The sequence below is a fragment of the Pseudomonas sp. Sample_22 genome (genome assembly GCF_004307635.1).
GTDB lineage: Bacteria > Pseudomonadota > Gammaproteobacteria > Pseudomonadales > Pseudomonadaceae > Aquipseudomonas.
Genome location: NZ_RCNY01000033.1, coordinates 1 through 54930 on the forward strand (window position 1 = coordinate 1; position 54930 = coordinate 54930).

The 54930-nt window shown below is 59.1% G+C and carries 57 protein-coding genes and 1 tRNA gene (1 of these 58 only partly in view); 37 read left to right on the forward strand and 21 right to left on the reverse strand.

The window, feature by feature from the left end:
- The 3 genes from D8U73_RS09160 to D8U73_RS09170 form a co-directional block, all read left to right on the forward strand.
- On the forward strand, nt 1-583 hold a 583-nt coding region (locus tag D8U73_RS09160), incomplete at its 5' end, for an RseA family anti-sigma factor (protein WP_130904295.1).
- An 8-nt stretch (nt 584-591) separates the two neighbouring features.
- Entirely contained in the window at nt 592-1551 is a 960-nt protein-coding gene (locus D8U73_RS09165) for a MucB/RseB C-terminal domain-containing protein (protein ID WP_130904296.1), read from the forward strand.
- 178 nt (nt 1552-1729) lie between these two features.
- Complete coding sequence (locus D8U73_RS09170) at nt 1730-3157, forward strand: DegQ family serine endoprotease (RefSeq protein ID WP_056856018.1); 1428 nt, start codon at nt 1730-1732, stop codon at nt 3155-3157.
- A gap of 64 nt (nt 3158-3221) precedes the next feature.
- Here the strand turns inward: D8U73_RS09170 and D8U73_RS09175 are convergent, their stop codons facing one another.
- Nucleotides 3222-4655, reverse strand: coding sequence for a M48 family metalloprotease (locus tag D8U73_RS09175; protein ID WP_056856017.1), 1434 nt, complete (start codon nt 4653-4655; stop codon nt 3222-3224).
- A 98-nt stretch (nt 4656-4753) separates the two neighbouring features.
- Here D8U73_RS09175 and D8U73_RS09180 point away from each other — a divergent pair, with 98 nt between their 5' ends.
- Nucleotides 4754-4993 carry a sulfurtransferase TusA family protein gene (locus D8U73_RS09180; protein ID WP_056856016.1) on the forward strand — a complete coding sequence of 80 codons (240 nt, stop codon included), beginning with the start codon at nt 4754-4756 and terminating at the stop codon, nt 4991-4993.
- A 31-nt stretch (nt 4994-5024) separates the two neighbouring features.
- Nucleotides 5025-6095 (forward strand): AI-2E family transporter, encoded by a 1071-nt coding sequence (locus D8U73_RS09185; protein WP_056856015.1) that lies wholly within the window; start codon nt 5025-5027, stop codon nt 6093-6095.
- A 119-nt stretch (nt 6096-6214) separates the two neighbouring features.
- Here the strand turns inward: D8U73_RS09185 and D8U73_RS09190 are convergent, their stop codons facing one another.
- A complete protein-coding gene (locus D8U73_RS09190; RefSeq protein ID WP_056856014.1) occupies nt 6215-6688 on the reverse strand; it encodes a peroxiredoxin in 474 nt (157 codons plus the stop codon).
- Between the two features lie 11 nt (nt 6689-6699).
- On the reverse strand, nt 6700-7260 hold the full coding sequence (locus D8U73_RS09195) for a glycine cleavage system protein R (protein WP_056856013.1): 561 nt from the start codon (nt 7258-7260) through the stop codon (nt 6700-6702).
- Nucleotides 7261-7588: 328 nt separating this feature from the next.
- Here D8U73_RS09195 and dapA point away from each other — a divergent pair, with 328 nt between their 5' ends.
- The 8 genes from dapA (at nt 7589) to D8U73_RS09240 (ending at nt 13234) form a co-directional block, all read left to right on the forward strand.
- Nucleotides 7589-8467 (forward strand): 4-hydroxy-tetrahydrodipicolinate synthase, encoded by an 879-nt coding sequence (gene dapA / locus D8U73_RS09205; RefSeq protein ID WP_056856012.1) that lies wholly within the window; start codon nt 7589-7591, stop codon nt 8465-8467.
- A gap of 17 nt (nt 8468-8484) precedes the next feature.
- Nucleotides 8485-9600: an outer membrane protein assembly factor BamC gene (gene bamC / locus D8U73_RS09210; RefSeq protein ID WP_130904297.1), complete on the forward strand. Its 1116-nt coding sequence runs from the start codon at nt 8485-8487 to the stop codon at nt 9598-9600.
- A 4-nt stretch (nt 9601-9604) separates the two neighbouring features.
- Nucleotides 9605-10363: an MBL fold metallo-hydrolase gene (locus D8U73_RS09215; RefSeq protein ID WP_056856010.1), complete on the forward strand. Its 759-nt coding sequence runs from the start codon at nt 9605-9607 to the stop codon at nt 10361-10363.
- Nucleotides 10364-10391: 28 nt separating this feature from the next.
- Nucleotides 10392-11105: a phosphoribosylaminoimidazolesuccinocarboxamide synthase gene (gene purC / locus D8U73_RS09220; RefSeq protein ID WP_047526793.1), complete on the forward strand. Its 714-nt coding sequence runs from the start codon at nt 10392-10394 to the stop codon at nt 11103-11105.
- An 83-nt stretch (nt 11106-11188) separates the two neighbouring features.
- Nucleotides 11189-11278: transfer RNA gene (locus tag D8U73_RS09225), tRNA-Ser, on the forward strand.
- Between the two features lie 309 nt (nt 11279-11587).
- The gene (locus D8U73_RS09230) at nt 11588-11785 is read left to right on the forward strand and encodes a DUF1508 domain-containing protein (protein ID WP_056856009.1); all 198 of its coding nucleotides are present in this window, start codon (nt 11588-11590) and stop codon (nt 11783-11785) included.
- A 99-nt stretch (nt 11786-11884) separates the two neighbouring features.
- On the forward strand, nt 11885-12811 hold the full coding sequence (locus D8U73_RS09235; protein WP_130904298.1) for a LysR substrate-binding domain-containing protein: 927 nt from the start codon (nt 11885-11887) through the stop codon (nt 12809-12811).
- Between the two features lie 57 nt (nt 12812-12868).
- Nucleotides 12869-13234: a 5-carboxymethyl-2-hydroxymuconate Delta-isomerase gene (locus D8U73_RS09240; protein ID WP_130904299.1), complete on the forward strand. Its 366-nt coding sequence runs from the start codon at nt 12869-12871 to the stop codon at nt 13232-13234.
- 3 nt (nt 13235-13237) lie between these two features.
- Here the strand turns inward: D8U73_RS09240 and D8U73_RS09245 are convergent, their stop codons facing one another.
- Together D8U73_RS09245 and D8U73_RS09250 are read right to left on the reverse strand one after the other, a co-directional pair.
- Nucleotides 13238-14173, reverse strand: coding sequence for a LysR family transcriptional regulator (locus D8U73_RS09245; protein ID WP_130904300.1), 936 nt, complete (start codon nt 14171-14173; stop codon nt 13238-13240).
- 122 nt (nt 14174-14295) lie between these two features.
- Nucleotides 14296-15480: a cyanate transporter gene (locus D8U73_RS09250; protein WP_130904301.1), complete on the reverse strand. Its 1185-nt coding sequence runs from the start codon at nt 15478-15480 to the stop codon at nt 14296-14298.
- A gap of 398 nt (nt 15481-15878) precedes the next feature.
- Between D8U73_RS09250 and D8U73_RS09255 the strand changes: the two genes are divergently transcribed.
- The 4 genes from D8U73_RS09255 to D8U73_RS09270 all read left to right on the forward strand — a co-directional run bounded on the left by D8U73_RS09255 (nt 15879) and on the right by D8U73_RS09270 (nt 20180).
- A complete protein-coding gene (locus tag D8U73_RS09255) occupies nt 15879-17528 on the forward strand; it encodes a phosphoethanolamine--lipid A transferase (RefSeq protein WP_130904302.1) in 1650 nt (549 codons plus the stop codon).
- A 175-nt stretch (nt 17529-17703) separates the two neighbouring features.
- Entirely contained in the window at nt 17704-18837 is a 1134-nt protein-coding gene (rnd, locus tag D8U73_RS09260) for a ribonuclease D (RefSeq protein ID WP_056856005.1), read from the forward strand.
- Nucleotides 18834-19127, forward strand: a complete 294-nt coding sequence (locus tag D8U73_RS09265) for a YcgL domain-containing protein (protein ID WP_053155806.1) — start codon at nt 18834-18836, stop codon at nt 19125-19127. Before rnd ends, D8U73_RS09265 begins: the two co-directional genes overlap by 4 nt.
- Nucleotides 19128-19247: 120 nt before the next feature.
- Nucleotides 19248-20180 carry a D-2-hydroxyacid dehydrogenase gene (locus D8U73_RS09270; RefSeq protein WP_056856004.1) on the forward strand — a complete coding sequence of 311 codons (933 nt, stop codon included), beginning with the start codon at nt 19248-19250 and terminating at the stop codon, nt 20178-20180.
- A gap of 124 nt (nt 20181-20304) precedes the next feature.
- On the opposite strand, the gene D8U73_RS09275 is transcribed toward D8U73_RS09270, so the two are convergent.
- Complete coding sequence (locus D8U73_RS09275) at nt 20305-20898, reverse strand: nitroreductase family protein (RefSeq protein ID WP_130904303.1); 594 nt, start codon at nt 20896-20898, stop codon at nt 20305-20307.
- Between the two features lie 164 nt (nt 20899-21062).
- Between D8U73_RS09275 and D8U73_RS09280 the strand changes: the two genes are divergently transcribed.
- Nucleotides 21063-21512: a YcgN family cysteine cluster protein gene (locus tag D8U73_RS09280; protein WP_130904304.1), complete on the forward strand. Its 450-nt coding sequence runs from the start codon at nt 21063-21065 to the stop codon at nt 21510-21512.
- A 37-nt stretch (nt 21513-21549) separates the two neighbouring features.
- Complete coding sequence (locus tag D8U73_RS09285) at nt 21550-22779, forward strand: hypothetical protein (RefSeq protein ID WP_130904305.1); 1230 nt, start codon at nt 21550-21552, stop codon at nt 22777-22779.
- 78 nt (nt 22780-22857) lie between these two features.
- Here D8U73_RS09285 and D8U73_RS09290 read toward each other — a convergent pair whose 3' ends face one another.
- From D8U73_RS09290 to D8U73_RS09310, 4 genes are all read right to left on the reverse strand, one after another.
- Nucleotides 22858-23229 carry a DUF2892 domain-containing protein gene (locus D8U73_RS09290; protein WP_056856000.1) on the reverse strand — a complete coding sequence of 124 codons (372 nt, stop codon included), beginning with the start codon at nt 23227-23229 and terminating at the stop codon, nt 22858-22860.
- 92 nt (nt 23230-23321) lie between these two features.
- On the reverse strand, nt 23322-23792 hold the full coding sequence (locus D8U73_RS09295; protein ID WP_056855999.1) for an RNA methyltransferase: 471 nt from the start codon (nt 23790-23792) through the stop codon (nt 23322-23324).
- Between the two features lie 186 nt (nt 23793-23978).
- On the reverse strand, nt 23979-24350 hold the full coding sequence (locus D8U73_RS09305) for a YajD family HNH nuclease (RefSeq protein ID WP_007944009.1): 372 nt from the start codon (nt 24348-24350) through the stop codon (nt 23979-23981).
- A gap of 49 nt (nt 24351-24399) precedes the next feature.
- Nucleotides 24400-25086 (reverse strand): hypothetical protein, encoded by a 687-nt coding sequence (locus tag D8U73_RS09310; protein ID WP_056856304.1) that lies wholly within the window; start codon nt 25084-25086, stop codon nt 24400-24402.
- Between the two features lie 95 nt (nt 25087-25181).
- Between D8U73_RS09310 and D8U73_RS09315 the strand changes: the two genes are divergently transcribed.
- The gene (locus tag D8U73_RS09315; protein ID WP_056855998.1) at nt 25182-25472 is read left to right on the forward strand and encodes a hypothetical protein; all 291 of its coding nucleotides are present in this window, start codon (nt 25182-25184) and stop codon (nt 25470-25472) included.
- Here the strand turns inward: D8U73_RS09315 and D8U73_RS09320 are convergent.
- Together D8U73_RS09320 and D8U73_RS09325 are read right to left on the reverse strand one after the other, a co-directional pair.
- A complete protein-coding gene (locus tag D8U73_RS09320; RefSeq protein WP_130904307.1) occupies nt 25469-25942 on the reverse strand; it encodes a cyclic nucleotide-binding domain-containing protein in 474 nt (157 codons plus the stop codon). The two genes, D8U73_RS09315 and D8U73_RS09320, sit on opposite strands and share 4 nt — an antisense overlap.
- 202 nt (nt 25943-26144) lie before the next feature.
- Complete coding sequence (locus D8U73_RS09325; RefSeq protein WP_130904308.1) at nt 26145-28199, reverse strand: S9 family peptidase; 2055 nt, start codon at nt 28197-28199, stop codon at nt 26145-26147.
- Nucleotides 28200-28299: 100 nt separating this feature from the next.
- Between D8U73_RS09325 and D8U73_RS09330 the strand changes: the two genes are divergently transcribed.
- The 3 genes from D8U73_RS09330 to D8U73_RS09340 are packed head-to-tail and all read left to right on the forward strand — an operon-like array spanning nt 28300 to nt 30166.
- Nucleotides 28300-28800: an MFS transporter gene (locus D8U73_RS09330; RefSeq protein WP_130904309.1), complete on the forward strand. Its 501-nt coding sequence runs from the start codon at nt 28300-28302 to the stop codon at nt 28798-28800.
- 33 nt (nt 28801-28833) lie between these two features.
- Nucleotides 28834-29610, forward strand: coding sequence for a class II glutamine amidotransferase (locus D8U73_RS09335; protein ID WP_130904310.1), 777 nt, complete (start codon nt 28834-28836; stop codon nt 29608-29610).
- 13 nt (nt 29611-29623) lie between these two features.
- A complete protein-coding gene (locus D8U73_RS09340; protein ID WP_056855993.1) occupies nt 29624-30166 on the forward strand; it encodes a DUF2937 family protein in 543 nt (180 codons plus the stop codon).
- 110 nt (nt 30167-30276) lie between these two features.
- Here D8U73_RS09340 and D8U73_RS09345 read toward each other — a convergent pair whose 3' ends face one another.
- Nucleotides 30277-31194, reverse strand: a complete 918-nt coding sequence (locus D8U73_RS09345) for a LysR family transcriptional regulator (protein WP_130904311.1) — start codon at nt 31192-31194, stop codon at nt 30277-30279.
- Nucleotides 31195-31340: 146 nt separating this feature from the next.
- On the opposite strand from D8U73_RS09345, the gene D8U73_RS09350 reads away from it, so the two are divergent.
- The 4 genes from D8U73_RS09350 to D8U73_RS09365 all read left to right on the forward strand — a co-directional run bounded on the left by D8U73_RS09350 (nt 31341) and on the right by D8U73_RS09365 (nt 35077).
- Nucleotides 31341-32627 (forward strand): MFS transporter, encoded by a 1287-nt coding sequence (locus D8U73_RS09350; protein WP_056855991.1) that lies wholly within the window; start codon nt 31341-31343, stop codon nt 32625-32627.
- 73 nt (nt 32628-32700) lie between these two features.
- Nucleotides 32701-33453 (forward strand): 5-oxoprolinase subunit PxpA, encoded by a 753-nt coding sequence (locus tag D8U73_RS09355; protein WP_130904312.1) that lies wholly within the window; start codon nt 32701-32703, stop codon nt 33451-33453.
- Nucleotides 33450-34154 (forward strand): allophanate hydrolase subunit 1, encoded by a 705-nt coding sequence (locus D8U73_RS09360; protein WP_056855989.1) that lies wholly within the window; start codon nt 33450-33452, stop codon nt 34152-34154. Before D8U73_RS09355 ends, D8U73_RS09360 begins: the two co-directional genes overlap by 4 nt.
- Nucleotides 34151-35077 carry a biotin-dependent carboxyltransferase family protein gene (locus D8U73_RS09365; protein WP_130904313.1) on the forward strand — a complete coding sequence of 309 codons (927 nt, stop codon included), beginning with the start codon at nt 34151-34153 and terminating at the stop codon, nt 35075-35077. The genes D8U73_RS09360 and D8U73_RS09365 overlap by 4 nt, the downstream gene beginning before the upstream one ends.
- 118 nt (nt 35078-35195) lie before the next feature.
- On the opposite strand, the gene D8U73_RS09370 is transcribed toward D8U73_RS09365, so the two are convergent.
- Together D8U73_RS09370 and D8U73_RS09375 are read right to left on the reverse strand one after the other, a co-directional pair.
- Nucleotides 35196-36374: a VWA domain-containing protein gene (locus tag D8U73_RS09370; protein ID WP_056855987.1), complete on the reverse strand. Its 1179-nt coding sequence runs from the start codon at nt 36372-36374 to the stop codon at nt 35196-35198.
- A gap of 24 nt (nt 36375-36398) precedes the next feature.
- Nucleotides 36399-37244 (reverse strand): MoxR family ATPase, encoded by an 846-nt coding sequence (locus D8U73_RS09375; protein ID WP_056855986.1) that lies wholly within the window; start codon nt 37242-37244, stop codon nt 36399-36401.
- A gap of 202 nt (nt 37245-37446) precedes the next feature.
- On the opposite strand from D8U73_RS09375, the gene D8U73_RS09380 reads away from it, so the two are divergent.
- Both D8U73_RS09380 and D8U73_RS09385 read left to right on the forward strand, forming a co-directional pair.
- Complete coding sequence (locus D8U73_RS09380) at nt 37447-37677, forward strand: DUF4160 domain-containing protein (protein ID WP_056855985.1); 231 nt, start codon at nt 37447-37449, stop codon at nt 37675-37677.
- On the forward strand, nt 37665-38165 hold the full coding sequence (locus D8U73_RS09385) for a DUF2442 domain-containing protein (RefSeq protein ID WP_056855984.1): 501 nt from the start codon (nt 37665-37667) through the stop codon (nt 38163-38165). Before D8U73_RS09380 ends, D8U73_RS09385 begins: the two co-directional genes overlap by 13 nt.
- Here D8U73_RS09385 and D8U73_RS09390 read toward each other — a convergent pair.
- The gene (locus D8U73_RS09390) at nt 38162-39238 is read right to left on the reverse strand and encodes a DUF748 domain-containing protein (protein WP_056855983.1); all 1077 of its coding nucleotides are present in this window, start codon (nt 39236-39238) and stop codon (nt 38162-38164) included. The two genes, D8U73_RS09385 and D8U73_RS09390, sit on opposite strands and share 4 nt — an antisense overlap.
- A gap of 128 nt (nt 39239-39366) precedes the next feature.
- On the opposite strand from D8U73_RS09390, the gene cysK reads away from it, so the two are divergent.
- Both cysK and D8U73_RS09400 read left to right on the forward strand, forming a co-directional pair.
- Complete coding sequence (gene cysK, locus D8U73_RS09395; RefSeq protein WP_130904314.1) at nt 39367-40341, forward strand: cysteine synthase A; 975 nt, start codon at nt 39367-39369, stop codon at nt 40339-40341.
- Nucleotides 40342-40572: 231 nt separating this feature from the next.
- Nucleotides 40573-41511 (forward strand): aspartyl/asparaginyl beta-hydroxylase domain-containing protein, encoded by a 939-nt coding sequence (locus D8U73_RS09400; protein ID WP_056855981.1) that lies wholly within the window; start codon nt 40573-40575, stop codon nt 41509-41511.
- Between the two features lie 60 nt (nt 41512-41571).
- On the opposite strand, the gene D8U73_RS09405 is transcribed toward D8U73_RS09400, so the two are convergent.
- From D8U73_RS09405 to D8U73_RS09420, 4 genes are all read right to left on the reverse strand, one after another.
- Nucleotides 41572-42513 carry a LysR family transcriptional regulator gene (locus tag D8U73_RS09405; RefSeq protein WP_130904315.1) on the reverse strand — a complete coding sequence of 314 codons (942 nt, stop codon included), beginning with the start codon at nt 42511-42513 and terminating at the stop codon, nt 41572-41574.
- A gap of 69 nt (nt 42514-42582) precedes the next feature.
- Nucleotides 42583-44112, reverse strand: a complete 1530-nt coding sequence (locus D8U73_RS09410) for a tripartite tricarboxylate transporter permease (RefSeq protein ID WP_056855978.1) — start codon at nt 44110-44112, stop codon at nt 42583-42585.
- Nucleotides 44109-44642, reverse strand: coding sequence for a tripartite tricarboxylate transporter TctB family protein (locus tag D8U73_RS09415; RefSeq protein WP_056855977.1), 534 nt, complete (start codon nt 44640-44642; stop codon nt 44109-44111). The genes D8U73_RS09410 and D8U73_RS09415 overlap by 4 nt, the downstream gene beginning before the upstream one ends.
- 52 nt (nt 44643-44694) lie before the next feature.
- Nucleotides 44695-45711, reverse strand: a complete 1017-nt coding sequence (locus D8U73_RS09420; RefSeq protein WP_056855976.1) for a tripartite tricarboxylate transporter substrate binding protein — start codon at nt 45709-45711, stop codon at nt 44695-44697.
- Nucleotides 45712-46088: 377 nt separating this feature from the next.
- Here D8U73_RS09420 and D8U73_RS09425 point away from each other — a divergent pair, with 377 nt between their 5' ends.
- From D8U73_RS09425 to D8U73_RS09440, 4 genes are all read left to right on the forward strand, one after another.
- A complete protein-coding gene (locus tag D8U73_RS09425; protein ID WP_056855975.1) occupies nt 46089-47093 on the forward strand; it encodes a 4-hydroxythreonine-4-phosphate dehydrogenase PdxA in 1005 nt (334 codons plus the stop codon).
- 327 nt (nt 47094-47420) lie between these two features.
- Entirely contained in the window at nt 47421-48596 is a 1176-nt protein-coding gene (locus tag D8U73_RS09430) for an L-rhamnonate dehydratase (RefSeq protein WP_130904316.1), read from the forward strand.
- A 53-nt stretch (nt 48597-48649) separates the two neighbouring features.
- Nucleotides 48650-49645: an AraD1 family protein gene (araD1, locus tag D8U73_RS09435; protein ID WP_056855973.1), complete on the forward strand. Its 996-nt coding sequence runs from the start codon at nt 48650-48652 to the stop codon at nt 49643-49645.
- 149 nt (nt 49646-49794) lie between these two features.
- Nucleotides 49795-51375, forward strand: a complete 1581-nt coding sequence (locus tag D8U73_RS09440; RefSeq protein WP_130904317.1) for an aldehyde dehydrogenase (NADP(+)) — start codon at nt 49795-49797, stop codon at nt 51373-51375.
- Between the two features lie 131 nt (nt 51376-51506).
- Here the strand turns inward: D8U73_RS09440 and D8U73_RS09445 are convergent, their stop codons facing one another.
- Nucleotides 51507-52415: a DMT family transporter gene (locus tag D8U73_RS09445; RefSeq protein WP_130904318.1), complete on the reverse strand. Its 909-nt coding sequence runs from the start codon at nt 52413-52415 to the stop codon at nt 51507-51509.
- A 179-nt stretch (nt 52416-52594) separates the two neighbouring features.
- On the opposite strand from D8U73_RS09445, the gene aceK reads away from it, so the two are divergent.
- Together aceK and hrpA are read left to right on the forward strand one after the other, a co-directional pair.
- Nucleotides 52595-54313: a bifunctional isocitrate dehydrogenase kinase/phosphatase gene (aceK, locus tag D8U73_RS09450; protein WP_056855970.1), complete on the forward strand. Its 1719-nt coding sequence runs from the start codon at nt 52595-52597 to the stop codon at nt 54311-54313.
- A 230-nt stretch (nt 54314-54543) separates the two neighbouring features.
- Nucleotides 54544-54930, forward strand: the 5' end (the start) of a protein-coding gene (gene hrpA / locus D8U73_RS09455) for an ATP-dependent RNA helicase HrpA (protein ID WP_130904319.1). The gene runs 3525 nt beyond the window's last position; 387 of the gene's 3912 nt are visible here — the first part of the coding sequence; its start codon is at nt 54544-54546; its stop codon lies off the right edge, out of view.

Here is a 54930-nt window from a genome sequence, read left to right on the forward strand (position 1 = left end):
TCGTGAAGCCCTGCAGGAATCGCTGTCCGCAGTGATGGATAACGAAGCGGACGAATTGGAATTGCGTCGGGTACTCAGTGCCTGTGACGATGTTGAAACTCGTGAAACGTGGGCTCGTTATCAGATCGCTCGGGCAGCAATGCACAAGGATCTGCTGCTTCCACGTCTGGACATTGCTGCGGCCGTTTCGGCAGCCCTGGCTGACGAAGCCGTACCGGCAAAAGCCACTCGTGGTCCATGGCGCAGCCTGGGTCGTCTGGCTGTCGCTGCTTCGGTAACGGTTGCCGTACTGGCGGGCGTTCGCCTGTACAACCAGGACGAGATCGCCGGTGTCGAACTGGCTCAACAGTCCAGCCAACAGAATCTGGCCGCTCCTCAAGTCAAGGGCCCGGCTGTTCTGGCAGGCTACAATGAGAGTTCGGAAGCCACTGGTCCAATGGCCAACGGCGTATTGCAGGGTCAGCCAGGCTGGCACGATCAGCGTCTGCCAAGCTACCTGCGCCAACATGCTCAACAGGCTGCATTGAAGGGCACTGAGAGCGCTCTGCCTTACGCTCGTGCCGCAAGCCTGGAAAACCGTTAAGGAGGATCATGCGCGCCAAACCTCTACTTTCGCTTCTGCTCGGTGGCTGGTTCGTTGTTCCAGCCCACGCCGATGAAGCCCAGGACTGGTTGACCCGTCTTGGTCAGGCCGAGCAACAGCAAAGCTTCTTCGGTACCTTCGTCTACGAGCGTAACGGTAGTTTTTCTACCCATAACATCTGGCACCGCGTCCATGATGGAAAAGTCCGCGAGCGTTTACTCCAGCTCGACGGATCGGCTCAGGAGGTTGTGCGCGTTGATGGTCAGACACAATGTGTCAGCGGCACCCTGATAGCAGGGCTTGGGGACTCTCCCAATTCCGCCGCTCGTGCACTTGATCCACAAAAGCTCAAGAATTGGTATGACCTTGCGGTTATCGGCAAGTCGCGTGTTGCCGGGCGTTCAGCGGTAATTGTGTCTTTGACGCCTCGCGACCAGCACCGCTACGGTTTTGAGTTGCACCTGGACAAGGAAACCGGGCTGCCACTCAAGTCGTTGTTGCTCGATGACAAGGGGCGCCTGCTTGAGCGATTCCAGTTCACGCAACTGGACACCGCTGATGTTCCGTCCGATCGCGATTTGCAGCCCGGCAGCGATTGTAAGGCGGTCAACCTCGACAGTGACAAGGCTTCGGCGGTGAAGACAGCCCAGGCCTGGCATTCAGACTGGTTGCCACCCGGATTCGAGCTGACCAGCAGCACGGTACGCAAGGATCCCGAGACCAAAACCCAGGTCAATAGCCTGATGTATGACGATGGTCTGGCGCGTTTTTCTGTATTCCTTGAGCCATTGAACGGCGCTGCCGTCACTGATACCCGCACTCAGTTGGGGCCAACGGTGGCTGTATCCCGGCGATTGACCACTGCGCAAGGTGAAATGATGGTTACGGTAGTGGGTGAAATTCCGGTCGGCACCGCTGAACGCATAGCCTTGTCCATGCGCAACGACGCCACTGCAACCAAGCAGTGAGCTGCAGTCGAAATGTTTCGTGAGCATTTCAGTTTGCAAATCCCCCCAAAATTTTTTATAGGTCAGAGCCCCTCGGCTCTGGCCTTGTTTGTTGTTCCCGGAACAAAAATACCGGCGTATCTTTCTCGGTGTTCCTTGATCCATATCGCTTAACCATGCTCGTCGTAACGGGAGCCGTATGTCGATACCACGCTTGAAGACTTATCTTTCCATTTTTGCCACCGTGCTGGTGCTCGGTCAGTCGGTCGCTGCACAAGCAGTCGAATTGCCTGACTTTACGCAACTGGTTGAACAGGCGTCGCCCGCGGTCGTGAACATCAGTACCACGCAGAAGCTGCCGGATCGTAAAGTGAACCAGCAGATGCCTGACCTTGAAGGCTTGCCGCCAATGCTGCGCGAATTCTTCGAGCGCGGCATGCCGCCGCAACCGCGATCGCCGCGCGGCGATCGTCAGCGCGAAGCCCAATCCCTGGGTTCGGGTTTCATTATCTCGCCAGATGGCTACATTCTGACCAACAACCATGTGATCGCTGACGCTGACGAAATTCTTGTGCGTCTTGCCGATCGCAGTGAAATGAAAGCCAAACTGGTCGGTACTGATCCTCGCTCCGACGTGGCGTTGCTGAAAATCGAAGGCAAGGATCTGCCGGTTCTCAAACTCGGCAAATCCCAGGATCTGAAGGCCGGTCAATGGGTTGTGGCGATCGGTTCGCCGTTCGGTTTTGACCACACCGTCACTCAAGGCATCGTCAGCGCCGTCGGTCGTAGCCTGCCGAATGAAAACTATGTGCCGTTCATTCAGACCGACGTGCCGATCAACCCGGGCAACTCCGGTGGTCCGTTGTTCAACCTCAACGGGGAAGTGGTTGGCATCAACTCACAGATCTACACCCGTTCCGGTGGTTTCATGGGCGTGTCGTTCGCGATTCCAATCGACGTGGCCATGGACGTTTCCAATCAGCTCAAAAGTGGCGGCAAAGTCAGCCGTGGCTGGTTGGGTGTAGTGATTCAGGAAGTGAACAAGGATCTGGCCGAGTCGTTCGGCCTGGAAAAACCGGCCGGTGCGCTGGTTGCCCAGATCCAGGATGACGGTCCGGCTGCCAAGGGTGGTCTGCAGGTGGGTGATGTGATTCTGAGCATGAACGGTCAGCCGATCGTCATGTCCGCCGATCTGCCGCATCTGGTGGGTGCACTGAAATCGGGGTCCAAGGCTAATCTGGAAGTGATCCGCGAGGGTAAGCGCAAGAACGTCGAACTGACGGTCGGAGCCATTCCTGATGAAGACAAAGAACTTGATGCATTGCCGAAGTCTGGTGCAGAGAGCAGCAGCAATCGCCTGGGTGTGTCGGTTGTCGAGTTGACCGCGGAACAGAAGAAAACCTACGACCTCAAAAGTGGCGTGGTGATCAAGGAAGTGCAGGAAGGTCCTGCCTCGATGATCGGTCTGCAACCGGGTGATGTCATTACTCACCTGAACAACCAGGCGATCGAGTCCACCAAGCAATTCACTGACATCGCCAAGGCGCTGCCGAAGAATCGTTCGGTGTCGATGCGTGTATTGCGTCAGGGGCGCGCCAGCTTCATCACCTTCAAACTGGCTGAATAAACCGGTTGCAGGTTGAACAAAAAAACCGCCTCGAAAGAGGCGGTTTTTTTATACGGGTTTCAAATTATCCCATCATGTCCTTGATCATGCGCTCCTGCTCCATCAGCTCTCGCTGGCGGGCATCGATACGTGACGACAGTGGGAAGTTGGTGCCAGCCTTGCGCTTGGCGAAGTCCAGTTGCTGGATGGCCTGGCGGTAGTCGCCGACCAGCGCGAAGTATTCGGCCCGTGCCTGATGCAGGCCGATGATGTTGCCCGACAAGCCGCGCGTTTCTGCCACCTGATACCACACGTCCGGATCGTCCGGGCGTGACTTGAGCAGGCCTTCCAGCGCTTTTTCGGCGTCCGCGGCGCGGTTTTGTTTCAGCAGCAGATCGACACGCACCTGGTTCAGTGGATAGTTGCCGGGGTATTGAGTCAGCATCCGGTCAACCCGCGTTTGCGCGTCGGCCAGCCGATTGTTGGTGATATCCAGATCAATCTGCGCGAGGTTGTAGATGATCTCGTTTGGCGCCTTGGCCAACAACAGCTTGAGATTTTCCCGTGCCTCGTTCAATTGGCCGCCCTTGACTTGGGCGATGGCCAGGCCGTAGCGAGCTACATCGCTTTTCGGGTTTTCATCCAGCTGGGCACGGAAGCGCTTGGCACCCAAACCTGGCGTTTCCTCATAGATCAATTGAACGCGAGCGCGAATCAATTGATAACGCAAGGTGTCTTCGATACCACCCTGTGGCGCCTGTTCGGCGCGGTTGCGGGTGTCCGCGATCCGCGATTCAGTAACCGGGTGAGTCAGCAGGAATTCCGGTGGCTTGGCATCAAAACGGTACTGCCGCCCCAGGCGCTCAAACATGGAGGGCATCGAGCGCGGATCGTATCCGGCTTTTTCCAGGTTGAGGATGCCGATACGGTCGGCTTCCTGTTCGTTCTGGCGAGAGAAGCGCCGTTGTTCCTGGATCGCCGCCGCCTGCGTACCCGCAATGGCCGCGATCCCGGCATCACCGGCACCGGCTGCGGCAATCACGATACCGGCCAGCAGCGCGGCCATCATCGGCACTTGCATGCGTTGTTGTGCTTCAACGCCACGGGCAAAGTGGCGCTGCGACAAGTGAGCCAGTTCGTGCGCCAGTACCGAAGCGTATTCGCCTTCGCTCTGGGCGTTGAGGAACAAACCACCGTTGACCCCGACAATGCCGCCGGGTGCTGCGAAAGCGTTAAGTTGTGGACTGTTGATCAGGATGAACTCAAGACGCCGGTCATTGACCTGGCTGGTTTCGACAAGGCGATAAACGCTGGATTCGACGTAGTCCTTGAGTTGCGGGTCGTTGAGTTGTGACACCTGGCTGCGCAAAAGCGCAAGCCAGGCGCGGCCCAGCTGGTATTCCTGCTGCGGCGAGACAATGGCAGAACTGGCGTCGCCGAGTGACGGCAGGTCGTCGGCGAAGCCCGGTGAGGCGAGCAGGCAAGCGAGCGTCAGCAGGGTAGGGCGCAAAAAAGTCATGCACAGAGCCTTAGTCGACAAAGAGCTTACTGTAGCCGGACACCAGCCCTGCGACCAGATATTCTAGGCAACTCGACTACCCGACCCGGAGTGATGCAATGATCGATGCTGTAGCCCATGACGTTGAGCTGGACGCCAGCGGCCTGAATTGTCCGTTGCCGTTGCTCAAGGCCAAGATGGAACTCAATCGGATGGCCAGTGGCGCGATACTCAAGGTCATTGCCACCGATGCGGGCTCGCAGCGCGACTTTCGCACCTTTGCCCGATTGGCCGGTCATACGCTGCTTCGTGAAGAAGACGAGGCGGGCGTTTACCGTTACTGGTTGAAAAAAGCCTGAAATCTGCGGCATTTGTTCTTAAGGATTATTGATGTTCAAAGTGTTACGCGACTGGATTCAGCGCTATTTCTCGGATGAAGAAGCAGTGGTGTTGGCGGTGCTGCTGTTTCTTGCGTTCACCGCGGTCCTCACCCTGGGCGGCATGCTGGCGCCAGTGTTGGCCGGGATGGTGCTGGCCTACCTGATGCAAGGGTTGGTGGTGGCGCTCGAACGGATGCGCGTGCCGGGCTGGGTGGCGGTGGGGCTGGTTTTTGCCTTGTTCATGGGGGTGCTGCTGGTATTCATCGTGGTGGTCGTGCCGCTGCTTTGGCATCAATTGATCACGTTGTTCAATGAATTGCCGGGCATGCTCGCCAAGTGGCAATCGCTATTGTTGTTGTTGCCCGAGCGTTACCCGCATCTGGTATCCGACGAGCAGGTGCTGCGGGCCATCGAAGCGGCGCGGGGCGAGATAGGAAAATTTGGCCAGTGGGCACTGACGTTCTCGCTATCGAGCCTGCCGTTGCTCGTGAATATCATGATCTACCTGGTCCTGGTGCCGATCCTGGTGTTCTTCTTTCTGAAGGATAGAGCCATGATCGGCCAGTGGGTGCGTGGCTACTTGCCACGCGAGCGGGCATTGATCACCCGGGTCGCCCATGACATGAACCGACAGATCGCCAACTACATTCGCGGCAAGGTCATCGAGATTTTCATTTGCGGTGGCGTGACCTACATCGCCTTCGTTGTTTTGGAACTCAACTACGCGGCGCTGTTGGCATTGCTGGTGGGAATTTCGGTAGTGGTGCCTTATGTCGGCGCCGTGGTGGTGACCGTGCCGGTGTTTCTGATTGCACTGTTCCAGTGGGGCTGGAGCGATGAATTCATCTACTTGATGGCGGTGTACGGGATCATCCAGACGCTGGATGGCAACGTACTGGTGCCGCTGCTGTTCTCCGAGGCAGTCAACTTGCACCCGGTGGCGATCATCTGTGCAGTGCTGCTGTTTGGCGGGCTGTGGGGGTTCTGGGGGGTGTTCTTTGCCATTCCCCTGGCGACACTGTTCAAGGCGGTGCTGGACGCGTGGCCGCGCAAGGAGCCGGTCGTGGCGCCACTGCTGTAGATTGTGGTGAAACGAAAAAAGATCGCAACCTGCGGCAGCTCCTGCGGGATTGGGTTCGATGCGCAGAAACGGCGACGAACTCTATTCTTGCAGGACCATGGGCTGCGATCTTTTTGGTATCAGGCCTTGTTCAGCGCCTGAGCGGCAGCCAGCACGGCATCAACATGCCCCGGCACTTTCACGCCGCGCCATTCCTGACGCAAGACGCCATCCTTGTCGATCAGGAATGTACTGCGATCCACGCCCATGTATTCCTTGCCGTAAAGCTTCTTCAGCTTGATCACGTCGAACAGCTGGCAAAGCGCTTCTTCCTTGTCGCTGATCAGCTCGAACGTGAACGCCTGCTTCGCCTTGAAGTTCTCGTGGGACTTCAGGCTGTCGCGAGAAACCCCGAACACTTCGGTATTGGCGGCTTTGAAAGCCTGCAGTTGATCGCGAAAGCCCTGACCCTGGGTCGTGCAGCCCGGTGTGCTGTCCTTTGGATAGAAGTAGATCACCACTTGCTTGCCTTTGAGGTTCGCCAGGCTGACGGTCTGCCCGCTGGTGGCGGGTGCTTCGAAGTCGGCAACCGGTTGGTCGATGGCAACGGCCATGAAAAGCTTCCTTACATTGGGTTCTGTGGGCGCCACGGTTCGATCAGGGCATCCAGGTTCAGCGCGTCGGCGAAGTCCAGGAACTGATCGCGCAGCCAGCTGATTTGCACGCCGGCCGGCAACGTCACGGTAAATGTGGCATTGAGCATGGTCCCGCCGGTCTGCGGTGCCTGATACGTGTCGCAGGTCAGGTTTTCCAGCTCGACGTTGTGATCCATGAAGAACTGGCACAACTCGTTGATGATGTCGGAACGGTAGGCCGAACTGACATAAGCAACATAAGGCAGGGCCTGGGGACGATTCTCCAGAGCCGCGCTGCGTACCACGTTGACGGTAAAGGCGTGCCGTTTGGCCAGTACCGGCAGGCTGCCTTCCAGGCGTGCCAGGGCATCCCAGCTGCCGGAGACTTCGAGAACCAGCGCACTGCACTCGCCATGACGGGTCAGGCGGGAGGTGACCACGGCGCAGCGGTTTTCATGGCTGGCACGGCACAGGACGTTGGTCAGCTCCATGGGGTTGGCGCCGAGGGCACTGATGACAAGGAATTGTTCGCGAACTGTGGGGGTGGACATGCAGCATTCCTAAAGCGATGAGCGGTCGGTACTTCTATCGGCTCGTTCTGCCGGGAGTGAGCCTGCGAATGCGGATTCAGAAAGCTCCGGGCGCAGGCTGCAACGTGCTCCAGTATGGCAGGAGCGGAGGGTGGCAACGCTGGGACGGGGCTTGTGATGCCGAAATTGAAGGCTCAAACCCGATGTACGAGCTTGTCAGTATCGATCAAAGTCTGAAGGGTAGCGAAAAGCGACGCCAAGGGGAATGGCGGCAGCGCAGTACTTCGCTTGTACAAGCATCTTGGCGCCAGTACCATTACCGCTCTCTTTTTCCGGCAGGAGCGGTTTCATGATTGCGGGCAGTATGGTGGCACTGGTCACACCCATGGATGCACAAGGGCGTCTTGACTGGGCCAGCCTCAGCAAGCTCGTGGATTTCCACCTCGAGAACGGCACCCATGCCATTGTCGCAGTCGGAACTACCGGCGAGTCGGCAACCCTTGATGTCGAAGAACACATTGCCGTCATCAAAGCCGTGGTCAAGCAGGTCAACGGTCGCATTCCGGTGATTGCCGGTACCGGCGCCAACTCGACTCGCGAAGCCGTCGAGCTGACCCGTAACGCCAAAGAGGCCGGCGCCGACGCCTGCCTGCTGGTCGTGCCGTACTACAACAAGCCGACCCAGGAAGGCCTGTACCAGCACTTCAAGCACATTGCCGAAGCCGTCGACATCCCTCAGATCCTCTACAACGTTCCTGGCCGCACTTCCTGCGACATGCAGGCCGAGACCGTCATCCGCCTGTCCACCGTGCCGAACATCATCGGCATCAAGGAAGCGACTGGCGATCTGAAACGCGCCAAAGCCATCCTCGATGGCGTCAGCAAGGATTTCATCGTCCTGTCCGGTGATGATCCGACCGCTGTCGAGCTGATCCTGCTGGGCGGCAAGGGCAACATCTCGGTGACTGCCAACGTCGCTCCGCGCGAAATGGCCGATCTATGCGAAGCCGCTCTCAAGGGCGACGCCGCGACCGCCCGTGCAATCAACGAAAAACTGATGCCTCTGCACAAAGACCTGTTCATTGAAGCCAACCCGATTCCGGTGAAGTGGGCTTTGGTTGAAATGGGCCTGATGCAGGAAGGCATTCGCCTGCCGCTGACCTGGCTGAGCGCACCTTGTCATGAAACGCTTCGCACGGCCCTGCGCCAGTGCAGCGTCCTGGTTTAATTGAGGAAGTACTACGCATGAAGCGAATGGCCGGACTTTCCGCACTTGCCTTGATTATCTCCAGCACCAGTGGCTGCGGATGGATCTGGGGCCCGGAAGGTTATTTCCGTGACCGTGGTAGTGATTACCTGGAAGCGCAACAGACTGCACCGATGCAACTGCCACCCGACATCACCACCGCCAAGCGTCTGGATCCGCTGTTGCCGATCCCGCGCAACGTCGCCGGCGACACCGCCAAGGGCGAGTATGTTGTGCCTCGTCCGCAGCCGTTGTCGGCCGCTGCCGATGCCAGCCCGTACTCGCTGCAAAAAAGCGGCGACTCCCGCTCGATCCTGGCGCAGAACCCTCCGGCCGAAATCTGGCCCGTGGCTGTTCAGTTCTTCCAGGACAACGGTTTCCGCCTGGATGAACAGCGCCCGCAAACCGGTGAGTTCACCACCACCTGGCAGCGTTCCGACGAACTGTCCGCTGCCATGGCCAAGCGCCTGAGCGCTGCTGGTGTCAGCACCGACAGCGAAACCCGCGTACGGGTACGTATCGAGCCGGGTGTGCAGCGTAATACCAGTGAAGTCTACGTGGTCAGCGCCGAGCGTCCCGCCGGCAGCACTGCCGACGTCGCTTTCACCAACCGTTCGGTCAACACTGGCCTCGATGCTGCACTGGTCGATGACATGCTGGCGAGCATGAGCCGCATCTCCGAGAAGGGCGGTTCTGTCTCCATGTTGGCTTCGCGTGATTTCGATGCGCCAAGCCGTGTCAGCCTCAGCGAAGACGGTAGCGGCAACCCGGTGCTGAACGTCGGTACCGATCTGGACCGTGCCTGGTCGAGCGTCGGTCGTGCGCTGGAACAAGGCGAGTGGCGCGTTGAGGACATCAACCGCAGCCTGGGCCTGTACTACATCAACCTGGCCGAAAAAGCCGAGAAGAAAGACGACAAGCCTGGCTTCTTCAGCAGCCTGTTCGGCAGCGCGCCGAACAAGGAAGAAGTTGAAGCCCGCGCCGAGCGTTATCAGGTTCGCCTGAGCAAAGTTGGCGAAAACGTTCAGGTTACCGTCGAGAAAAACATCAACACTGTCGCGCCTGCTGACGTCGCGCGCAAAGTGTTGAGCGTCATTCAGGACAACCTGGGCTGATCAAATGCGTTTTGCCGTTCTCGGCAGCGGTAGCCAAGGGAACGGCACGCTGATAGCCAGCGCTGAAACGTATGTGCTGGTGGATTGTGGTTTCTCCCTGCGGGAAACCGAAAAACGCCTGCTGCGCCTGGGTGTGAACCCTGCGCAGCTGAGCGCGATACTAGTGACCCACGAACATGCCGACCACGTGCATGGCGTGGGTTTGCTGTCTCGGCGCTACAATCTGCCTGTCTACCTCAGTCGCGGGACCTTGCGCGGGATGCGCAAACCGATTGAACCCGCAGGCCTTCTGGCCGGTGGCGAGCAACTGCAAATCGGTGCCTTGAGCATTGGTGTCATTGCCGTGGCCCACGATGCGCAGGAACCGACGCAATACGTTTTCAGTGATGGTGAGCGGCGCTTCGGCCTGTTGACCGATCTCGGCTCGTATTGCGACAAGGTGCTGGACGGTTATCGGGACCTCGATGCGTTGATGATCGAGGCCAACCATTGCCGTGACATGCTGGCTCGCGGTCACTACCCGTATTTTCTCAAGCAACGGGTAGGCGGTGAACTGGGACATTTGAACAACCACCAGGCGGCATTCCTGGTGTCCGAGTTGGGCTGGCAAGGCCTGCAACACCTGGTCCTGGCCCATCTGAGCAGCAAGAACAACCTGCCGCAGCTGGCCCGGCAATGTTTTGTCGACACCCTCGGGTGCGACCCGGACTGGCTGCAACTGGCCGATCAAGATTCAGGGCTCGACTGGCGACATATCGCCTAGCCCATCTACTTAGCAAGCGGAGCCCATCATGGAAAAACGTGAAGAACTCTACCGCGGCAAAGCCAAGTCGGTTTACAAGACCGACGACGCTAACCGTCTGATCCTGCTGTTTCGTAACGACACTTCGGCGTTCGACGGCAAGCGCATCGAGCAGCTTGACCGCAAAGGCATGGTGAACAACAAGTTCAATGCCTTCATCATGCAGAAACTCGAAGCCGCCGGTGTGCCGACCCAGTTCGACAAACTGCTGGGCGACAATGAGTGTCTGGTGAAGAAACTGGACATGATCCCGGTTGAATGCGTTGTGCGTAACTACGCCGCTGGCAGCCTGGTCAAGCGCCTGGGTGTTGAAGAGGGCATGAAGCTCAACCCTTACACCTTCGAACTGTTCCTGAAAGACGACGCCAAGGGCGACCCGTTCATCAACGAATCCCACGTCGTGGCGTTCGGTTGGGGCACCGCCGAGCAACTGGTTCGCATGAAAGAACTGTCGCTCAAGGTCAACGAAGTCCTGAGCAAACTGTTCGACGACGCCGGCCTGCTGCTGGTCGACTTCAAACTGGAATTCGGCGTTTTCCACGACGGCACCATCGTCCTGGGTGACGAGTTCAGTCCGGACGGCTGCCGCCTGTGGGACAAGGCCACCGGCAAGAAAATGGACAAGGACCGCTTCCGTCAGGGCCTGGGTGACGTCATCGAAGCCTACGAAGAAGTCGCCAACCGTCTGGGCGTACCGCTTTAATCGACGCAAGCATCTGATAGCACAGAAATATTTCGCTCAGGGGGTTCGCTTCCGGCAAAAGTGTTGTTATGATGCGCGCCGTTGGAGAGATGCCAGAGTGGCCGAATGGGACGGATTCGAAATCCGTTGTACCTTCACCGGTACCTAGGGTTCGAATCCCTATCTCTCCGCCATTACATAGAAAAAGCCCCGTAGCTGAACAAGCTGCGGGGCTTTTTTGTTTGTCCGGTTTTTTTGTCGATGATTGATCGTCGGACCGAGCATCGTTTCGATGTAAGAAAAATATGCCGATTTACGAGAAAAATTACTCTCTGTTGTCTCTGAATTTACCGCTCCCTTAATCCATTGGCCGCCCCCGAGGTTCAGCGTTTTCTCCCGAAATATTCTCTGACACCCCCAGACTTCCCTCGAAAAAAACCTCATCTACTCTGGCATGCACAGGTCAGCGACCTGTTGTAATCAGCCATCGCAAGGAGCGAACTATGTATTTTGAGATTTACAGGCAAACCCGCGGCTCGATCCTGACTGGCAAAGGTCAGTGGAGGTGGCGTTTGCGGGCAGGGAATCATGAAACGATCGCCAGTGGCGAGGCATACGTCAACAAAGCTGATTGCGTGCATGCAATCAGCTTGATCAAGGGGACATCTGACCTGACGCCGGTCAAGCAGCTCCAGGCATGACGTGTCGAAGCTGCTCAATATCAGGGCAGCTTCGTTATATAGACGCCGATTGCGACATCTCCCTAAACTGTCGGCAGTTTTTTAGCGCCGGGGCAATGGATGAATCGCAACGAACTACGCAAGGCCGACATCAACCTGATGGTGGTGTTTGAGTCGCTGATGCTTGAGCGTAATGTCACCAAGGTGGCGAAGAAGCTGTTTCTCGGCCAGCCAACCATCAGCTCGGCGCTCAACCGCTTGCGTACGATGTTCGATGATCCTTTGTTCATTCGCGTCGGTCATCGCATGGAGCCGACGGCGCGGGCCGAAGAGATTTTTCGCTATCTGTCGCCGGCACTGGATTCGTTATCGGTGGCGTTGAGCCTGACCCACGATTTCGACCCGGGTAACAGCACCATGACCTTTCGGATCGGGATGTCCGACGATGTCGAGTTCGGTCTGTTGCCGCCCCTGCTGCGCGCGTTGCGCCAGGAGGCGCCGAAGGTGGTTTTCGTGGTGCAGAATGTCGATTACTGGCGAATTCCAGACTTGTTGGCGTCGGGGGATATTACGGTGGGTATCAGCCAGACTCGCGGCCTGCCGGCAAACGCGAAGCGTAAATTGCTGCGCCATATCTCCCCCAGTGTTTTGCGCGCCGATGCCTCCGATACGCCGTTGACGGTCGATGAATATTGCTCGCGCCCCCATGTGCTGGTGTCGCACATCGCCAACGTCAGCGGTTTTGCGGATGAGTGGCTGGCGCAGATCGGTCGGTCGCGTCAGGTGGTGCTCTCGGTGCCTCAATACAGTTCGCTGCCAGCGTTGCTTGCCGGGACCGATCTTATTGCAAGCCTGCCGGACTACACCGCTGCAGCGATGGCGGCTTCGGGTCAGTTGTTCATGGAGCCGTTTCCGTTCAAGACCCCGACCCTGGAACTGTCCATGGTCTGGCTCAGTCATGCCGACAGCGATCCCGCCGAACGCTGGTTGCGGTCACGAATTGAAGCATTCATGGGTGAGCGCGATCTGATGTCGCTACCCCAATAACCACGGCAGCGCTGTGCTATATGTACGTACTTGCCATTGATCTACAGGAATCCTGCCATGCCTCACCTGCACCTGGAATATACCGCCAATCTGCCTGATCTGAATGCCGATGTGGCGCTGATGCGGCTCAACAATACGCTGGTGGCTTCCGGTCAGTTCGGTGCCGAGTCCGACATCAAGAGTCGCGCGGTCAAGGTCGAGACGTTCAAGATCGGGACCGCATTGGCCGAGCGGGCGTTCGTGCACGTGAAGCTGGCGGTGTTGAGCGGTCGTTCTGCGCAGATCAAGCAGCAGTTGTCCGCCAGCCTGTTAGCGGTGGTGCAGGATTTGTGTGCGTGGCCGGCAGGCGTTGAAGTTCAGCTATGTGTGGAGATTCTCGACATCGATCGCGAGTCGTACGCCAAGACCGCAATCGCCGTCTGAATTTCAGGACATCCTCTGGTCGGCGCAAGCCATCATCACTTGCTCACGCAACCAGGTGTTGGCGCTGTCTTGATCCAGCCTTTGACTCCAGCGCATGTCGAGCGTGAAGCCCGGCAAGCCCTCGGGGGCTTCACGGTGGTCGAAGGCGGCCTGCTCGGCCAGTAATTGCTGGATCCGTCTGGGCAAGGTCAGAATGAAGTCAGTGCCGGTGATCATCTTTAGCGCCGCGCCGTAGCTGTTGGCTCGAGCGACAATCTGCCGTTGTTGCGCCTGCTGCGCCAACCAACCGTCGACCATATTGGTGGTGGAAGTCCAGGGCGTTGGGAACACATGCCGGCGCTCGACGAAAGTTTGCAGGCTCAGCCGCGGTTCCAGCGGCGTGGCACGCCTGTCGAAGACACACACCAGATCATCCTCCATCAGCACCTGCGCATTGAAATCGCCGTGGCTGCGGTGAAAGTTCGGGCCGAAGCCAATCACCAGATCAAGGCTGCCATTCCGTAGAGCATCGACCGGAATGTCTGTTTCGAATTTGTGCACGTTGACCATCACCGCAAGGTCGGCCATAGCAAAGCGCTTGAGCAGTGGCGGCAGGATCAACTGCTCGAAGTATTCCGGGGCACAAATGTTGAAGGTCGCCGGTTGCAAGGCCGGATCGAATGCCGGTGCGCCGCTGTGGCACAGGTTGATGCTTTCGAGAATCTTCAGCACATGCGGGTACATGCTGCTGGCTTTGGAAGTGGGGTGCATGCCGGTGCGGGTGTTGATGAACAAGTCGTCGGAGAAACCGTTGCGCAGTTTTTTCAGGCAGTAACTCACGGTGGACTGGCTGACGCTCAGCGCTTCGGAGACCTCGGTGACACTTTGTTGCTCATACACGGCGACGAATACCATGAGGTCCTGCATGTCGAGCTTTCGTAACACGTTACTGTTGAGCATTCCTTGCGTCCCACTGCGCATATTGCGCGGATCGTGCGCAAACTTGTGCGAACGATCCTAGCGGAATGCCAGCGCGAGGAGAATCTCGCGCAGGCATGCAACTGTGAGCAGCTGTTGGCAAGTCAGTGAAAGTGTCGGGCGTAGTGCCGCGGATTGAAGCGCAAGACCATCAATAGCATCAGGACCATCACTGCGGTGAGTGACCACCAGGCCCATTCGAAGCTGCCGAGCTGATCGCGGATCATCCCGGCCAACAGCGGCGAGAGCCCGGCGATCAAATAACCGATTCCTTGCACGAATGCGGTCAGGCCACCGGCGCGTCGGGGTTCATCTAGATGATCCAGCGACACGATCAGGCTCATCGGGAACAACCCACCAATGCCCAAGCCCAGCAGGCACGGCCACAGCAAGCTCAGGTGTTGCGGACTCAAGATCAGCCCGCAGAAACCGGCGATGATCAGCGCCAGCAACACCGCCAGCACCAGGCGTCGATCACGGCTGCGATTGGCGATGGCGGGCGTCAGCAGGCCCGACAGCACCTCCATGGCGGTCAAAAAGCCTAGCAACAGTCCGGCGTTTTGTTCGCTCCAGCCTTTTTCCACGTAATACGGCGCCAGCCAGGCCAGAACACAGGTGTAGGACGCCGTGCCCAAACCAAAGAAAACCGCCAGCAGCCAGGCGCGGGAATTGCCGAAGAAAGATCCATTGCTCGATGGCTTTGCGTCCTGAACCGGCATCCTGGCGCGTTGGCCGTACCAGAACAGCAACGCCAACACCGCCAGCAGGGCCCAGATCGCCAGGCCGGCACGCCAGCTACCCGTGCGGACCATCACCAGTGGCGCGAAAGAAGCGGCGATAGCGGCACCGGCCATGATCGACGTGACGTAAAGCCCCATGCACAGGGATACATGGTCGCTGAAGCGGGATTTGATCAGCACCGGCATCAGCGCCTGTATCAGCGCAATACCGATGCCGGCCAGTACGGCGCTGAGGATCAGTTCGGACGCCGAATCGATGAATAACCGCGAGACGGTGGCGATACCGATGATCAATAGCGAAAGCACAACGGTGCGTTGTGAACCCAGGCGCTGACTGACGGCTAGCCCGAAGAACATCGCCAGGCCCATCGCCATGACGGGCAGCATGGTCAGCAGTGACGCCAGGCTGAAACTCAGCGCGATGTCGCCACGAATGGCCGACAGTAAAGGCCCGACGGCGGCCATGGAGGGGCGCAGGTTCAGGGCTACAAGAATGATGCTGAGCATTAACCAGAGGGCAGGGCGGGAGGTTGCGCGAACGTTTTCCATAATCGGTCCTTGAGAAACAGGAGATCGATTAGGCGCGCCAGTGGGGGAGGCGGCAAATCAGAAAATCCGCCGCGGTATTCAAAAATTAAATAGGTCCCTGCGGGAGCGAGCTTGCTCGCGAAGAGGGCATGACATTCAGCATCACCGTTGCCTGATAAACCGCGATCGCGCGCAGGCTCGCTCCCATAAGGGAATGGAGTTGTATTCACCCGCTCCCTGAACTACAGCTGAATCATTCTCAAATATTCTAAAAGTGTCAGGCTAATCTCAGAGGCCAACTAATCGTTGGCTTCTTTTTCACAAAAAATTGATGGTCGACTGCGCAGAATCAGTGTTGTCGCGGTAAATGAAATTTTCACATACGCCGTGGGCACTTCTTTTCAGGAACAGCCAATCTCATGTTGAAGATTAAAGCCGTGCGCTCCGAGTGGGTGACACTGATTGCCAGCGCATTCTTATTAGCAGCTTTCAACTTTGTCTTGTGGCAACACTTGTTCGAGATTACGGCGGCAGATGGCAAGGGTGTCGTCATGCGCGTGGCTTTCGGTGCGATGATCCTCGCCGCCTTCAACATTGTGCTGACCTTGCTGGCGTTTCGGCCCGTCATGAAGCCCGTGCTGACGCTGTTGTTCATGGTCAGCGCTGGCGTCGCCTATTTCATGAGTCAGTACGGCGTACTGATCGATGCCGGCATGTTTCGTAACTTTGCTGAAACCAATGCCACGGAAGTTCGTGACTTACTGTCACTAAAGTTGTTTGTTTATATTCTGATGTTGGGTGTATTACCGTCGTTGCTGTTGTGGAAAACACCGATCAATTACCGTCGCTGGCACCGTGAACTGTTGAGTAAAGTTCTGGTGAGTGTGGCGTCGCTAGCCGTCATCGGCGGTGTGGCACTGGTCAACTATCAGGGCCTTGCTTCATTGTTTCGCAATCACCACGAATTGCGACTGATGGTGGTGCCCAGCAACTACATCGGGGCATCTTTTGGCTACTTGCGTGAGCAGGTCGCGTCTGCCCGACAACCCTTTGCCACTGTTGGCGAAGACGCCCAGCGAAATCCGGTTTGGCAGACCCATGGCCGCAAATCCCTGACGGTGCTGGTGGTGGGTGAAAGCGCCCGGGCCGAGAACTTTGGCATCCTCGGCTATGACCGCGACACCACGCCAACGCTGAGTAAAGAAGCCGGCCTGATCGCCTTTACCGATGTGCATTCCTGTGGCACTGAAACCGCCGTCTCGGTGCCGTGCATGTTTTCCAATATGGGGCGCAAGGATTACAGCGCGAGCAAGGCGAAGAACGAAGAGGGGCTGTTGGACGTGCTCAAGCGAGCGGGTCTGGACGTGATCTGGCGCGACAACCAGTCGGGCTGCAAAGGCACTTGTGATCGGGTCACGCTCGAGGATGTCAGCAAGTTGAAGGACCCGGTATTGTGCGCCAACAGTGAGTGCCGCGACGAGATCCTGCTCCAAGGCCTGCAGCATTTCATCGATAACCTGGATAAAGACACGGTACTGGTGTTGCACCAGATGGGCAGTCACGGCCCGGAATACTTCAAGCGCTACCCGAAAGAGTACGAACGATTCACGCCGGTTTGTGAGAGTAATGCGCTGAACAATTGCAGCCGTGAAAGTATCGTCAATGGCTATGACAATACCCTGGTGTATACCGACCATGTGCTGTCGACACTGATCGATTTGCTGCGCAACAATCAGGACAAGGTCGATACGGCGATGCTTTACCTGTCGGACCATGGCGAATCCCTGGGCGAGTACAACCTTTTCCTCCACGGCACGCCGTACATGCTGGCGCCGGACCAACAAAAGCATGTGGCGATGCTCGCCTGGTTCTCCGACAGTTATCAAAAGTCATTCTCCGTCGACACCCATTGTCTGCAGCTAAGCCGTGAAAAGCCTCTTAGCCAGGACAACCTGTTCCACTCGATGCTGGGGTTGCTGGAGGTCAACAGCAAAGTCTATAACCAGGATCTGGATATGTTTGCCGGATGCCGCGCAGCAGTGATCGATGGCGTGTTGGCGAATAAATGAGTGTTGCGTGATCCGAGATGGTTTGGCCTGCATGCCCGGCAAGGCAGGTCGAATGGGAGTTGACGGGCTATTCTTCGGGTACGCCAGGTGTTTTCGTTGATGCTCTTGTTCAGTGGATGCGCGGAAATCGCCGGGGGCGATATATACTGCGGGCCATTCTTCAAGGGAGAGCCGTGTGGCCATCGATATTCACTGGATTCGCGACAACGATAGCCTCGGTCAATTTTGCGCCGAGTGGCAAAAGTTGCCATTCGTTGCCCTCGACACCGAATTCATGCGGGTCGACACCTTTTATCCGATCGCAGGTCTGCTGCAGATTGGCGATGGCGAACGCGCTTACCTGATTGATCCGCTGACCATCGATAACTGGCAACCTCTGGCCGCGTTGCTGGAAAACTCAGCCGTGGTCAAAGTCGTGCATGCGTGCAGTGAAGACCTTGAAGTCTTGCTGCGCCTGACCGGCAGCCTGCCGGCCTCGCTGTTCGATACGCAACTGGCCGCCGCTTACCTGAACCTTGGGTTCTCGATGGGATATTCGCGACTGGTGCAGGAAGTGCTCGGCATCGATCTGCCCAAGGGCGAGACCCGTTCCGACTGGTTGCAACGTCCGCTTTCCGAAACACAGATCAGTTACGCCGCGGAAGATGCCGTACATCTGGCAGAGGTGTTCGTAAAACTGCGCCCGAAGCTTTCCGACGACAAATATGCCTGGGTGTTGGAGGACGGTGCCGAACTGGTCGCCAACCTGCGCCGCGAGATCGACCCGTACGAGGTCTATCGCGACGCCAAACTGGCCTGGAAACTATCCCGCGCTCAACTCGCGGTACTGCGTGAACTCTGCGCGTGGCGCGAAAAAGAAGCCCGTGCCCGTGACCTGCCGCGCAATCGCATCATCCGCGAGCATTCGCTGTGGCCGCTGGCGCGCACGCAGCCAGACAACCTTGGCGCGTTGGCGAAGATCGAAGACATGCATCCGCGTACCGTGCGTCAGGACGGCGAGTTTCTGCTTGATCTGATCAAGCGCTCTGGCAGTGTGTCGCCCGATCAATGGCCGCCCGCCGTGCCGGAGCCGTTGCCAGTGGACGCCGCCGCACTGCTCAAACAGCTGAAAGCCATCGGCCAGGTTGAAGCCGAGCGTCTGAACATTGCGCCGGAACTGATGCTGCGCAAGAAAACCCTGGAAGCGCTGCTCAAAAGCGGCTTCCCCAATGGTCCCTACCAATTGCCTGATTCGCTGCGTGGCTGGCGCCGCGAATTGATGGGCCAGGCGCTGCTCGACAGCCTGGCCACCGCCGGAGAACAGCCTTGAAACGTATTTGCTCCATCTACCGCAGCACCAAACGCAATGAAATGTACCTTTATGTACTCAAGAGCGATGCTCTGGAACGCGTACCGGAAACCTTGATGGCCGCCTTCGGCAAAGCCATCCACGCCTTCGACCTGGTGTTGAGCCCGGAGCGCAAACTGTCGCGCGAGGACATCACGGTGGTGCTGGAGAACCTCGACAAGCAGGGTTACCACCTGCAAATGCCACCGGCCGAGGACGAGTACATCGAACATTTGCCGGAAGAGTTATTGCGACGCAACGACCCTATGTGATCGGTAGACAGGCTCTGTTCAGAGTCTTGATGAAACACTGGAATGATTTTGGCGATGGTCGCGCTGGCAGGGCGAAGCTCTGTCGGCGGCCGTCTGCACTGTTTTTGAAAGGTTTGATGCATGCGCGTTCTGATTGCTGAACACGACCACCCGGTGTACGCCCGCCTGTTGCGGGAGGCCGCGCCTGATCTGGAAGTCCTGACCAGTGGCGACTCTGCCGAACTGGCCCGACAGGCTGCCGATTGCCCGATCTGGCTCGGCCAGCCTGATTTACTGGCGACTTTGCTGCGCCAGGGTCACCAACCACAATGGCTGCAATCGACATGGGCTGGCATTACGCCGCTGCTGGCGGACGGCCTGCCGCGGCACTACCGCCTGACCCGCGCCGTGGGGATTTTTGGCCAGGTGATGGCCGAGTATGTGCTCACCTACATGCTGGGCCATGAGCGCGAAGTGCTGGCGCGGTTGGTCAGCCAGGTCGAACGCAAATGGGACAGTCGCCATGGTCAGAGCCTGGCGGGGCGCAAGGTGCTGATTGTCGGCACGGGTGACATCGGCCAGACCGTTGCGCAGTTCCTGATGCCGTTTGGCGTTGAACTGTATGGCATTGCCAGCAGTGCCCGGGAGCAGGCGCCATTTGTCGAAGTCGGCACGATGGCGGATTTGCCGCGCCTGGTCGGTGAAGTGGATTATGTAATCAATCTGCTGCCAAACACCCCAAACACCCACGATATCTACGATGCGGCGCTGTTCAGGCAGTTCAAGCCAACCGGACTGTTCATCAATGTCGGGCGTGGTGTTGCGGTGGTCGATGCTGATCTGGTGGAAGCCTTGAAAGAAGGTCATCTGGCAGGTGCGGTGATTGACGTCTGCCGCCAGGAGCCACTGCCACAGCGCCATCCGTTCTGGACAGCCTGGGGTCTGTTGCTGACGGGACACAGTTCGGCACCGACTTCGCCATCGTTGATGGTCAAACTGTTTGTCGAGAACCTGCGGGCCTATCAGGCGGGCGAGGCATTGCGCGGGGAAGTGGATTTCAATCGCGGGTACTGAATTCACGCTAAACCTGCAGGAGCCGAGTTTGCTCGCGATGGGGTCATCACATTCGACATCATTGTTGACTGTGAAACCGCTATCACGAGCAAGCTCGGCTCCTACGGTAGATCTGCAGTGCGGCTTATAGGGAGAAATCGCCTTCAGTGGCCAGTTCTCTCAACGGACGACGCGGGCTTGGCTCTTCACGGGCTTGCAGGTACTCGGCCAGGGTGGCCTTGTCGCCCAGCTTGCCGACTGCCACGGCCGCGTGCAGGGCATAGCCTTCAGGAATGTTCAGCTCCTTGCGGGTCAGTTCCTGGTCGAAACCGGCCATGCCGTGAGTGTGCCAGCCACTCAGGCTCGCTTGCAGCGCCAGGTGGCCCCAGGCCGAACCGGTGTCGAAGGTGTGCCACAGCGCCGGGGTTTCTTCAGTGGCGCCAGGTACCGCGAAAGTGGTTTTCGAAATCACGATGACCAGTGCCGAGGCGTGTTGCGCCCAGCTCCGGTTGAACTCGTTCAACAGGCCCAGATAGCGTTCCCAGTTTGGCGTGTCGCGACGTGCGTAAAGAAAGCGCCAAGGCTGCGAGTTGTACGCCGACGGTGCCCAGCGGGCGGCTTCGAAGAAGCTCAGCAGGGTTTCTTCTGGAATGGCCTCGCCGGTAAAGGCGCGGGGCGACCAGCGATCGGTGAACTGAGGGTGAATGGCGTAATCGGCAACGCGTGGATTTGCACTCATCAAGAGATTCCTTGTGACATTTGAACATCGGGGCGACGCAAAACCCTACTTGGCGCCGCCAAAACTGACAAGCGCGTTCTACCGACAGTCGCCAATGCTTGGCCCGCAGGGCTGCGGGCACTAGACTGGCGGCCTTTTCATCACCTGATGTCGATGCTCGAACCATGGCCGCCAAAGTAGAACCGTTCTGGAAACGCAAAACCCTCGATCAACTCGATCAAGAGGAATGGGAATCGCTGTGCGACGGTTGTGGCCTGTGCTGCCTGCAAAAGCTTGAAGATGAAGACGACAACAGCGTCTATTACACGCGCATCGCCTGCAAACTGCTGGACATGAAAACCTGCCAGTGCACCGATTACCCGAACCGTCGCGACTCCGTACCCGATTGCATCCAGCTCACGCCCGGCAAGGCTGACGAGTTCAAGTGGCTGCCACCGACCTGCGGTTATCGCCTGGTCAGCGAAGGCAAGGATTTGCCACTCTGGCATCACCTGGTCTGTGGTGATCGCGACGCAGTGCACCACGAGCGTATTTCCCAGTCCGGACGCATGCTCGCCGAAGGCAGCGTGCCGGAAGATGATTGGGAAGATCACCTGATTTTCCGCGCGGGTTAAGCGAACTGCGAGTCAACGGTTTCACCAAGGAGTGTGTATGGCTGTGGGGTGGCAGCGGGCGCTGATCGCAGGAATATGGCTATTGAGTTCGCCGGTGTGGGCGGCGAAGAAGGTCGATCTGGATTACCACGTGCTGCTGTTGCCGCACAGTGATCAGGCGCAAGTGCGCTTGACCCTGGCCCAGGGCTCGGCGGTACGCAGCCTGGATTTCGCCCTCGGCGACGGCGGCCGTTACAGCGATTTCAAGGCCGACGGTCAATGGCAGCTCACACCCGGCAAGCAGGCCCGCGGCATCTGGCGCCCGGCGTCGGACAAGGCCAGCCTGACCTATCGCGTGCGTATCAGCCATGGCCGAAAAAGCGCCAGCTTCGATACACGCATGACACCGAGTTGGGCGTTGATGCGCGGCGACGATCTGGTGCCCGCCGCCAGGCTTGATCAGCAGGACGGGATCGAACTGGTTTCACGCCTTGAGTTTGAGTTGCCCAATGGCTGGAAAAGCGTCGAGACGGCCTGGCCGCGAATCGGCAAGAACAAGTTCCGCATCGACAACGTTTCCCGTCTGTTCGACCGGCCCACGGGCTGGATGCTTGCGGGCAACCTTGGCAGCCGCCGCACCCGGCTCGGTGAAACCGAAGTCACGGTGACGTCACCGCAAGGCCAGGGCATGCGGCGAATGGATGTACTGACGCTGCTGACGTTTGTCTGGCCGCAAGTCCAAGCTGTGTTTCCTCGGCACCCCACCAAGTTATTGATTGTGGGTGCCAACGATCCGATGTGGCGCGGCAGCGTGGCGGCGCATGAGTCGATCTACTTCAACAGTCGCTTGCCACTGGTCAGCGAAAGCGGCGGCAGCGCGCTGGTGCGTGAACTGGCCCAGGTGTTCGGTCGGATCAATGACTCACAGCGCAGTGACTGGATCAGCGAAGGATTTGCCGAGTACTACGCCATTGAATTGCTGCGCCGCGCCGGCGGCATGAGCGATGAGCGGTTCGAGAGCCTGCATGGAAAACTGCTCAAGTCTGGCCAGAAGGTCACGACATTGCGCGGGGAGCAGGTCAATCCGGCGCAAGTGGCCAGGGCAGTGGTGTTGTTGCAGGATCTGGACCGCGAGATTCGCCTGAAGACGCGCAACAAGCGTTCGCTGGATGATGTGGTGCGCGGAGCGATGCGGCTGGAAAGCATCGATACCAAGGTGTTCGTGCAGCTCAGTGAGAGCGTACTTGGTGAGCCTTCCAGGGTGTTGGATAGCGAGTTGCTTCGGTAAAGATCAAAAGACGCAGCCTGCCGCAGTTCCTGCAAATGAGCTGTGCAGGAGCGGCAACAGGCTGCGATCTTGTGATTTTCAGGCTTTCGGCGACTTCAACGAATCATTGCCGGTGACCGTAGCGGTTTTGGTCGCCGCTTCGGCATTGGCCTTCAGCGTCTTCAACTCTTCACCGGCACGCTGGATTCTTGCCCGCACGTTGTCCATGTCCTGACGACTTTTTTCCAGCAGGCTTTTGGCCGAGCTGTGGCCGGTGATGCCACGGGCCAGGGCCACGCCGCCGATAGCCACCTGGATCAGGCCAAAGATGCCGCCGCGCCGCAGACCCTTGCCGACCATTACCACGCCCCCGGCCAGCGAGCCGATGCGTTCCCAGCCCTGAACGTTTTGATCGGACGGGCTCTGGAAGGGGGTGGATTCGATGCGTTCTACGCGTTTGAGTTCGCTCATGATCTGTCTCCAGGCAGCAAGGACTGTTTCAGTAATCGATAGTTAAGCTGACTGCGCAGGCGTGCCGCTTGTTCCATCGAATGTGCGGCAACTCAGCGGAATTTTGGTCCCGAACGAGTATTGAGACCTTTGGCCATGCGGTCGTAGAGCACGACGTTGACCGTAGCGGCCAGGTTCATGCAGCCGGTGGTCGGGATGTAGACCACGTCTTCGCACCAGTCGCGAATTTCCTTATCCAGCGAACCGTCTTCCGGGCCGAAGATGTACAGCGCGCGGTCCGGGTGGGTGTACTCGGGCAGCGGACGGGCGCCCTCGACCAGTTCCACGGCGACCGGAACGCAATTGAGGGGCAGGATTTTCTTCAGGTCATCGATGCCGATCAGTGGGATGTCGTAATGGACGCGCTTGGTATCGGTGACGAAATCGGCGGCCCGTTCATAACGCTTGCCGGTGTAGAACACCGACGCCACGCCATAGCAACCAGCGGCGCGCATCACGGAGCCGACATTCTCCGGTGATTTGGGGTTGAACAAACCAATGCAGCTGTACCGTTTGTCTGCCACGAGCGGGGTGCCTTTTGCGAAAAAAGCGCGATTATACGGGGATTGGGGGAGGGGTGGTCAGTGATCGTTCCCACGCTCCGCGTGGGAATGCATCCCGTGACGCTCTGCGTCACATTCAGAAGCGGAACGCGGAGCGTCCCTGGCGGCATTCCCACGCAGAGCGTGGGAACGATCAGTGCAAGACCTTCAGTCTTCTTTCTTCATCAAGCCGGCCAGCGCGGCAAACGGGTTATGCGTGGCCTTGGCGATTTTCGGCGTGCTCAGCGAACCTTCGCCGAAGTATTGCTGGTCGGTATAACGCGAGTGCTCGTTATCGTGGCAGTACAGGCACAACAACTCCCAGTTCGAGCCGTCCTGTGGATTGTTGTCATGGTTGTGGTCGCGGTGGTGCACGGTCAGTTCGCTCAGGCGCTTGCCGGAGAACTCACGGGCGCAGCGCCCGCACACGTGCGGATACATCTTCAGGGCTTTGTCACGGTAGCCCATTTCCTTGTCGCGCTGATTGTCGGCAAGGATGCGATCGAGCTTCGACGTGTTGGTTGGGGTGGACGAACTCATGGGTTCACCTTTGTAGAAAGACTAATGACGGTTATGCAGCCAGTTTAGCTCAGCCCTTGAGCTTCTCGGCAATCCAGATGGTATGGCGGGTGCCCTTGTTGCCGTGGGCAAAGACTTGCACTTCCTCGGCCTTGAACCCGGCTTTTTTCAGTTTGTCGGAAAACTGCCGGTCGGCGCTGGCTGACCAGACTGCCAGCACGCCTTTGGGGCGCAGGGCTTTGGCGCAGGCGCTGAGGCCGCCGGCGGAATAGAGCCAGCTATTGGCCCGCTGGGTCAGGCCTTCGGGGCCGTTGTCGACGTCGAGCATGATCGCGTCGAAGCCCTGCGGCTCGGCTTGCAGAACTTTGGCCACGTCTTCCATGCGCACGACAGTGCGCGGGTCCAGTAGCGGGTTGCCGGCTTTCTCGCCCAAAGGGCCACGGTTCCACTCCACCACGCCGGGTACCAATTCGGCGACCACCACTTCAGCGCTCTTGCCCAGGTGCTTGAGTGCCGAGGCAAGGGTGAAACCCATGCCCAGGCCACCGATCAACACCCGTGAATTCGGACGACCGGCGACCTTGCGGCAAGGGATTTCGGCCAAAGCATCTTCAGATCCGTGCATTCGCGTGTTCATCAACTGCCCGCCATCGCCGCCCTGGATCTTGATGACGAAATCCTCGCCATACTCGAACAGGCACAGGGCGCCGCCGTTCTCGGGAATGGGGGCGGTATCGAGCAGAACGAAACGTTTCATGGGGCTCACTTGAGGAAAAATGGCAGCACAGGGGAAGGCAAACCGACGCAGTTGGGAGTAGCCTGCAAATGACAACAAGGCCAACGGAGCCATTGATGAAGCGCACCATTCTAACGGTCATTGCCATGGCCGCGCTCTCGATTACTGCAGTGCAGGCCCAACCGCTGCAATCTCTGCCTGTCAGCCCTGCACCCATGCCCGGTTCACCGGGTACCGCGACGCCTACGCCGTATCCGCAAATCAGCCCGGCGCCTTTGCCCAAAGTGGGTCCGGGCAGCGGCGGTCCGCCGTTGGTGCCGATCGAAAGGCCGAGCCCGCCGATCAAGGATCAGCCGTTGCCTGGCATTGAGACAAACCCGCCGAAAGCCAAGTCGCCCGGTGGTTAGACCTGCTGTGTCAGCAGTTGCCCGTCAGCCATGCGCAGGCGTTTGGAAAGGGAGACGGCGAGGGCGCGGATGATCTTGGCGGCGATTTTCGGGGCGTCGTTGAGCATTTTTTCCAGCGAGTCCTTGCCCAGGTTCAGCAACTGACAGTTGCTCGCGGCCACACAACTGGCAGAGCGCCGCTCTCCGTCGAGTACGGCCATTTCGCCGAACGAACGACCGCTGCGCAACGTGGCGATGGTCACCTGCTGGCCGTCACTGGTGGTTTTCTGCACGGCCACCTGGCCGGTGTGGATGATGCACATGAACGTGCCGGCATCACCCTCGTGGAATATCTCTTCGCCCTCGGTAATGGTGCTGATGCTGAAATAGCCCGAAGCCGCGGCGAAGTCGGCTGGCAACAGCTGATTGAACAGGCCGCAGTCCATCAGCCAGTCGCGGATTTCGTTGTTCAGTAAGGTCGGTTCTGACATGTCGTGCGGTCTTTTTTGTTGTGTCTGTTCCGGGTTTCAAATTGCCCTGTAGGAGCAAAGCTTGCTCGCGATGAGGCCGCCACATTCAATATCAATGTTGAATGAGTCGCCGCCATCGCGAGCAAGCTGTGCTCCTACAGCGGACGGTGTTCTGTCGGCTTCCGGTGTCCGGAATTAAGACCGGTTCATCAGGCCAAGTTCCTCAGGCAACGCCCAAAACCTTGAACAAAAATGCATATTCGAGTGCTACGTCACGCAATCCCTGGTATCGGCCACTCATTCCACCATGGCCGGCGCCCAGTTCGGTCTTGAGCAGCAGGGGGTTGGTGTCGGTTTTCATCGTGCGCAATTTCGCCACCCACTTGGCCGCTTCCCAATATTGCACGCGACTGTCGTTGTACCCGGCGATGACCAGCATGGCCGGATAGGCTTGCGCCTTGACGTTTTCGTACGGGGCGTAGGCCTTGAGTCGATCATAGACATCCGGCTCCTGCGGGTTGCCCCACTCATCGTATTCGGTGACGGTCAGCGGCAGGTCCGGGTCGAGCATGGTGTTGAGCACGTCGACGAACGGCACTTCTGCAATCGCCGCACCGAACAGCTCCGGGCGTTGATTGAGCACCGCGCCGATCAACAGGCCACCGGCGCTGCCGCCACTGATCGCCAGTTGCGGTGCACGGGTGAATCCATTGGCGATCAAGTGCTCGGCACAGGCAATAAAGTCGCTGAAGGTGTTTTGCTTGTGTTCCTGTTTGCCTGCGCGATACCAGGCTTCACCCAATTCGCCACCGCCGCGCACGTGGGCGATGGCAAACGCCATGCCGCGATCGAGCAAGCTCAGGCGCGCGTGGGAGAACCAAGGGTCGAGGCTTTCGCCATAGGCGCCGTAGCCGTACAGATACAGTGGCACCGGTTTGCCCAGCGCTTCGCGCTTGATCACCAGGCTGATCGGTACCTGCGTGCCGTCGGGGGCGGTAGCCCACAGACGCTGGCTGACGTAGGCGTCGGCATCGAACGGACCGAGCACCGGGGTTTGCTTGAGCACTTGCTGTTCGCCGTTGCTCAATTGCAATTGGCGGATCTGTGCCGGACGGTTCAGCGCTTCATAACGCAGGCGAATCCGTTCACTGACGAACTCCAGGCTGTTCTGCACATGCAGGCTGTACGCCGCGTCCGGCAGCTGCACCCGGTAGCTCGGCAAATCCTGCGGGTGAACTTCGATGATGGGCAGGCCACCTTCACGCAGGCTCAGGGTCATGGCACTCGCGTTGAGGCTCATGCCGTCGATCATCACCGTGTCACTGTGGGGGATCAGGAGCTGCCATTGGGCCTCGATCGGTGCCACGCCGGTATCGACAGCGGTGTACAACGCGAAGTTGATGCCGTCGCGGTTGGTGCGGATGAACCAGGTCCATTGGCCATCGAGTGCGCCATGGTCGACGTCGTACTCGTGGTCTTCGACCCTCGGCGCAATACAGGCAAAGGCCTGTTGTGGCTGGTTGGCGTCGAGCACCCAGACTTCGCTGGTGGTCTTGCTGCCCACGGACAGCAGCAACTGCTGTTCAGAGCTGGCGCGGTAGCAATGCATGAAGAAGCGGCCGTCCGTTTCATGGAACACTTCTTCGGCCGCCGTGCCGTCCAGGCGATAGCGGTACAGCTTGTGCGGGCGGTGGGTGTCGTCCAGTTCGCCGAAGAACAGCGTCAGGCTGTCGTTGGCCCAGGTCATGCTGCCGTCACAGTCCAGGAATTCCAGTTCGCTGACACGACCGTCAGACAATTCCTTCACGAACAGCGTGTAAATTTCATCGCCCGTCGAGTCTACGCTGTAGGCCAGGCGCTGATGGTCCGGACTGATGCTGAACGCCCCGAGAGAAAAGAAACCGCCGTTGGCCAGCTCGTTCGGGTCCAGCAGCAGTTGTTCCCGGCTTTCGTCGAGGGTCAGGCTGTCGTCGGCCGGACGTGGGCAGCGGTAATGACGGGCGTATTCATCGCCCGCCGTGGTGCGCGTGTAATACAGGTATGGTCCCCATGGCGAGGGCAGGGACAGGTCGGTTTCAAGAATCCGTCCCTTGATCTCTTCAAACAGAGTTTCACGCAGTTCGGCCTGATCGGCGGTTTGCGCTTGCTGATAGCTGTTTTCAGCCTTTAGGTAGTCGAGCACCGCATCGGTGTCGCGCGCTTGCAGCCAGGCATACGGGTCGGCGCCTTCGGCCTTGTGGGCGATCGGGGCGTCGCAAATGTTGGCGGATATGGGCATGAAGGGCTCTCGAACAATGTACGAAATGGTCGACGCCATCAGCGGGGCAGCCTGACGGGCGAAAAGCCGTTATCATAAGCGCCTCTTTGCCTGCCTTGCCATGGACACCATGACCGAGAACGACTATCTGATCGCTTGGGGCCTCTACGCCTTTGCCGCTTTGGGCTGCCTGTTGGTGTGGATGCGCATTACCCGCTGGATGTGGCGCTGGCTGCGTGAGCCGCTGCGGTTGCTGGTGGCGGTGCTGTTGTTCAGCCCGACGATTATTGACCCGGTGAAGGAAAAAGTCGCCCCGGCCATCGCCATTACCGCCCTCGACCTGCTGTTCAAGGTCGGCAACAACGCCTGGCGGGCCATCTCCGATCTGTTCATGTACGGCATGATCGCCTTCGGTCTCTACCTGGTCTTCGTGGCAATCCGCTTCGCCATCGAACGTGGAGCAAACGCTCGCAAGGAACAGGCTGCCGCCGCCAAAGCCGCCGCCCGTGCCGATGATCCGGAAGAAGAGGAGCATCCTTTTGGTGGTGCTGGCGATGATCGCTATGGCCGTCCACCTGTGCCGAGCAATCCCCAGCGCATGCGGGTCGAACCTCGCCTGTAACCTTGCCCCCTGCCATTGAGCGAGAGTCCGAGCATGTGTGAGTTATTGGGCATGAGCGCCAATGTCCCGACCGATATCGTGTTCAGCTTCACCGGGCTGATGCAGCGCGGCGGGCGCACCGGTCCGCACCGTGACGGCTGGGGCATCGCCTTCTATGAAGGTCGCGGCTTGCGGCTGTTCCAGGATCCGGCCGCGAGTTGCGAGTCGGAAGTGGCGAATCTGGTGCAGCGCTACCCGATCAAGAGCGAAGTGGTGATCGGCCATATTCGTCAGGCCAACGTCGGCAAGGTCTGCCTGTCCAACACGCATCCGTTCGTCCGTGAACTGTGGGGCCGCAACTGGTGTTTCGCGCATAACGGCCAACTGGCGGATTTTCAGCCGACGGCCAGTTTCTATCGTCCCGTGGGTGATACCGACAGCGAAGCGGCGTTCTGCGATTTGCTCAACCGCGTACGTGCGGCGTTCCCCGAGCCGGTCGACGTCGAAGCGTTGTTACCGGATCTGGTGGCTGCGTGCGCCGAATACCGTAGCAAAGGCGTGTTCAACTGTCTGCTCAGCGATGGCGACTGGTTGTTCTGTTATTGCTCGACCAAGCTGGCACAGATCACCCGGCGCGCCCCGTTTGGCCCGGCACGCTTGAAGGATGTCGATGTGATCGTCGACTTCCAGGCTGAAACCACTCCCAAGGACGTGGTGACGGTGATCGCTACCGAACCGTTGACCGAAAACGAAACCTGGACCCGTTACGAACCGGGTCAATGGAGCCTGTGGCGACGCGGTGAATGCGTCAGTCAGGGCCAGACCTCATAAGGATCCGATACCCATGTTGCTCAGTTATCTACGGCTGGTGTTGTTTGCGGCGGGACTGTTGATCGGTGTCCAGGTGCCGGGGTTCATCAACGATTACGCCAAGCGGGTCGAGGCGCACCTGATTGAAGCTCAGGCCGGGTTGAGCGGCTTCCAGAACACCGCCAATCAGTTTTTCAAGGGCGATATGCAGGCGCTGGTGGCGCATTACCGCGCCAGTGAAGACCCGATCTTTCGCAGCGATGCCGACAGCCTGAGCAACCTGCTGAGCCGTCAGGTCGCGCTGGATAAACAGTTCCAGGCGATGCAAGGCCCGTGGTACATCCGGTTCCTGCAAGTGGTGCTGGCGGCCGATCCGGATATCCGCAAGGAAACCTGGAATGGCTACAGCTACCAGATCCTGCTGACCCCGGAAGCGATGATCTGGGGCATGAGCGGTGCGTTGCTGCTGTCGTTCGGCATCGAGTGCCTGTTTCGCCTGATCGACTGGGTGGTGCTGGGCGGCAAACGCCTGCGCCAGAGCCGACCGATTGAAGAGCGGGATTTACGCGGACTTTGACAGATCGTTCCCACGCTCTGCGTGGGAATGCCTCAACGGACGCTCCGCGTTCGGCTCTAATGGGACGCGGAGCGTCCCGGGTTGCATTCCCACGCGGAGCGTGGGAACGATCATCCGCTGGCCAAAACGATGTAATTCTCACCCACCTTCCGTGCATACCCCTCCAGCACCTGCTGACACAACGCCACGATCTCTTCGGCCCACTCCACGCCCACGCGCCACGACACCACCACCTGTAAGTCCGGTGGGCGTTGCTCGATGTCGAGCAAGGTCAGTTCTCCGCGCTCCAGTTCCTCGGCCACCAGTACCGGGGGCAACGCGCCGATTCCAAAACCGTCCCGCAGCAACCGGGTAATTGCCGACACTGAATTCACGCAGTTCAGTCGCGGTGCGGCCACGCCATTGGCCTGCATCAGGGCAAGCACTTCCTGATGCGGGTGGGAGTTCTTCGAGTAGGTGATGATCCGTTCATTCGCCAGGTCGGCAATGCCCGAATACGCGCGGTTATAGAGGGAGTTACTGGCAGCGATCCAGCCCATCGGGTGGCTCGCCAGTTCTAGGCTGCGCACGCTTTCCTGACGCAACAGGTCGGTCTGCAGGATCACATCGAGGAAGCCTTTTTGCAGCTGATCGCAGAGGTTCAGCGAGGTATCGGCCACCAGCTCGATTTCCACCAGCGGATAGTGATCGGTCATCTGCGCCACCAATGGGCTGAGCCACGTGTGGATCACGGTGTCCATCACGCCGATGCGCACGCGCCCGGCCTTGCTCGAGCGGGTCTCGATCGACTGCTTGAGTGCCTGCATGGTGTCCATCATTTGCTCGGCGTAATCGAGCACTTTCAAGCCTTCGGGCGTCAGGCTCACGCCGCGTGAATCACGCAGGAACAACTTCACCCCAAGTTCGCTTTCCAGCACGGCGATGCGACTGGAAATCGACGCCTGGGTGGTGAACAACTTGTCGGCGGTCAGGCGAAAACTCTTGAGTCGGGCGACCCAGACAAAGGTCTCGAGGAACTTCAGGTTCATGGGATAAAGATTTCTTATGCCTAAGGCAGGTTTTTATTAGTTGGACGCAGCACGGCAGGGCGCACAAAAATCTGGCCATCCGGTTCCCACGATAGGCGTCGTCGGGGCTCAGAACAATACCAATAAAATCAGCGCGGAGATTTGCCATGAGTGCGTCCGACACCCCCGCCATTGCGAAAGCCACGGCTCGCCCGGGACCTTTCGACTGGTATCGCAATATCAATCAGCAGGAACGCCGCACCTTCTGGAGCTGCAAGATCGGCTATGGCCTGGATGGCATGGACACCCAGATGCTCAGCTTCGTGGTGCCGACCCTGATTGCCATGTGGGGCATCACAACTGGCCAGGCCGGGTTGATTCACACCAGCACGTTGATTGCGTCCGCCATCGGTGGTTGGGTCGCGGGGATTCTCTCCGATCGGATCGGCCGGGTGCGAACGTTGCAACTGACCGTCCTGTGGTTTGCCTTCTTCACCTTCCTTTGCGGGTTCGCGCAGAACTACGAACAACTGCTGATTGCCCGTACGTTGATGGGCTTCGGTTTCGGTGGCGAATGGACCGCGGGCGCGGTGCTGATCGGCGAGGTGATTCGCGCCAAGGACCGTGGCAAGGCCGTGGGCATGGTGCAATCGGGCTGGGCGCTGGGCTGGGGCCTGACCGCGATCCTGTACGCGCTGCTGTTCTCTGTATTGCCGCCAGAAGACGCCTGGCGCGCGCTGTTCATCCTCGGCATCGTGCCGGCGATTTTCGTGATTTTCGTCCGTCGCCTGGTGAAAGATCCGGAAATCTACCGCGAAGCCAAAGCCAGGCAGGAGCCAAGCAATCCGTCGAAGTTCTACGAGATCTTCGCTCCGGGCATACTGTTCACCACGATTCGCGCTTCGTTACTGACCACCGGCGCGCTGGGCGGTTATTACGCAATCACGTCCTGGCTGCCAACCTTCCTGAAAAACGAGCGCGGTCTGAGCGTGCTCAATACCAGCGGGTATCTGGCGATGGTGATCGTCGGGTCCTACGTCGGTTATGTCATCAGCGCGTACCTGACCGACATCCTCGGCCGCAAAAAGAACTTCATCCTGTTCGCTGTCGGCTCGTTCACCATCGTTTTGCTTTACACCCAATTGCCGGTCAGCAACGGCGTGATGCTGTGGCTGGGCTTTCCGCTGGGGTTCTTCGCCTCGGGGATTTTCAGTGGCATGGGCGCGTTCCTGACCGAATTGTTCCCTACGCGCATTCGCGGTTCCGGCCAGGGCTTTTGCTACAACATCGGTCGGGCGCTGGCGGCGTTGTTCCCGCTGCTGATCGGTCTGCTCAGCCAGACCGTGCCGCTGAGCGTGGGCATCGGCGCCTTTGCAGCAGTGTCCTACGGCGTGGTGATCCTTGCAGCCTTGAGCCTGCCGGAAACCCGTGGCAAGCAACTCGACGCTCAGTAACTGATAATCTGCGGACGTGTCATACGGATATGTCCCGCAGCCAAAAAGAACAAAGCCTACAGGAGTGTTCACCGTGAGCCGCCTGCTATTGAACTGCGACATCGGCGAGAGCTTCGGTAACTGGACCATGGGTCTGGACGCCGAGGTCATGCCTTTCATCGATTGCGCCAACATCGCCTGCGGCTTTCACGCCGGTGATCCGAGCATCATGCGCAAGACTGTCAGCCTCGCGCTCAGCCATGGCGTGCAGATCGGCGCCCATCCGGCCTATCAGGACCTGGTGGGGTTCGGCCGGCGCTCCATGGCCTACGCCACCCAGGAACTGCAGGATATTGTGCATTACCAGATCGGCGCGCTTGATGGCATCTGCCGGGCGCAGGGCGGACGCGTCAGTTACGTCAAGCCCCACGGTGCGATGTACAACGACATGATGGCCAATCCGGCGCAATTGCGTGCGGTGCTGCAAGCTGTGGCGTCCTATGACCGCGAACTGCCGTTGATGTTGATGGCCACCAGGGACAACAGCGCCGCGCAGCAACTGGGTGATGAATATGGCGTGACCCTGTGGTTCGAAGCCTTCGCCGACCGTGCCTACGACAGCGCCGGCATGCTGGTTTCGCGACAACTGCCGGGGGCGGTGCATCACGATCCGGAAAAAATCATCGGGCAGGCGCTGACCATTGCCCGTGGCGAACACCTCACCGCCAGCGACGGCAGCGCCTTGCACCTGCAGGCCAACACCCTCTGCGTGCACGGCGACAACGCCAGTTCGGTGGCCGCCGTGCAACGGATCCGCCAAGCCCTGAACCAGCAGAGCACGTCATGAAACTGCGGGTGGAAGTGGTCGCGCTGGATTGCCTGATGGTGCGCCTGTTCGATGAGATCGCAGAAGCCAACATGCCGTGGATGCTCGCCGCCAGCGAAAGTCTGCGGGCAGCGTTTGCCGGGCATCTGATCGATCTTGTGCCGTCCTATACAACGTTGATGGTGCATTACGACCTGACAGCATTGAGCCCGGCCCAGGCCCGTGAATTGATCGCCGAAGCGTTGATCGATCTGTCGCCCAACGCGCGCACTCGTGGCACCTGTCACGTGTTGCCGGTGTGGTACGACCTGAGTGTCGGCCCCGAGCTGAGGCTGTTGTCGCAACGCAGCGGCTTGGCAGTGGAGGAGGTGATCCGGCGTCACAGCGAGCGTGAGTATCAGGTGTTCGCCTTGGGCTTTGCCCCCGGCTTCGCTTTCATGGGGCTGGTGGAAGAGGTGCTGGCCGCACCGCGCCTGAACACCCCGCGCAAGAAAGTCGCCGCCGGCAGTGTCGGCATTGCCGAGCGACAAACGGCAGCCTATCCGGTGGTGTCGCCGGGTGGTTGGAATCTGATCGGCCGCACGCCCGCCCGATTGTTTGACCGCAACCGTGACGGCTACAGCCTGATGCAACCGGGAGATACGGTGCGCTTTGAAGCTGTAGGTCATGCCGAATTCATCAATCTGGGCGGGGACGATACGCCTCTGGAGGCCCAGGCATGAGCCAGTTGACGATTGAGGCGAGTACGCCGTTGTGTCTGTTGCAGGACGCCGGCCGTTTCGGTGTGCGGCATCTGGGCGTGACCCAGGGTGGCGCCGCCGATTGGCGTTCGATGTCCTGGGCCAATTGGTTGCTGGGTAACGCGCTGGATGCCGCGGTGATTGAAATCACCCTTGGCGGGTTCACTGTTGTGGCCGAAGAAGATTGTGTATTGGCGTTGGCCGGAGCGGACCTCGGTGCACGCATCAATGGTGAGGCGTTGGCCCCTTGGCGCAGTTTCCGGCTGAACAAAGGTCAGCGTTTGCAATTCACTCAGCCATTGCTCGGTGCGCGTGCCTATCTGGCCGCACCGGGCGGGTTCGATGCGCCGAAGGTGTTGGGCAGCAGCGCGACAGTGGTCCGTGAGGCGCTCGGCGGGCTGGACGGCATGGGCCACGCGCTGACCAAAGGCGCGAGTTTGAGCTATTCGGGCAATTCAGTGATGTTGTTGCGGGAATTGACCGCAGGCCAGCGGCCGGACCTGAGTCTCGAGGCTCCTTTGGACCTGGTCATCGGCGCGCAGATCGGCCAATTCAGCGGACAAAGCCTGTTCGATGCGTTCAACAACGCATGGAGCCTCGACAGCCGCGCCGACCGCATGGGCATTCGCCTGTTGGGCACGGCGTTGCAGTACCAGGGCAAACCGATGATCTCCGAAGGCATTCCGCTGGGGGCGGTCCAGGTACCGCCGGACGGGCAGCCGATTGTATTGCTCAATGACCGGCAGACCATTGGTGGGTATCCGCGATTGGGGGCGTTGACGCCGTTGGCGCTGGCACGATTGGCGCAGTGTCTGCCGGGGGGGCAGGTGCGGTTGAAGCCGGTGGTGCAGGAGGTGGCGCATCGGGAACAGGTCGAGTATTTACAGCGGTTTTTGAGCCGCTAAAAGCATCGCGGGCAAGCCCGCTCCCACAGGGTTGAACGTTGTTCACAAAATTTATGAACAACACAAATCATTGTGGGAGCGGGCTTGCCCGCGATGGCGTCAGACCAGGCAACACAAATCACTTGGAAAGAAACCGCATTCCTTCCTCCAACCCGCGCAAGGTCAGCGGATACATCTGGTCATCGATCAAGTCCCGCACAATATTGGTCGATGAGGTATAGCCCCAAGTGTCCTTCGGGTACGGGTTGATCCAGATGAGTTTCTTGTACTTTTCCTTGAACCGCTGCATCCACACATAACCGGCTTCTTCGTTCCAGTGCTCGACACTGCCACCGGCCTGGGTGATTTCATACGGCGCCATGGCGGCGTCGCCGATGAAGATCACTTTGTAGTCGGCGCCGTACTTGTGCAGCAGGTCCATGGTCGAGGTGCGCTCGGACGTGCGGCGCATGTTGTTCTTCCACACCGATTCATAAATGAAGTTGTGGAAGTAGAAGTACTCCAGATGCTTGAACTCGGTCTTGCAGGCCGAGAACAGCTCTTCGCAGATCTTCACGTGCGCATCCATCGAACCGCCGATATCGAACAGCAGCAGCAACTTGACGGTGTTGCGCCGCTCCGGTCGCATCTGGATGTTCAGCAACCCCGCGTCCTTGGCGGTGTGGTCGATGGTGCCATCGATGTCCAGCTCTTCTGCAGCGCCCTGGCGAGCGAACTTGCGCAACCTTCGCAGGGCGACCTTGATGTTGCGGGTGCCCAACTCGACCGAATCGTCCAGGTTCTTGTATTCACGCTGGTCCCAGACCTTGGCCGCCTTGCCCTGGCGCTTGCCGGCGTCGCCGACCCGAATGCCTTCCGGGTTGAAACCACCGGAACCGAACGGGCTGGTGCCACCGGTGCCGATCCATTTGTTGCCACCGGCATGGCGTTCCTTCTGTTCTTCCAGGCGTTTCTTGAACTCTTCGATCAGCTTGTCAAGGCCACCGAGGGACTGGATCGCGGCGCGCTCTTCATCGGTCAGCGAGCGCTCGAACTCCTTGCGCAGCCAGTCTTCCGGAATCAAGGCCTGCAGGTGGTCGTCGAGCTTTTCCAGGCCATTGAAGTAAGCACCGAAGGCCCGGTCGAACTTGTCGAAATGCTTTTCGTCCTTCACCAGGATCGCCCGGGACAAGTAGTAGAACTCGTCCATGTCGGCGAAGGTCACGCGCTGTTTCAGCGCGTTGATCAAGTCCAGCAGCTCGCGTACCGAGACCGGCACCTTGGCTGCGCGCATTTCATTGAAGAGATTGAGCAACATGGGTTGACGCCTGTTCAGTAGTGCTTAGCGGCTGCCGCGACGACTCATGAACGCCAGACGTTCAAGCAATTGCACGTCTTGTTCGTTCTTTACCAAGGCACCGGCCAGCGGCGGGATAGCCTTGGTCGGATCGCGTTCGCGCAGTACCGCTTCGCCGATGTTGTCGGCCATCAGCAGCTTCAGCCAGTCCACCAGTTCGGAGGTCGATGGCTTCTTCTTCAGCCCCGGCACCTTGCGCACATCGAAGAACACATCCAGCGCTTCGCTGACCAGGTCTTTCTTGATGTCCGGGTAGTGCACGTCGACGATTTTCTGCAGGGTGCTGCGGTCCGGGAAGGCGATGTAGTGGAAGAAGCAGCGACGCAGGAAAGCGTCCGGCAGCTCTTTTTCGTTGTTGGAGGTAATGATGATGATCGGACGCTTTTTCGCCTTGATGGTCTCGTCGATCTCGTAAACGTAGAACTCCATCTTGTCGAGTTCTTGCAGCAGATCGTTAGGGAATTCGATGTCGGCCTTGTCGATTTCATCGATCAGCAGGATCACCCGTTCGTCGGACTCGAAGGCTTCCCAGAGCTTGCCTTTTTTCAGGTAATTACGGACGTCGTGGACCTTTTCGTTGCCCAGTTGCGAGTCGCGCAGACGGCTCACCGCGTCGTACTCGTAAAGGCCTTGATGAGCCTTGGTGGTGGATTTGATGTGCCAGGTGATCAGCTTGGCGCCAAAGGATTCGGCCAGTTGTTCGGCGAGCATGGTCTTGCCGGTGCCCGGTTCGCCCTTGACCAGCAATGGCCGCTCCAGGGTGATGGCGGCGTTGACCGCCAGCTTCAGGTCATCGGTGGCGACGTAGGCCTGGGTGCCTTCGAACTTCATCTGCTAATCCTCGAACGGTAACGCCGACCTGAAGGGCAGGGCGGGGCGCAATAAAATAGTCAGCCCCGACTATAACGCGCTGCCCGGTCGACTGTGAACGCAGACGGCTTATTCAGTCTCTGAATGGAGCGTCACATCTTGACTCAGTCTCGGCGGCTGGCCAGTATTGAGCTATCGCCACAATGGCGATAGCTTGCGATGCATGTCTACCAGATATCGGTTTCGAGATACCTATCGCATTCAGTTGCGCGAAAAGGATCATCCGCCACCTCACGTCCACCTGGTCGGTGGCGGGCTGGATGTGATGTTGAGCCTGGAAACCATCGAAGTGATGGCGGGCAAGGCACCGCCGCTGATTATCAAGGAGGCGCAGCAATGGGTCAGGGCTCATCAGGCGCAATTGCTGGAGGATTGGAAACAATGTTACCCATGAAACGACCACGATTGTCGGCGGTTCAGGCTTTGCCTGATTACCGGATGGCCCTGACCTTCATTGACGGTCAGCAATTGATTCTGGATTTGAGCCAAGACCTGCAAGCCTTTGCGGGGCTACAACCGCTGTTGGGAAGTGCTTTTGAACAGGTCGTGCTGGGGGATGACGGCTGGTTCGTCGAATGGCCCGAGCAGGACATCCAGATTGGCGCCGATACCTTGTATCTGGATGCTCTCGCGCAAAATGCGTCGGATGAAAATACCCGCATTTTTATCGACTGGCGTGCACGCACCGGCTTGTCACTCAATCAGGCCGCCGAGGCACTGGGAGTTAGCAGCCGCAGTATCAGCCGCTACAGCAGCGGTCGCGAGGCGGTGCCACGTTCTCTGGCTTTGGCGTGTCTGGGCTGGGATTATTTGCAACTGCAATCGAAAAGCCCCAGGGCAGCCGAGGAAAACGGCCGCTACATCGTCACGCGTAAGCGTTAATCGCTGTCCGGCTTCGATCGCTCGTAGCGCGCATTGAATGCCTGGATGAAACCATTGCGCAAAATCTGCAAAAACGCTTCGAAAGCGCTGATATCTTGCTGGTGCACGCTGCCGCTGAGTTCGACCCGGGTGGCGAACTGGTTTTTACCCTGATTCTTCAGCACGGTTTCGGTACCGCCCACCAGCGCTTCCCAGACTGAGCGGAACAGGCCTTTTTTTTCGTTTTCCACGTCTTGTTGCCAGTTGAATACATCGACGTCGCGCAACAGCGGCTTTATGTAGCCTTTGAGCCGGCCTTTGTTCGCTTCGGCTTCGATCACCACATCGCCATGGCCGGCATTGAAGTCGAACTTGCCATAGGCAGAAGCAAAGTCATTCATGCGTTTGAGCTCGATTTTCCTGGCTCGCATGCGGAATTCAAACTCCTCGAAATTGCTCATTGGATCGAAGGTCGCAGTGGTTTCAAGCGGTGCGTGCCCCAGCAGCAACGCCTTGCCTTCGAACCGTGCGTCGCGTTTGCCTTCGGTGTCGACCACGTTGGTCAGGTTGAAAATGCTCGCGTCGACATTGGTGGCATTCATGTTCACCGGAGGTTTTGAATTGAAGTTACGGAAACTGATTTTGCCGTCCCGGATCCGCACTTCGTTCAAGGTGATGGGCAACAGTTTGCCCAGCTGCGCCCGCCAGTCGGTGCCCTGGCCGGTCTGAGAGTTCTTTTTGTTGGCGCCACCGTCGACGAAGTTCACTTCGGGTTTGATGAACTGGACTTCGGCGACGACCGCATGGTCGTGCCAGAGCGAGTGCCAGCTGACAGAGAGGTCGATCAACGGCGCATTGACGAAGGGTACCGGTACCTTGCCATCGACCTTGACGATTTTCAGCCCGTTGATTTTGTAGGCGCCACGCCACAAGGCCAGGTCCACGTCGGTAATCTGGCCGCGATAATCGCCCATGTCTGCCAACCGGTCGTTCAAGTAGTCACGCACCAGGTAGGGCAGTGCGAAATGCAGGACAATCAGCAGCACAACAAGGCCGGCGAGGGTCCATAGCGGCCAGCTGTATCGACGTTTCATAGTGGCAAATCTCTGGCGATCTAAAGCCATTGACTGCACTGGCGTCTGGACGTTCGACCCGACTGGACGCCTACCGGCAAGAGGCTTACCTTGATGCCCTATTTCAATGCTGTCGTAAGGACCCAGCCATGAGCCGTATTTTTGCTGACAACGCCCATTCCATCGGCAATACGCCGCTGGTTCAAATCAACCGTATTGCCCCTCGCGGTGTGACCATCCTGGCCAAGATCGAAGGGCGAAACCCCGGTTACTCGGTCAAATGCCGGATTGGCGCCAACATGATCTGGGATGCCGAAGGCACCGGCAAACTCAAGCCGGGCATGACCATTGTCGAACCGACTTCCGGTAACACCGGTATTGGCCTGGCATTTGTCGCCGCCGCGCGGGGCTACAAACTGATGCTGACCATGCCGGCATCCATGAGCATCGAACGCCGCAAGGTGCTCAAGGCACTGGGGGCCGAACTGGTACTGACCGAGCCGGCCAAAGGCATGAAGGGTGCCATTGAAAAGGCCGGTGAAATCGTCGCGAGCGATCCGTCCTCGTACTTCATGCCGGCACAATTCGATAACCCGGCAAACCCGGCCATCCATGAAAAAACCACCGGTCCGGAAATCTGGAATGACACGGATGGCGCGGTGGATGTTCTGGTGGCAGGTGTAGGAACCGGTGGAACCATTACCGGTGTGTCGCGGTATATCAAGAATACCCAGGGCAAACCGATTCTCTCGGTGGCGGTCGAACCGGTCGTTTCGCCGGTGATCACTCAGTTGATGGCCGGTCAGGAAATCAAGCCGAGCCCGCACAAGATCCAGGGAATTGGTGCCGGTTTCGTGCCGAAGAACCTCGACTTGTCGATGGTTGATCGCGTCGAGCTGGTCAGCGACGAAGAGTCCAAGGCCATGGCCCTGCGTCTGATGCAGGAGGAAGGCATTCTGTGCGGTATCTCCTGCGGTGCGGCGATGGCGGTAGCGGTGAGGTTGGCCGAAACCCCGGAAATGCAGGGCAAAACCATCGTGGTGATCCTGCCGGACTCTGGGGAGCGCTACTTGTCGAGCATGTTGTTCAGCGATCTGTTTACCGACCAGGAGAACCAGCAGTAAACCGCTTTCGTTCGGGTGAGGATGGAGAAGGGGCATAGGCCTTCTCCATCGAGGCTGATGGTCGTCAGCCAGCGTTCAGGCCCTGCGTGTTAACAAGTGCTTTGTTGCGTAATCGTTAACACTGAATGTCGGGGCCGGCGGGTTTTTCCCTTGGTTGGTCATGTTTATCATGCCAGCAGCAACGTCGGGTAAATGGCGTTGTGTAACGTGTCTGTCACCAAGGAGCTGTTGATGACCTTTTCCTTTGCCGCGAAGGCGTCGTTGTTGCTGCTGTTTCTGGGCAGTACCCTCTATGTGCATTTACGTGGCAAGGCGCGTTTGCCGGTCCTGCGCCAGTTCGTCAACCACTCGGCCCTCTTTGCCCCTTATAACGCCCTGATGTATCTGTTTTCCAGCGTGCCTTCGAAACCTTATCTGGACCGCAGCCGGTTTCCCGAGCTGGATTGTCTTAAGGACAACTGGGAAGTCATTCGCGACGAAGCGATGGACCTGTTCGACGAGGGTTATATCCGCGCTGCGGAGAAAAACAACGACGCCGGATTTGGATCGTTCTTCAAGAAAGGCTGGAAGCGCTTCTATCTCAAGTGGTACGACAAACCATTACCTTCGGCAGAGCTGCTATGTCCGAAAACAGTGGAACTGGTCAGCAGCATTCCCAACGTCAAGGGCGCGATGTTTGCGCTTCTGCCAGGCGGCAGTCACCTCAACCCGCACCGTGATCCATTCGCCGGTTCCCTGCGTTATCACCTGGGCCTGTCAACCCCGAACTCCGATGACTGCCGCATCTTCGTCGACGGTCAGGAGTACGCCTGGCGCGACGGTGAGGACGTGATGTTCGACGAGACTTATGTGCATTGGGTGAAGAACGAGACCGACAAGACTCGCGTCATCCTGTTCTGCGATATCGAGCGACCGTTAAGCAACCGATTGATGACCCGCATCAACCGTTCGATCAGTGCTTTTCTGGGCCGCGCCACCGCACCGCAGAACCTCGATGACGAACGGGTAGGCGGTATCAATCAGGCGTATGCCTGGAGCAAGCGCTTCAGCGACACATTCAGCGGGGCAGTCAAACAGTGGAAACGCGGTAATCCCAAGGCCTACCGAGCCTTGCGCCCGGTGTTGGCGGTGGTGGTGCTGATGGTGTTGGGGTACTGGTTGTTCGGGTGATTGCCTGCATCACAAAAACTCGGATGTAGCATAGGCCCGGCACTAGGCGCCGGGCCTTTTTCATTTGCTCAACGCATGCTCGGCCCTTACCGAATTCATGAACGCCTGCATCGCCGATGACTGGATCCGATGGCGGCGGGTGATCAATCCGTAGGGTGGCAAGCGTGCTTCGAATTTGATCGGCAACACAGCCAGCAAGTCGCGGCCGGGATAATCCTCGACCACCGACAGCGGTGTGACGCCGAGCATGTCGGTTTGTTGAATCAACGACAGTAAGGTCATGATCGAGGTGGTTTCGACGATGCTGCTCGGGATGTCGACCCGGGCGTTGTGGAACACCTGATTGATGATCGCGCGCATCGGGCTCGGGTGCTGCTGCAAGACCCAGGTCATGTTCTGCAATTCGGCCCAGCTCAGTTGGGTTTCTTTCGCCAAGGGATGTTGCGCGCCGGCGATCACGCACAGGGCTTCTTCGCCAAGGCTGTCGAACAGCAGTTCTTCGGCCCGTGCACCGACCGGAATCCGCCCCAGTACCACGTCCAGTTGGTCCTGCAACAGCGCCTGCACCAGCACGTCGCTGGTGTCGACCTGAATGCTCATCGACAAGCGTGGATGGCTTTGTTTCAAGGTCGCGATGGTGCGTGTCAGCAAACCCGAAGCCAGTGCCGGGATCGCGCCGACTGCCACCCGGCCCAGATTGCCGGATTCAAGTGCGACCAGTTCTTCGCGCATGCCGCTGAGTTCGGCGAAGACCATGCGCGCGTAGTAAATGACGGTTTCGCCGAACGGGGTGGGGCGCATGCCGCGGGGCAGGCGTTCGAACAACTCGACACCGAGCAAGTCCTCGGCTTCGTGGAGCATTTTGGTGGCAGCGGGTTGGGTCATGCCGATGTGATCGGCGGCGCGGCGCAGCGAACCGAATTCCTGTAACGCCAGCATCAGGCGCAGTTGGCGCAGACGCAGTCGACTATGGATGACATTGGCAACAGGAATTCGGGTCATGGGCTGCGCTCGCAGAAAAGTCTGCGGCAAGCCTGACAACAAATGTCAGGCGTTGCCAGCTTTGCTGTGTCACAGCACCGATTTTGCCTTGGCGACGTGGGATTTGCGCAAGCCCAACAGCGTGCCCAGCGCCTTGGATATCAACGGCCAGAACAGCATCAGCAGCGCTGCAGTGGTCAGGCTGCCGACCAATGGGTTGGACCAGAAAATCCCCAGTTGCCCGTCAGAGAACAGCATCGACTGACGGAATGCATCTTCGGCCTTGTCTCCCAAAACCGCCGCCAGCACCAGCGGCGCAATCGGGTAGCCGAGTTTCTTGAACAGGTAACCCAGCGCACCGAAGCCCAGCATCAGCACGACGTCGAAGAACGAGTTGTGCACCGAGTACGCGCCGATGGCACAGACCATGATGATGATCGGCGCGATGATCGAAAACGGAATGCGCAGGATCGAGGCGAACAGCGGCACAGTGGCCAACACCACGATCAGGCTGACCACGTTGCCCAGGTACATGCTGGCGATCAGGCCCCAGACGAAGTCATGTTGTTCGACAAACAGCGTCGGCCCGGGGTGCAGGCCCCAGATCATCAAGCCGCCGAGCATTACCGCCGCCGTGGCCGAACCCGGAATCCCCAGGGTCAGCATCGGCAGCAGCGCGCTGGTGCCGGCGGCGTGGTCGGCGGTTTCCGGGGCGATCACGCCTTCGACTTCGCCTTTGCCGAAGTTCTCGCGGTTCTTCGAAAAGCGCCGTGCCAGGCTGTAGCTCATGAACGATGCCGCCGTCGGGCCGCCGGGGGTGATGCCCATCCAGCAACCGACCAGTGTGCTGCGCACAATGGTCCACCAGTAGCGTGGCAATTTCGCCCAGGTGCGCAAGATCACCATCGGCGTAATACGTGCGTGTTCACCGCGGAATACCAAACCTTCCTCTACGGTGCAGAGGATTTCGCCGATGCCGAACAGACCGATCACCGCCACTTCAAAACTGATCCCGGTCATCAGGATCGGCTGGTCGAACGTCAGGCGCAGGTTGCCCGAAACGGTGTCCATGCCAACGGCCGCCATGGCGAAACCGATCATCATCGCCACCACGGTTTTCAGTGGCGGGTTCTTGCTCATGCCAATGAAAGTGCAGAACGCCAGCAGGTACACCGCGAAGAACTCCGGTGAGCTGAAGGACATGGCGAACGCGGCGATTTTCGTCGACAGGAACGTCAGCAGCAACACGCCGCACAAGGCACCGATCAGGGCCGAACTGAACGCGGCGGTCAACGCTTCGGCAGCGCGGCCTTCACGGGCCATCGGGTAGCCGTCGAAGGTGGTCGCCACCGATGAGGGTTCACCGGGGATGTTGAACAGGATCGAGGTGATCGAGCCGCCGAACAGCGCGCCCCAATACATGCACGACAGCAGAATGATCGCCGACACGGGCGACATGGTGAAGGTCAATGGCAGCAACAGTGCCACGCCGTTGGGGGCGCCGAGACCGGGCAACACACCGACCAGGATGCCCAGCAAAACGCCGACCACCATCAGGCCAATGTGGCCCGGGGTCAGGATCAGGTTCATGCCTTGCAACAGGGAATCGAATTCGCTCATTTGAAGTTTCTCCCGGCCAGGGCAATCCAGTCGCCCATCGGACCGGCATCCAGCGGGACCTTGAACCACAGCGCGAAAATCAGATAGCTGGCAAGTACCGCGCCGAGGGACACGCTGGCGATCATCCATTTGCCGTACGGTTTTGCACGGACTTTGTCACGCCACATGAACCAGGCAATGAACGCCGCCGATGCCAGGTAGATACCGGTGAACGGCATGGCAGCCACGAACAGCGCAATCGGTACAAACACCGACATCACTTGCTTGAAGGCATCGCGATTGACGAAGGCCACGCTCAAGGCGTGCCAGCGCACCAGCGTCAACACACCATTGGCGACGCTGGCGGCGCTCAGCAGCAGGCCGATGTAGAACGGGAAATAACCCGGCTCGGGGCCGGCATCACCCCAACCGATGCCTTGTTCGACACTGCCGAACATCACCACGGCGCCGATCAGGGTGGTGAACAGCGTCAGGCCGAGTTCGACCCAACGGGTGCCGACCAGCGCCGGTGAATCCGAAGAATGGGACATCAAACACCTCCAGCAGGTGACGGCCGCCCTTGAGCGAGCGGCCCTGGCAACTTCAGTTTTTCAGCCAGCCGGCTTCCTTGAACACCGGAGTGACGCGGGCGGTGTCTTTTTCGATGTAGGCGGTCAAAGGTTCGCCTTCGAGGAACGTCGGCACCAGCGCGTTCTGTTTGACGTAAGCCTTGAACTCATCAGTCTGGGTGACTTTGCGCATCAGCTCGACATAGAACGCCCGTTGTTCAGCGCTGACATCGCCGGGCATGAACACGGTGCGTGGGAAGCGATACTGGTCGATACCCAGGCCTTGCTCATGACAGGTCGGTACGTCGGCCCAGGATTTGTCGCCGGCGACTTTTTCGGTATAGCCCATGCGCTCCTTACTGAAGACGCAGAGTGGTTCGACCTGATCGCCACGCCACTGGCTGATGCTTTCGCTGGGGTTGTTGACGTTGGCGGCGATGTGTTTGCCAGCCAGTTGGGTGGCGGCTTCACTGCCGCTCTTGAACGGGATGTACACCAGTTTGCTGTTGTTGGTCTGATTGAGCAGCAGGGTCAGGGTCTGGTCGACGTCCTTGGACTGGCTGCCACCCATGCGCAGTTTCGATGGATCAGCCTTGGCCGCTTCGTAGAAACCTTTCGCGTCTTTCCACGGCGCGCCTTTGTAGCTCCAGAGAATGAAGTCATCTTCGGCCACGGCGGCAATCGGGGTCAGTTCCTGCCATTGATAGCCGAGCTTGGACACCAGCGGCAGCAGGTAAATGTTGTTGGTACCGATCACCAGTTTCTCGGCATCGCCTTTGTTCATCTTCATGTCGAGGAACGCTTCGGCACCGTTGCCGCCGCCCTTGTTGAGAACGATGGTGTTGACGTCGAGCAGCTTGTGGGTGGTGATGATCGACTGGATCAGGCGACCGAGTTGGTCGGTGCCGCCACCGGGGCCACCGGCAACGACGATTTCGACGTTCTTGTCCGGTTGCCAGGCGGCCTGAGCAAGAGCAGGAAGCGCGCCAGCGGCGACCAGGGTGCAGCCAAGAAACAGACGGGAAGTGCGACGGACGAATGCATTTCGCATGATGGAAGAGCCTCGTTTTTGTATTTGTTATAAGTGACTTGTCTGCGCAGTGAAGCCGCAAGCCTGGTCCTGAGTGTGGGAAGGTGTTGTCGCCGCGTCTAGTCAAAACAATACATACACCGATAGCCTGGGGTTATAGCTTGTAAAACGAGGCTGAAGTTATTGCAGGGGTGAGCCTGCTCGCAATGGAATCGACACATGACATAACCCGAGGCTATCGCCTTATTTCAAGTTTTGATTAGACGGTTATCACCAGGCCTTTGATAGTACTCAGCAATGCCGCATGTGGGAGGCTGATGATGTCCCATACAAGAACAATAAAAGAGGTTCGCGCCATGGCTCGTCCCAGCGTGGCCTGAACCCTTGAGGAGTGAAGCATGAAAAAAACCACGATTGCCATGGTTCTCGGAGACCCAGCGGGCATTGGCCCGGAGTTGATTGCACGTTTGCTGGCCGAACCGGAAGTACGCAACAAGGCCAACGTGATCCTGATCGCCGACGAAGCGGAAATGCGTCGCGGCATGCGCATCGCCGCCGTGGAATTCCCCTATCGCCGGGTAGAGTCACTTGAGCAGCTATCGTTCGTTGATGAGACGCCACTTTTTTACGACTTTCGCGGCGACGCGATCGGCGAATTTCCGCGCAGCGAAGCCAGTGTGATTGGCGGTCGCTACAGCCTCGACACGCTGGAACAGGCCCTGCGCCTGACCGAAGCGGGGACTACCGATGCGATCCTGTTCGGCCCCCTGAACAAGACCTCGCTGCACATGGCCGGCATGGCGCACAACGACGAATTGCACTGGTTTGCCGAGTTGCTGGATTTCCACGGACCGTTTTGCGAATTCAACGTGCTCGACAATCTGTGGACTTCACGGGTGACGTCCCACGTCGCCCTGGCCGAGGTCTCGGGCCTGCTAAGCCAGGAGCGGGTGGTGGAAGCGATTCAATTGATCGATACCGCGCTCAAGCGCAACGGCCTGGAGAAACCGCGCATCGGCGTTTGCGGCCTGAACCCGCACAACGGCGACAACGGCTCGTTCGGCCGCGAAGAACTCGACATCATCGGCCCGGCGGTGCGCTCGGCGCAGGCACTGGGCATTGCAGCGGAAGGGCCGTATCCCGGGGACACGATTTTCTTGAAGGTACAGGGCGATGCCAGTGCCTTCGACGCGGTTGTCACCATGTACCACGACCAGGGCCAGATCGCGATCAAGTTGATGGGCTTCTCCCGTGGCGTGACGGTGCAGGGCGGCTTGCCAATCCCGATCACCACTCCGGCCCATGGCACTGCGTTTGATATTGCAGGGCAGGGCAAGGCCAATGTCGGCGCCACGCGCCAGGCGTTCGAGATTGCTTGCCGGATGGGCGCCAACAGCTACTGATCCACTTTTTCCAACAACCTGAACTCCCTGTGGGAGCGGGCTCGCCCGCGATAGCGGTCTGTCAGTTACAGCTCATGTGACTGACCAGACGCCATCGCGGGCAAGCCCGCTCCCACAGTTTTTTTGCGTGCCGGTTCGATAACCCTACCTCGCTACAAAATCCTTTATGTGATCACCCCTGGTTATCGCCGGATACGCATAAGTGATTATCCGCAGTCCCCGCACGCTGGCTAAAGTCGCCCCATCGAATGCCGGAGCCCTCCCAGAAAAGGCGCTGTGCACACGACTGACAATGACAAGAAGCCGACAGCCCAAGGAACTGTATTCATGAAAATCAAAGCGATCCGTACCCGCGTATTCGAGTGGAAAGGCAAAGTCGTTCCACCGCAAGCGCACTTCTGCACCAACGCCAGCGACATCCTGTTCGAGCGCGGCGACGCCATGGGCTCGTTCCGTTTCCACGGCTGGCTGGTGGTGGAAGTCGAGACCGACACCGGTCTTGTCGGCATCGGTAACTGCGCCCTGGCACCCCGTGTGGCCAAGGAAATCATCGACACCTACCTGGCCCCGATCGCCATCGGCGAAGACCCGTTCGACAACGAATACATCTGGCAGAAAATGTACCGTCAGAGCCACGCCTGGGGCCGCAAAGGCATCGGCATGGCGGCGATCTCGGCGATCGACATTGCGATTTGGGACATCATGGGCAAAGCCGTCAACAAACCGGTGTTCAAGTTGCTTGGCGGGCGCACCAAGGAAAAGATCTGGACCTACGCCTCCAAGCTCTACGCCAACGACAACCTCGACCTGTTCCTCGAAGAAGCCCAAGGCTATCTGAATCAGGGTTTCACCGCGCTGAAGATGCGCTTCGGCTACGGTCCGAAAGACGGCCCGGCGGGCATGCGTCGCAACGTCGAACAAGTGCGTGCCCTGCGCCAACTGGCCGGCCCTGACGTCGACATCATGCTTGAATGCTACATGGGCTGGACCCTGGAATACGCACGTCGCATGTTGCCGAAGCTGGCCGAATTCGAACCGCGCTGGCTGGAAGAGCCGGTGATCGCCGATGACATCGAAGGCTACATCGAACTGAAAAAAATGGGGATCATGCCAATCTCCGGCGGCGAGCACGAATTCACCTCCTACGGTTTCAAGGACTTGCTGGAACGCCGCGCCGTCGACGTGATCCAGTACGACACCAACCGCGTCGGCGGCATCACCGCTGCGCGCAAGATCAACGCCATGGCCGAAGCCTGGTCGGTGCCGGTGATCCCTCACGCCGGGCAGATGCACAACTATCACCTGACCATGTCTACCACCGCCTCGCCGATGGCCGAGTTCTTCCCGGTGTTCGACGTCGAAGTCGGCAACGAACTGTTCTACTACGTGTTCAAAGGCGAGCCGCAACCGGTCAACGGCTACATCCAGCTCGATGACCACAAGCCGGGCCTGGGCCTGGAAATCTCCGATGAATACCTGAGCGACTTCAACATCATCGAGTGACCTGCAGGCGCCGTCACTCAGCGGCGCCCACCCTGACTTTCTGGAGGGCCACCATGCGCCTGATTCAATTCGAAAACGCCGCCGGGGAACGCCAGGTCGGACTCGTCGACGGGGCACAAGTCCAAGTGCTTCAGGGCACCCGCAACACCCGTGAACTGGCACTTGCAGCGATCCGCGGCAAGCGCAGCCTGCAAGAGGAGGTCGCCTCGCGCGGTACAGCGCCGGGCCCGGATTACGCACAGCTGTTGCAACAAGGCAAAGTCCTGCCACCACTGGACCATGAAGACCCGGCGCATTGCCTGATCAGCGGCACCGGTCTGACGCATCTGGGCAGCGCCTCGGCGCGGGACAAAATGCACCAGCACGACGGTGCGGTCGAAGCCGGCATGACCGACACCATGCGCATCTTCAAGTGGGGCCTTGAGGGCGGCAAGCCCGCAGCGGGGCAGGTCGGTGCGCAACCGGAATGGTTCTACAAGGGCGACGGAAGTATTGTCGTGCGCCCCGGCGCGGACTTCCCGGTGCCGCCGTTCGCCGAAGATGCCGGCGAAGAGCCGGAGCTGACCGGCCTGTACGTGATTGGCGACGATGGCCTGCCGTATCGGGTCGGTTATGCATTGGGTAATGAGTTCTCCGACCACGTCATGGAACGGCGCAATTACCTGTACCTCGCCCACTCGAAGTTGCGCAGTTGCTCCTACGGTCCGGAATTGCGCGTTGGGGAGCTGCCCAAGCACCTGGTCGGCACCAGCCGCATCAAACGCAATGGCGAAACGATCTGGGAGAAGGAATTTCTCAGCGGCGAAGACAACATGTGCCACAGCCTGGCCAACCTCGAATTCCATCACTTCAAATACGCGCAGTTTTTGCGTCCCGGCGATGTTCATGTGCATTACTTCGGCACCGCTACCCTGTCATTCGCCGACGGTGTGAAGACCCAGCCCGGGGATCGTTTTCAGATCAGCCTCGATGAGTTCGGCGCGCCGCTGGTCAACGGTATCGGCGAAAGTGCCCAGCCGTTGGGCATCGGGCAGGTGCGCACACTCTGACAAGGATCGGGAAAATCCGACGAACCTGTGGGAACAGGCTTGCCAGCGATTGGCCCTCAAGCCCTGCACCGATTTTTCGGATGCCATCGCCGGCAAGCCGGCTCCCACAGGTCGCGTACCCGTTCCTGCAAATCTTCAGGAAGTTTCTTATGACCACGCTTCTCGGACACAACTACATCGGCGGCCGTCGCAGCGCCAACGGCACCTTGCAACTGCAAAGCCTCGATGCGACCACCGGCGAGCCCTTGCCCGGCCATTTCTTTCAAGCATCGGAAGCCGAAGTGGATGCCGCCGCCAAAGCCGCCGCGGCGGCGTACCCGATCTACCGCAACCTGAGCGCGGAAAAGCGCGCGAAGTTTCTCGATGCAATCGCCGATGAAATCGATGCATTGGGCGATGACTTCGTCGCCACCGTCTGCCGAGAAACCGCCTTGCCTGTCGGACGTATCCAGGGTGAGCGCGGGCGAACCAGCGGCCAGTTGCGCCTGTTTGCCAAGGTGCTGCGACGCGGTGATTTCTACGGCGCGCGCATCGACCGCGCGTTACCTGATCGCCAGCCTCTGCCACGCCCCGATCTGCGTCAGTACCGCATCGCCCTGGGACCGGTAGCGGTGTTCGGCGCAAGCAACTTTCCGCTGGCGTTTTCCACGGCTGGCGGTGACACCGCTTCGGCGCTGGCTGCCGGTTGCCCGGTGGTGTTCAAGGCTCACAGCGGGCACATGGCAACGGCCGAGTGGGTGGCGGACGCGATCATCCGTGCCGCCGAACGCACGGAAATGCCCGCGGGCGTGTTCAACATGATTTATGGCGGTGGCGTCGGCGAATGGCTGGTCAAGCATCCGGCGATCCAGGCGGTGGGCTTCACCGGTTCGCTCAAGGGTGGCAATGCCTTGAGCCATATGGCCGCCACCCGGCCGCAGCCGATCCCGGTGTTTGCCGAAATGTCGAGCATCAACCCGGTATTCCTGCTGCCCGAAGCATTGGCGGTGCGCGGCGAACAGATCGCCGCACAACTGGCCGCTTCGGTGACGCTCGGCTGTGGCCAGTTCTGTACCAATCCGGGATTGGTCATTGGCCTGCGTTCGCCGCAGTTCAGCCTGTTTCTGCAAACCTTCTGCGCGAGCATGAACCAGCAACCGCCACAAACCATGCTCAACGCTGGTGCCCTGGCCAGTTACGGTCGAGGTCTTGGCGAGTTGCACGAACATCCGGGCCTGACGCATGTGGCCGGTAAGCCGCAACAGGGCAATCAGGCGCAGCCGCAAGTGTTCAAGGCCGATGTCAGCCTGTTGCTCAAGGGCGATGAATTGTTGCAGGAGGAGGTGTTCGGGCCGACCACCATCGTCATCGAAGTTGAAGATCGCGCACAGTTGGCGGCAGCGTTGCACGGTCTGCGCGGGCAATTGACGGCGACGTTGATCGGCGAGCCTGACGAGTTGCTGGAGTACCGCTGGCTGGCTGAAATGCTGCAAGAGAAAGTCGGGCGGATCCTGCTCAACGGCTATCCGACCGGAGTCGAAGTGTGTGAGGCGATGGTGCATGGCGGGCCGTATCCGGCGACGTCCGACTCGCGGGGAACGTCGGTGGGCACGCTGGCCATCGACCGCTTCCTGCGACCGGTGTGCTTCCAGAATTATCCGGATGGGTTGTTGCCCGAGGCGTTGCAGAACGCCAATCCGCTGGGAATTCGGCGGCTGGTGGATGGGGAGGTGAGTGCTTCGGCCTTGTAGTGTCTGAACTGACGCCATCGCTGGCAAGCCAGCTCCCACAGTGATGGGTGTCGTGCACATGATTTGTGCTTGGCACTGAACCCTGTGGGAGCTGGCTTGCCGGCGATGGCGTCATCAGCTGCACTACAAATCTACTTGACCGCCACCACAGCGCCCTTCATCACTGTGGGCTTCAACACCATCCACAACGCCACCGCAATCAACAAGCCGCCATAGACATGCGCCATGGACAGCGGCTCATCCAGGAACAACGCTCCCCACAACACGCCGAACAGCGGGATCAGGAAGGTCGTGGTCATCGACTTTACCGGGCCAACCGAACTCAGGAGGCGGAAGTAAATGATGTACGCAAACGCCGTGCATCCCAGGCCCAATCCCAGCAATGATAGCCAGACACTCCAACCGCCCCAGCTGGCGGGTGGTTGGCTGATCACGCTGTAGCCAAATAGCGGCAGCAGGAACAACGTCGCCCCCAGCATGCTGCCCAGCGCCGACAAACGGCTGTCCAGACCGCCGGCCTGATCCAGCCAACGGCGGGCCAGAAACCCGGCAAATCCGTAGCAAGTGGTTGCGAGCAGGCAGGCGACGGCTCCCATCAGCAGTTCCATATCGAACGCCACCGGACCGGCACGGGTCAGCACGCCCACGCCGAACAACCCGAGGAATACGCCGCCGAGCTTGGCGCCAGTGAGCCTTTCATGAAAAAACAGGCCGCCGATCAGCACGCCCATCAACGGTGTGGTGGCATTGAAAATCGACGAATAGCCGGCCGGAAGCACCTGCGCGGCCACCGAATAGAGCGTCGCCGGAATGCCGGAGTTGATCACCCCGAGCAGCATCACGGTTTTGAGTTTGCCCTTGAAATCCCAACTGATGCGCATCAGCCCGAGAATCACCAGCAGTCCGGCAGCGGCGATCGAGACGCGGAAAAAAGCGGTAGGAAGGCTGCCAATCACCGGCGCAATGATGCGCATGAACAGGAAGCTCGCACCCCAAATGGCCGCAAGCGACAGTAATCGGAACAAATCGACAGGGTTCACAGCACATTCCTTCCTTGTTGGGGACGAGAGTGTTGCCGAGCGCCTGATCGATGGCAACCGGAAAACGAGCAGAGAACTCTCAAGCGCCTCAATCCCATGGCGCCCGGAAAATTACGCTTCTCCTGCACCCGCTTCACTGGCTAAGCTCAGGGCTCACGAATTCCCGCAGAGGTCTCACCATGCCGCAGCAATGGCCAGCCGCCGACATCGCCCGCTTGATCCTCGATGGCTTTGACGATTACCGCGAGCATTTTCGCCAGATCACCGACGGCGCCCGGGCGCGCTTCGAACAGGCCAAGTGGCAGGAGGCGCAGGCGGCGTCGGCCGCGCGGATCAACCTGTACGAAGAAAAGGTCAGTGAAACGGTGGGCCGCCTGCGCACTGCCTTTGACCCCGACACACTGGACGTCAGTTGCTGGCCACTGGTGAAAAGCGCTTACATCAGTCTGATCGACTTGCGCTTCGACGATGAACTGTCCGAAACCTGGTACAACTCGATTTTCTGCGGCCTGTTCAGCCATGACCTGATCAGCGATGGCTGCATGTTCATCCACACCACCCGGCCAAGCCTGCGCCGGGCTCGTGCTGCGCAAACCCGCACCTACAAGCCTCAGGGACAGTTGTCCGGGATGCTCGCGAGCATCTTTGCCGACTACCGTTTCAGCGAGGAATACGCCGACTTGCCCGGCGACCTGAAGCGTCTCGAAGCACAACTGCGCGAGAACCTCCCGGACTGGGTGTGCAAGGACCCGGACCTGAGCGTCGAACTGTTTTCCTCGGTGCTGTACCGCAACAAGGGCGCCTACCTGGTGGGGCGCATCTACACCGCCGATGAGCAATGGCCGCTGGCAATCCCGCTGCTGCACCTTGAGGGGCGCGGCATCCAGATCGATGCGCTGATCACCGACGAAGCGGACGTGTCGATCATCTTCTCGTTCACCCGTTCGTACTTCATGGTGGATGTGCCGGTTCCGGCGGAGTTCATCGGCTTCCTCAAGCGCATCCTGCCGGGCAAGCACATCGCCGAGCTGTACACCTCGATCGGTTTCTACAAGCACGGCAAGTCCGAGTTCTACCGGGCGTTGATCAATCACCTGGCCAACACCGACGACCAGTTCATCATGGCCCCCGGCGTGCGCGGCATGGTGATGAGCGTGTTTACCCTGCCGGGGTTCAACACCGTATTCAAAATCATCAAGGACCGGTTTTCGCCGTCGAAAAACGTCGACCGCGCCACGGTGATCGAAAAGTACCGCCTGGTGAAAAGCGTCGACCGCGTCGGGCGCATGGCCGATACCCAGGAGTTTGCCGACTTCCGCTTCCCGTTGAGCAAGTTCGATCCGGCGTGCCTGGAAGAGTTGCTCGAAGTCGCGCCATCGACGGTGTCGGTGGAAGGCGACACGGTGCTGATCCGCCACTGCTGGACCGAACGCCGCATGACCCCGCTGAACCTGTACCTGGAAAACGCCAACGAAGCGCAGGTACACGAGGCATTGGAAGATTACGGCCTGGCGATCAAGCAATTGGCGGCGGCGAACATTTTTCCCGGTGACATGCTGCTGAAAAACTTCGGCGTAACCCGTCACGGTCGCGTGGTGTTCTACGACTACGACGAAATCTGTTTCCTGACCGAAGCCAATTTCCGCCACATCCCGCAACCGCGGACCCCGGAAGACGAAATGGCGTCCGAACCGTGGTACTCGATCGGGCCGCTGGATGTTTTCCCCGAAGAATTTCCGCCGTTTCTGTTTGCCGATTCCGGGCAACGCAAGTTGTTCGATCGCTTGCATGGCGAGTTGTACAACGCCGATTACTGGAAAAGCCTGCAAGAGGCGATTCGGGCGGGGAAGGTGATCGACGTGTTTCCTTATCGGCGTAAAGGCCTGGACAGCGAGTAGATCAGGCCGGCTCGGACCACTGTGGCGAGGGAGCTTGCTCCCGCTGGGGTGCGAGGCACCCCTAAAACCAGGCGCCGCGTAGTGTCAGACTTACCGAGATCACCTGTTAGCGACTGCTGCGCAGCCGAACGGGAGCAAGCTCCCTCGCCACAAAGGCCCTCTCGCCACAGAAGTGGCCAAATCTGCGACAATCGCGCCCTGCGCCACTAGAAGAATGAATTGCATCCCCGATGACCGACGAATCGCCCTCCATCGACAAACTGCTGAAAAACCTCGATCACGCCATGCTCGCCGACCGTCACCGGCTGCGGCGGCAGTTGCTTGAGCTGCGCAAGAAACCCGACGAAGCCAAATTGGCCCAATGGGTGGCGCGCCTGCAGGCGTCCAGTGATCAGGTGCTGGCCCGCCGCGCCAGCCTGCCGGTGATTCGTTACGACGACAGCCTGCCGATCGCCGCCAAACGCGACGAAATCAAAGAGGCACTGCTCAAGCATCAGGTGCTGATCATCGCCGGCGAAACCGGTTCGGGCAAAACCACCCAGTTGCCGAAAATCTGCCTGGAAATCGGTCGCGGCCAACACGGGCTGATCGGCCACACCCAACCGCGGCGGATCGCT

What these genes read in the sequence shown, in the direction of transcription:
- D8U73_RS09165 (WP_130904296.1), top strand. Translation starts at nt 592, where the DNA reads ATGCGCGCCAAACCTCTACTTTCGCTTCTGCTCGGTGGCTGGTTCGTT.
- D8U73_RS09170 (WP_056856018.1), top strand. Translation starts at nt 1,730, where the DNA reads ATGTCGATACCACGCTTGAAGACTTATCTTTCCATTTTTGCCACCGTG.
- D8U73_RS09175 (WP_056856017.1), bottom strand. Translation starts at nt 4,655, where the DNA reads ATGACTTTTTTGCGCCCTACCCTGCTGACGCTCGCTTGCCTGCTCGCC.
- D8U73_RS09180 (WP_056856016.1), top strand. Translation starts at nt 4,754, where the DNA reads ATGATCGATGCTGTAGCCCATGACGTTGAGCTGGACGCCAGCGGCCTG.
- D8U73_RS09185 (WP_056856015.1), top strand. Translation starts at nt 5,025, where the DNA reads ATGTTCAAAGTGTTACGCGACTGGATTCAGCGCTATTTCTCGGATGAA.
- D8U73_RS09190 (WP_056856014.1), bottom strand. Translation starts at nt 6,688, where the DNA reads ATGGCCGTTGCCATCGACCAACCGGTTGCCGACTTCGAAGCACCCGCC.
- D8U73_RS09195 (WP_056856013.1), bottom strand. Translation starts at nt 7,260, where the DNA reads ATGTCCACCCCCACAGTTCGCGAACAATTCCTTGTCATCAGTGCCCTC.
- dapA (WP_056856012.1), top strand. Translation starts at nt 7,589, where the DNA reads ATGATTGCGGGCAGTATGGTGGCACTGGTCACACCCATGGATGCACAA.
- bamC (WP_130904297.1), top strand. Translation starts at nt 8,485, where the DNA reads ATGAAGCGAATGGCCGGACTTTCCGCACTTGCCTTGATTATCTCCAGC.
- D8U73_RS09215 (WP_056856010.1), top strand. Translation starts at nt 9,605, where the DNA reads ATGCGTTTTGCCGTTCTCGGCAGCGGTAGCCAAGGGAACGGCACGCTG.
- purC (WP_047526793.1), top strand. Translation starts at nt 10,392, where the DNA reads ATGGAAAAACGTGAAGAACTCTACCGCGGCAAAGCCAAGTCGGTTTAC.
- D8U73_RS09230 (WP_056856009.1), top strand. Translation starts at nt 11,588, where the DNA reads ATGTATTTTGAGATTTACAGGCAAACCCGCGGCTCGATCCTGACTGGC.
- D8U73_RS09235 (WP_130904298.1), top strand. Translation starts at nt 11,885, where the DNA reads ATGAATCGCAACGAACTACGCAAGGCCGACATCAACCTGATGGTGGTG.
- D8U73_RS09240 (WP_130904299.1), top strand. Translation starts at nt 12,869, where the DNA reads ATGCCTCACCTGCACCTGGAATATACCGCCAATCTGCCTGATCTGAAT.
- D8U73_RS09245 (WP_130904300.1), bottom strand. Translation starts at nt 14,173, where the DNA reads ATGCTCAACAGTAACGTGTTACGAAAGCTCGACATGCAGGACCTCATG.
- D8U73_RS09250 (WP_130904301.1), bottom strand. Translation starts at nt 15,480, where the DNA reads ATGGAAAACGTTCGCGCAACCTCCCGCCCTGCCCTCTGGTTAATGCTC.
- D8U73_RS09255 (WP_130904302.1), top strand. Translation starts at nt 15,879, where the DNA reads ATGTTGAAGATTAAAGCCGTGCGCTCCGAGTGGGTGACACTGATTGCC.
- D8U73_RS09270 (WP_056856004.1), top strand. Translation starts at nt 19,248, where the DNA reads ATGCGCGTTCTGATTGCTGAACACGACCACCCGGTGTACGCCCGCCTG.
- D8U73_RS09275 (WP_130904303.1), bottom strand. Translation starts at nt 20,898, where the DNA reads ATGAGTGCAAATCCACGCGTTGCCGATTACGCCATTCACCCTCAGTTC.
- D8U73_RS09280 (WP_130904304.1), top strand. Translation starts at nt 21,063, where the DNA reads ATGGCCGCCAAAGTAGAACCGTTCTGGAAACGCAAAACCCTCGATCAA.
- D8U73_RS09285 (WP_130904305.1), top strand. Translation starts at nt 21,550, where the DNA reads ATGGCTGTGGGGTGGCAGCGGGCGCTGATCGCAGGAATATGGCTATTG.
- D8U73_RS09290 (WP_056856000.1), bottom strand. Translation starts at nt 23,229, where the DNA reads ATGAGCGAACTCAAACGCGTAGAACGCATCGAATCCACCCCCTTCCAG.
- D8U73_RS09305 (WP_007944009.1), bottom strand. Translation starts at nt 24,350, where the DNA reads ATGAGTTCGTCCACCCCAACCAACACGTCGAAGCTCGATCGCATCCTT.
- D8U73_RS09310 (WP_056856304.1), bottom strand. Translation starts at nt 25,086, where the DNA reads ATGAAACGTTTCGTTCTGCTCGATACCGCCCCCATTCCCGAGAACGGC.
- D8U73_RS09315 (WP_056855998.1), top strand. Translation starts at nt 25,182, where the DNA reads ATGAAGCGCACCATTCTAACGGTCATTGCCATGGCCGCGCTCTCGATT.
- D8U73_RS09320 (WP_130904307.1), bottom strand. Translation starts at nt 25,942, where the DNA reads ATGTCAGAACCGACCTTACTGAACAACGAAATCCGCGACTGGCTGATG.
- D8U73_RS09325 (WP_130904308.1), bottom strand. Translation starts at nt 28,199, where the DNA reads ATGCCCATATCCGCCAACATTTGCGACGCCCCGATCGCCCACAAGGCC.
- D8U73_RS09330 (WP_130904309.1), top strand. Translation starts at nt 28,300, where the DNA reads ATGGACACCATGACCGAGAACGACTATCTGATCGCTTGGGGCCTCTAC.
- D8U73_RS09335 (WP_130904310.1), top strand. Translation starts at nt 28,834, where the DNA reads ATGTGTGAGTTATTGGGCATGAGCGCCAATGTCCCGACCGATATCGTG.
- D8U73_RS09340 (WP_056855993.1), top strand. Translation starts at nt 29,624, where the DNA reads ATGTTGCTCAGTTATCTACGGCTGGTGTTGTTTGCGGCGGGACTGTTG.
- D8U73_RS09345 (WP_130904311.1), bottom strand. Translation starts at nt 31,194, where the DNA reads ATGAACCTGAAGTTCCTCGAGACCTTTGTCTGGGTCGCCCGACTCAAG.
- D8U73_RS09350 (WP_056855991.1), top strand. Translation starts at nt 31,341, where the DNA reads ATGAGTGCGTCCGACACCCCCGCCATTGCGAAAGCCACGGCTCGCCCG.
- D8U73_RS09360 (WP_056855989.1), top strand. Translation starts at nt 33,450, where the DNA reads ATGAAACTGCGGGTGGAAGTGGTCGCGCTGGATTGCCTGATGGTGCGC.
- D8U73_RS09365 (WP_130904313.1), top strand. Translation starts at nt 34,151, where the DNA reads ATGAGCCAGTTGACGATTGAGGCGAGTACGCCGTTGTGTCTGTTGCAG.
- D8U73_RS09370 (WP_056855987.1), bottom strand. Translation starts at nt 36,374, where the DNA reads ATGTTGCTCAATCTCTTCAATGAAATGCGCGCAGCCAAGGTGCCGGTC.
- D8U73_RS09375 (WP_056855986.1), bottom strand. Translation starts at nt 37,244, where the DNA reads ATGAAGTTCGAAGGCACCCAGGCCTACGTCGCCACCGATGACCTGAAG.
- D8U73_RS09380 (WP_056855985.1), top strand. Translation starts at nt 37,447, where the DNA reads ATGTCTACCAGATATCGGTTTCGAGATACCTATCGCATTCAGTTGCGC.
- D8U73_RS09385 (WP_056855984.1), top strand. Translation starts at nt 37,665, where the DNA reads ATGTTACCCATGAAACGACCACGATTGTCGGCGGTTCAGGCTTTGCCT.
- D8U73_RS09390 (WP_056855983.1), bottom strand. Translation starts at nt 39,238, where the DNA reads ATGAAACGTCGATACAGCTGGCCGCTATGGACCCTCGCCGGCCTTGTT.
- cysK (WP_130904314.1), top strand. Translation starts at nt 39,367, where the DNA reads ATGAGCCGTATTTTTGCTGACAACGCCCATTCCATCGGCAATACGCCG.
- D8U73_RS09400 (WP_056855981.1), top strand. Translation starts at nt 40,573, where the DNA reads ATGACCTTTTCCTTTGCCGCGAAGGCGTCGTTGTTGCTGCTGTTTCTG.
- D8U73_RS09405 (WP_130904315.1), bottom strand. Translation starts at nt 42,513, where the DNA reads ATGACCCGAATTCCTGTTGCCAATGTCATCCATAGTCGACTGCGTCTG.
- D8U73_RS09410 (WP_056855978.1), bottom strand. Translation starts at nt 44,112, where the DNA reads ATGAGCGAATTCGATTCCCTGTTGCAAGGCATGAACCTGATCCTGACC.
- D8U73_RS09415 (WP_056855977.1), bottom strand. Translation starts at nt 44,642, where the DNA reads ATGTCCCATTCTTCGGATTCACCGGCGCTGGTCGGCACCCGTTGGGTC.
- D8U73_RS09420 (WP_056855976.1), bottom strand. Translation starts at nt 45,711, where the DNA reads ATGCGAAATGCATTCGTCCGTCGCACTTCCCGTCTGTTTCTTGGCTGC.
- D8U73_RS09425 (WP_056855975.1), top strand. Translation starts at nt 46,089, where the DNA reads ATGAAAAAAACCACGATTGCCATGGTTCTCGGAGACCCAGCGGGCATT.
- D8U73_RS09430 (WP_130904316.1), top strand. Translation starts at nt 47,421, where the DNA reads ATGAAAATCAAAGCGATCCGTACCCGCGTATTCGAGTGGAAAGGCAAA.
- araD1 (WP_056855973.1), top strand. Translation starts at nt 48,650, where the DNA reads ATGCGCCTGATTCAATTCGAAAACGCCGCCGGGGAACGCCAGGTCGGA.
- D8U73_RS09440 (WP_130904317.1), top strand. Translation starts at nt 49,795, where the DNA reads ATGACCACGCTTCTCGGACACAACTACATCGGCGGCCGTCGCAGCGCC.
- aceK (WP_056855970.1), top strand. Translation starts at nt 52,595, where the DNA reads ATGCCGCAGCAATGGCCAGCCGCCGACATCGCCCGCTTGATCCTCGAT.